The organism is Nocardioides sp. WG-D5, from assembly GCF_054031175.1.
The window spans coordinates 5,080,723-5,138,209 of sequence record NZ_CM132928.1 but is presented as its reverse complement, the minus strand read 5'-3'; the positions used below and the strand labels follow the sequence as shown (position 1 = coordinate 5,138,209).

The 57,487-nt window shown below is 70.5% G+C and carries 48 protein-coding genes, 1 tRNA gene and 1 pseudogene (2 of these 50 running past the window's edge); 20 read left to right on the top strand and 30 right to left on the bottom strand.

Annotated elements, in window-relative coordinates:
* On the top strand, positions 1-1,519 hold the 3' portion of the coding sequence (locus ACWZJV_RS24825; RefSeq protein WP_457179221.1) for a hypothetical protein. It extends 404 nt beyond the left edge of the window; the window shows 1,519 of its 1,923 coding nt (coding positions 405-1,923); its start codon lies beyond the left edge, outside the window; its stop codon occupies positions 1,517-1,519.
* Positions 1,519-2,514 (top strand): annotated as a pseudogene (locus tag ACWZJV_RS24820) (acyltransferase family protein); the annotation flags it as partial. The gene ACWZJV_RS24825 and the pseudogene ACWZJV_RS24820, both read left to right, overlap by 1 nt.
* A 56-nt stretch (positions 2,515-2,570) precedes the next feature.
* On the opposite strand, the gene ACWZJV_RS24815 reads toward ACWZJV_RS24820, so the two are convergent.
* Both ACWZJV_RS24815 and ACWZJV_RS24810 read right to left on the bottom strand, forming a co-directional pair.
* A complete protein-coding gene (locus ACWZJV_RS24815; protein WP_457179220.1) occupies positions 2,571-6,809 on the bottom strand; it encodes an alpha-(1->3)-arabinofuranosyltransferase domain-containing protein in 4,239 nt (1,412 codons plus the stop codon).
* Positions 6,776-7,561 carry a class I SAM-dependent methyltransferase gene (locus ACWZJV_RS24810; protein ID WP_457179219.1) on the bottom strand — a complete coding sequence of 262 codons (786 nt, stop codon included), beginning with the start codon at positions 7,559-7,561 and terminating at the stop codon, positions 6,776-6,778. The genes ACWZJV_RS24815 and ACWZJV_RS24810 overlap by 34 nt, the downstream gene beginning before the upstream one ends.
* 135 nt (positions 7,562-7,696) lie before the next feature.
* On the opposite strand from ACWZJV_RS24810, the gene ACWZJV_RS24805 reads away from it, so the two are divergent.
* Positions 7,697-8,854 (top strand): glycosyltransferase family 4 protein, encoded by a 1,158-nt coding sequence (locus ACWZJV_RS24805; RefSeq protein WP_457179218.1) that lies wholly within the window; start codon positions 7,697-7,699, stop codon positions 8,852-8,854.
* A gap of 69 nt (positions 8,855-8,923) precedes the next feature.
* Here the strand turns inward: ACWZJV_RS24805 and ACWZJV_RS24800 are convergent, their stop codons facing one another.
* Positions 8,924-9,079 carry a hypothetical protein gene (locus ACWZJV_RS24800; RefSeq protein ID WP_196874652.1) on the bottom strand — a complete coding sequence of 52 codons (156 nt, stop codon included), beginning with the start codon at positions 9,077-9,079 and terminating at the stop codon, positions 8,924-8,926.
* A 20-nt stretch (positions 9,080-9,099) separates the two neighbouring features.
* Complete coding sequence (locus tag ACWZJV_RS24795) at positions 9,100-10,776, bottom strand: hypothetical protein (RefSeq protein WP_457179217.1); 1,677 nt, start codon at positions 10,774-10,776, stop codon at positions 9,100-9,102.
* Between the two features lie 130 nt (positions 10,777-10,906).
* Here ACWZJV_RS24795 and ACWZJV_RS24790 point away from each other — a divergent pair, with 130 nt between their 5' ends.
* From ACWZJV_RS24790 to ACWZJV_RS24765, 6 genes are read left to right on the top strand one after another with little or no spacing between them, the layout of a single operon-like run.
* Complete coding sequence (locus tag ACWZJV_RS24790; protein WP_457181985.1) at positions 10,907-12,151, top strand: lipopolysaccharide biosynthesis protein; 1,245 nt, start codon at positions 10,907-10,909, stop codon at positions 12,149-12,151.
* Positions 12,152-12,200: 49 nt separating this feature from the next.
* A complete protein-coding gene (locus ACWZJV_RS24785) occupies positions 12,201-13,529 on the top strand; it encodes an SWIM zinc finger family protein (protein ID WP_457179216.1) in 1,329 nt (442 codons plus the stop codon).
* Complete coding sequence (locus tag ACWZJV_RS24780) at positions 13,526-14,995, top strand: DUF5691 domain-containing protein (RefSeq protein ID WP_457179215.1); 1,470 nt, start codon at positions 13,526-13,528, stop codon at positions 14,993-14,995. The genes ACWZJV_RS24785 and ACWZJV_RS24780 overlap by 4 nt, the downstream gene beginning before the upstream one ends.
* Complete coding sequence (locus tag ACWZJV_RS24775) at positions 14,992-16,080, top strand: ATP-binding protein (protein WP_196874656.1); 1,089 nt, start codon at positions 14,992-14,994, stop codon at positions 16,078-16,080. Before ACWZJV_RS24780 ends, ACWZJV_RS24775 begins: the two co-directional genes overlap by 4 nt.
* Positions 16,077-18,329: a DUF5682 family protein gene (locus ACWZJV_RS24770; protein WP_457179214.1), complete on the top strand. Its 2,253-nt coding sequence runs from the start codon at positions 16,077-16,079 to the stop codon at positions 18,327-18,329. Before ACWZJV_RS24775 ends, ACWZJV_RS24770 begins: the two co-directional genes overlap by 4 nt.
* Positions 18,326-19,510, top strand: coding sequence for a VWA domain-containing protein (locus tag ACWZJV_RS24765; protein WP_457179213.1), 1,185 nt, complete (start codon positions 18,326-18,328; stop codon positions 19,508-19,510). The genes ACWZJV_RS24770 and ACWZJV_RS24765 overlap by 4 nt, the downstream gene beginning before the upstream one ends.
* A gap of 196 nt (positions 19,511-19,706) precedes the next feature.
* On the opposite strand, the gene polA is transcribed toward ACWZJV_RS24765, so the two are convergent.
* A complete protein-coding gene (gene polA, locus ACWZJV_RS24760) occupies positions 19,707-22,394 on the bottom strand; it encodes a DNA polymerase I (RefSeq protein ID WP_457179212.1) in 2,688 nt (895 codons plus the stop codon).
* A 162-nt stretch (positions 22,395-22,556) separates the two neighbouring features.
* Here polA and ACWZJV_RS24755 point away from each other — a divergent pair, with 162 nt between their 5' ends.
* Positions 22,557-23,009: a hotdog fold thioesterase gene (locus tag ACWZJV_RS24755; protein ID WP_196874660.1), complete on the top strand. Its 453-nt coding sequence runs from the start codon at positions 22,557-22,559 to the stop codon at positions 23,007-23,009.
* A 52-nt stretch (positions 23,010-23,061) separates the two neighbouring features.
* Here the strand turns inward: ACWZJV_RS24755 and ACWZJV_RS24750 are convergent, their stop codons facing one another.
* Positions 23,062-24,306, bottom strand: a complete 1,245-nt coding sequence (locus ACWZJV_RS24750; RefSeq protein WP_457179211.1) for an ABC transporter substrate-binding protein — start codon at positions 24,304-24,306, stop codon at positions 23,062-23,064.
* A gap of 309 nt (positions 24,307-24,615) precedes the next feature.
* Between ACWZJV_RS24750 and ACWZJV_RS24745 the strand changes: the two genes are divergently transcribed.
* On the top strand, positions 24,616-25,209 hold the full coding sequence (locus tag ACWZJV_RS24745; protein WP_196874662.1) for a GNAT family N-acetyltransferase: 594 nt from the start codon (positions 24,616-24,618) through the stop codon (positions 25,207-25,209).
* Between the two features lie 76 nt (positions 25,210-25,285).
* Here ACWZJV_RS24745 and ACWZJV_RS24740 read toward each other — a convergent pair whose 3' ends face one another.
* The 5 genes from ACWZJV_RS24740 to ACWZJV_RS24720 all read right to left on the bottom strand — a co-directional run bounded on the left by ACWZJV_RS24740 (position 25,286) and on the right by ACWZJV_RS24720 (position 30,143).
* Complete coding sequence (locus tag ACWZJV_RS24740) at positions 25,286-26,065, bottom strand: ABC transporter ATP-binding protein (RefSeq protein WP_008362944.1); 780 nt, start codon at positions 26,063-26,065, stop codon at positions 25,286-25,288.
* Entirely contained in the window at positions 26,062-27,003 is a 942-nt protein-coding gene (locus ACWZJV_RS24735; protein ID WP_196874663.1) for an ABC transporter ATP-binding protein, read from the bottom strand. Before ACWZJV_RS24735 ends, ACWZJV_RS24740 begins: the two co-directional genes overlap by 4 nt.
* 1 nt (position 27,004) lies before the next feature.
* Positions 27,005-27,997, bottom strand: a complete 993-nt coding sequence (locus tag ACWZJV_RS24730; RefSeq protein WP_457179210.1) for a branched-chain amino acid ABC transporter permease — start codon at positions 27,995-27,997, stop codon at positions 27,005-27,007.
* 8 nt (positions 27,998-28,005) lie between these two features.
* Positions 28,006-29,346: an ABC transporter permease subunit gene (locus ACWZJV_RS24725; RefSeq protein ID WP_196874664.1), complete on the bottom strand. Its 1,341-nt coding sequence runs from the start codon at positions 29,344-29,346 to the stop codon at positions 28,006-28,008.
* Between the two features lie 167 nt (positions 29,347-29,513).
* A complete protein-coding gene (locus ACWZJV_RS24720) occupies positions 29,514-30,143 on the bottom strand; it encodes an ANTAR domain-containing response regulator (protein WP_008362948.1) in 630 nt (209 codons plus the stop codon).
* A gap of 92 nt (positions 30,144-30,235) precedes the next feature.
* On the opposite strand from ACWZJV_RS24720, the gene ACWZJV_RS24715 reads away from it, so the two are divergent.
* Both ACWZJV_RS24715 and ACWZJV_RS24710 read left to right on the top strand, forming a co-directional pair.
* Positions 30,236-30,311, top strand: a tRNA-Leu gene (locus tag ACWZJV_RS24715).
* A 53-nt stretch (positions 30,312-30,364) separates the two neighbouring features.
* Positions 30,365-31,108 (top strand): helix-turn-helix domain-containing protein, encoded by a 744-nt coding sequence (locus ACWZJV_RS24710; protein WP_457179209.1) that lies wholly within the window; start codon positions 30,365-30,367, stop codon positions 31,106-31,108.
* Here the strand turns inward: ACWZJV_RS24710 and pyk are convergent.
* The 8 genes from pyk to trpC all read right to left on the bottom strand — a co-directional run bounded on the left by pyk (position 31,105) and on the right by trpC (position 43,628).
* On the bottom strand, positions 31,105-32,574 hold the full coding sequence (pyk, locus tag ACWZJV_RS24705) for a pyruvate kinase (RefSeq protein WP_008362950.1): 1,470 nt from the start codon (positions 32,572-32,574) through the stop codon (positions 31,105-31,107). The two genes, ACWZJV_RS24710 and pyk, sit on opposite strands and share 4 nt — an antisense overlap.
* 316 nt (positions 32,575-32,890) lie before the next feature.
* Positions 32,891-34,357, bottom strand: a complete 1,467-nt coding sequence (locus tag ACWZJV_RS24700; RefSeq protein ID WP_008362951.1) for a glutamate synthase subunit beta — start codon at positions 34,355-34,357, stop codon at positions 32,891-32,893.
* Positions 34,350-38,828: a glutamate synthase large subunit gene (gltB, locus tag ACWZJV_RS24695; RefSeq protein WP_457179208.1), complete on the bottom strand. Its 4,479-nt coding sequence runs from the start codon at positions 38,826-38,828 to the stop codon at positions 34,350-34,352. The genes ACWZJV_RS24700 and gltB overlap by 8 nt, the downstream gene beginning before the upstream one ends.
* A 355-nt stretch (positions 38,829-39,183) precedes the next feature.
* Complete coding sequence (gene lgt, locus ACWZJV_RS24690; protein WP_457179207.1) at positions 39,184-40,128, bottom strand: prolipoprotein diacylglyceryl transferase; 945 nt, start codon at positions 40,126-40,128, stop codon at positions 39,184-39,186.
* A 41-nt stretch (positions 40,129-40,169) separates the two neighbouring features.
* Positions 40,170-40,778: an SCO family protein gene (locus ACWZJV_RS24685; protein ID WP_457179206.1), complete on the bottom strand. Its 609-nt coding sequence runs from the start codon at positions 40,776-40,778 to the stop codon at positions 40,170-40,172.
* Positions 40,775-41,572 (bottom strand): tryptophan synthase subunit alpha, encoded by a 798-nt coding sequence (trpA, locus tag ACWZJV_RS24680; protein WP_457179205.1) that lies wholly within the window; start codon positions 41,570-41,572, stop codon positions 40,775-40,777. The genes ACWZJV_RS24685 and trpA overlap by 4 nt, the downstream gene beginning before the upstream one ends.
* Positions 41,569-42,813 (bottom strand): tryptophan synthase subunit beta, encoded by a 1,245-nt coding sequence (trpB, locus tag ACWZJV_RS24675; RefSeq protein WP_457179204.1) that lies wholly within the window; start codon positions 42,811-42,813, stop codon positions 41,569-41,571. Before trpB ends, trpA begins: the two co-directional genes overlap by 4 nt.
* A 32-nt stretch (positions 42,814-42,845) precedes the next feature.
* The gene (gene trpC / locus ACWZJV_RS24670; protein ID WP_196874671.1) at positions 42,846-43,628 is read right to left on the bottom strand and encodes an indole-3-glycerol phosphate synthase TrpC; all 783 of its coding nucleotides are present in this window, start codon (positions 43,626-43,628) and stop codon (positions 42,846-42,848) included.
* A 147-nt stretch (positions 43,629-43,775) separates the two neighbouring features.
* Here trpC and ACWZJV_RS24665 point away from each other — a divergent pair, with 147 nt between their 5' ends.
* On the top strand, positions 43,776-44,114 hold the full coding sequence (locus ACWZJV_RS24665; protein ID WP_457179203.1) for a DUF4190 domain-containing protein: 339 nt from the start codon (positions 43,776-43,778) through the stop codon (positions 44,112-44,114).
* A 63-nt stretch (positions 44,115-44,177) separates the two neighbouring features.
* On the opposite strand, the gene ACWZJV_RS24660 is transcribed toward ACWZJV_RS24665, so the two are convergent.
* Genes ACWZJV_RS24660 through hisI form a run of 3 tightly spaced genes read right to left on the bottom strand, consistent with a single transcriptional unit; the run spans position 44,178 to position 45,323 of the window.
* Positions 44,178-44,378 carry an HGxxPAAW family protein gene (locus ACWZJV_RS24660; RefSeq protein WP_008362966.1) on the bottom strand — a complete coding sequence of 67 codons (201 nt, stop codon included), beginning with the start codon at positions 44,376-44,378 and terminating at the stop codon, positions 44,178-44,180.
* A gap of 43 nt (positions 44,379-44,421) precedes the next feature.
* On the bottom strand, positions 44,422-44,970 hold the full coding sequence (locus tag ACWZJV_RS24655) for a Trp biosynthesis-associated membrane protein (protein WP_457179202.1): 549 nt from the start codon (positions 44,968-44,970) through the stop codon (positions 44,422-44,424).
* Positions 44,967-45,323, bottom strand: a complete 357-nt coding sequence (gene hisI, locus ACWZJV_RS24650; protein WP_008362968.1) for a phosphoribosyl-AMP cyclohydrolase — start codon at positions 45,321-45,323, stop codon at positions 44,967-44,969. The genes ACWZJV_RS24655 and hisI overlap by 4 nt, the downstream gene beginning before the upstream one ends.
* A gap of 174 nt (positions 45,324-45,497) precedes the next feature.
* On the opposite strand from hisI, the gene ACWZJV_RS24645 reads away from it, so the two are divergent.
* Positions 45,498-45,755, top strand: coding sequence for a CD225/dispanin family protein (locus ACWZJV_RS24645; protein WP_008362969.1), 258 nt, complete (start codon positions 45,498-45,500; stop codon positions 45,753-45,755).
* Positions 45,752-46,171: a DUF2752 domain-containing protein gene (locus tag ACWZJV_RS24640; protein ID WP_008362970.1), complete on the top strand. Its 420-nt coding sequence runs from the start codon at positions 45,752-45,754 to the stop codon at positions 46,169-46,171. Before ACWZJV_RS24645 ends, ACWZJV_RS24640 begins: the two co-directional genes overlap by 4 nt.
* An 8-nt stretch (positions 46,172-46,179) precedes the next feature.
* On the opposite strand, the gene ACWZJV_RS24635 is transcribed toward ACWZJV_RS24640, so the two are convergent.
* Positions 46,180-46,947: a helix-turn-helix domain-containing protein gene (locus tag ACWZJV_RS24635; protein WP_457179201.1), complete on the bottom strand. Its 768-nt coding sequence runs from the start codon at positions 46,945-46,947 to the stop codon at positions 46,180-46,182.
* An 86-nt stretch (positions 46,948-47,033) separates the two neighbouring features.
* Here ACWZJV_RS24635 and ACWZJV_RS24630 point away from each other — a divergent pair, with 86 nt between their 5' ends.
* Positions 47,034-47,426, top strand: a complete 393-nt coding sequence (locus tag ACWZJV_RS24630; protein WP_457179200.1) for a nuclear transport factor 2 family protein — start codon at positions 47,034-47,036, stop codon at positions 47,424-47,426.
* Positions 47,427-47,436: 10 nt separating this feature from the next.
* On the opposite strand, the gene ACWZJV_RS24625 is transcribed toward ACWZJV_RS24630, so the two are convergent.
* Both ACWZJV_RS24625 and ACWZJV_RS24620 read right to left on the bottom strand, forming a co-directional pair.
* Complete coding sequence (locus tag ACWZJV_RS24625; protein WP_457179199.1) at positions 47,437-49,254, bottom strand: ABC transporter ATP-binding protein; 1,818 nt, start codon at positions 49,252-49,254, stop codon at positions 47,437-47,439.
* A complete protein-coding gene (locus tag ACWZJV_RS24620) occupies positions 49,251-51,035 on the bottom strand; it encodes an ABC transporter ATP-binding protein (RefSeq protein WP_457179198.1) in 1,785 nt (594 codons plus the stop codon). The genes ACWZJV_RS24625 and ACWZJV_RS24620 overlap by 4 nt, the downstream gene beginning before the upstream one ends.
* 86 nt (positions 51,036-51,121) lie before the next feature.
* On the opposite strand from ACWZJV_RS24620, the gene ACWZJV_RS24615 reads away from it, so the two are divergent.
* Positions 51,122-51,745, top strand: a complete 624-nt coding sequence (locus ACWZJV_RS24615) for a TIGR03085 family metal-binding protein (protein WP_457179197.1) — start codon at positions 51,122-51,124, stop codon at positions 51,743-51,745.
* A 24-nt stretch (positions 51,746-51,769) separates the two neighbouring features.
* Here the strand turns inward: ACWZJV_RS24615 and ACWZJV_RS24610 are convergent, their stop codons facing one another.
* Complete coding sequence (locus ACWZJV_RS24610; RefSeq protein ID WP_307785641.1) at positions 51,770-52,288, bottom strand: Uma2 family endonuclease; 519 nt, start codon at positions 52,286-52,288, stop codon at positions 51,770-51,772.
* A gap of 318 nt (positions 52,289-52,606) precedes the next feature.
* Here ACWZJV_RS24610 and ACWZJV_RS24605 point away from each other — a divergent pair, with 318 nt between their 5' ends.
* Entirely contained in the window at positions 52,607-54,034 is a 1,428-nt protein-coding gene (locus tag ACWZJV_RS24605; protein ID WP_457179196.1) for a serine/threonine protein kinase, read from the top strand.
* Positions 54,035-54,188: 154 nt separating this feature from the next.
* Here the strand turns inward: ACWZJV_RS24605 and hisF are convergent, their stop codons facing one another.
* The 3 genes from hisF to ACWZJV_RS24590 all read right to left on the bottom strand — a co-directional run bounded on the left by hisF (position 54,189) and on the right by ACWZJV_RS24590 (position 56,563).
* Positions 54,189-54,950 carry an imidazole glycerol phosphate synthase subunit HisF gene (hisF, locus tag ACWZJV_RS24600; RefSeq protein ID WP_378907833.1) on the bottom strand — a complete coding sequence of 254 codons (762 nt, stop codon included), beginning with the start codon at positions 54,948-54,950 and terminating at the stop codon, positions 54,189-54,191.
* A gap of 76 nt (positions 54,951-55,026) precedes the next feature.
* Complete coding sequence (priA, locus tag ACWZJV_RS24595; RefSeq protein WP_457179195.1) at positions 55,027-55,776, bottom strand: bifunctional 1-(5-phosphoribosyl)-5-((5-phosphoribosylamino)methylideneamino)imidazole-4-carboxamide isomerase/phosphoribosylanthranilate isomerase PriA; 750 nt, start codon at positions 55,774-55,776, stop codon at positions 55,027-55,029.
* 67 nt (positions 55,777-55,843) lie between these two features.
* Positions 55,844-56,563 carry a VOC family protein gene (locus ACWZJV_RS24590; RefSeq protein WP_457179194.1) on the bottom strand — a complete coding sequence of 240 codons (720 nt, stop codon included), beginning with the start codon at positions 56,561-56,563 and terminating at the stop codon, positions 55,844-55,846.
* Between the two features lie 109 nt (positions 56,564-56,672).
* On the opposite strand from ACWZJV_RS24590, the gene ACWZJV_RS24585 reads away from it, so the two are divergent.
* Entirely contained in the window at positions 56,673-57,122 is a 450-nt protein-coding gene (locus tag ACWZJV_RS24585) for a hypothetical protein (protein ID WP_457179193.1), read from the top strand.
* 6 nt (positions 57,123-57,128) lie between these two features.
* Here ACWZJV_RS24585 and ACWZJV_RS24580 read toward each other — a convergent pair whose 3' ends face one another.
* On the bottom strand, positions 57,129-57,487 hold the 3' portion of the coding sequence (locus ACWZJV_RS24580) for an SRPBCC family protein (protein ID WP_457179192.1). It continues 112 nt past the right edge of the window; the window shows 359 of its 471 coding nt (coding positions 113-471); the start codon falls outside the window, past its right edge; its stop codon occupies positions 57,129-57,131.

Sequence of the window (57,487 nt, the reverse complement as noted above, 5' to 3'; positions counted from 1 at the left end):
CGGAATCCTGCCGCCGCTGGCCCTGTTCCTGTTCTCCTCGATCAGCCTGCCGGCGTTCCTGTCCTGGGGTCCTGGCATCACCCAGCTGCCGTTCCTCGCCGCGATCTTCTGGGGGTCGTGGGCACACCTCAACTACCTGCGTACCCGGCGGTTCCGCTGGGCCCTGCTGACCATCCTCATCACGCTGGCCGCGATCGCGTTCGGCGAGAAGGCGATGCTGCTGTTCTGGCCGTACGCGGTGCTGGCGCTGGGCTGGTTCGCCACCGGTGACATCCTGACCCGGCTGCGCACGATCCTGACCCGCTACCTGCCCGGCGTGCTGCTCTACGGGGTCGTCTCGATCGGCTCCGTCATCGCCTATCTCGCCCTCGGCGCCGGGTCGTCGAAGGCCTCGGGCAGCTCGGACGCCGACGGGTTCGCGCTGGTCGCGCAGCGGTTCCTGTTCGAGTCGTGGGCGCCGGGCGTGGTCGGCGGGCCGCTGCGCTGGACGTGGCTGGAGGGCAACTCGGCGGGTTGGGCCGAGCCCGGGGCGGTGGTCTCGGTGCTCGCCGTCGGTGTGCTGGCACTGCTGACCTACGAGCTCGCCCGCACCCGCTCGATGGCGCTGCGGGCCTGGTGGCTCGTGGGCGGCATCCTCGTCATCGACATCGCGCTGATCACCGCCATCCGGGCCGGCGGGGTCGGGGCCGACATCGCGCTCGCCTACCGCTACCTCACCGACACGATCGCGGTCACCGCGATGGCGCTCGCGCTGGCCACGCTGCCGCTGCGCGGGGCCGTGGAGACACTCACCCCGACGCGTACGTCGCCGTTCCTGGACGTGCCCCGGCGGGTGGCAGTGGCCACCGCGGTCGTCGCGGCACTGGGGCTCTTCTCGTCCTACTCCTACGCCCAGGGCTGGCACGACGACGACAACACCCGGCGCTACATCGACACCGTCCGCGCCGACCTGGCCGAGGTCGACGAGCCGCTGCCGATGGCCGACGGGCCGGTGCCCGAATGGATGGTCTGGGGCGCGTCGTACCCCTACAACCAGGTGAGCCGGGTGCTCCGACCGCTCTCGGACAAGATGGCGTTCCCCCGGGCCAGCACCGACAATCTCTACCTGGTCGACAAGGACGGCCACATCCGGCCGGCGCTGGTCGAGCCCGAGCGACGCTCGGTCGGCGCCGTCGACCCGACGCCCAGCCTGGACCAGTGCCCGCTCCGGGTGCGGCAGACGCCGCTCCAGGTGGGCCTCGACGGTGGCGTCGACGGCGCCGGGTGGTGGGTCCGGGTCGCCTACGTGGCTGCCGACAAGGACGCGGGCCGGATGCGGGTGACCGCCGGCGACCACTCCTACGACGTCGAGGTCGAGCCCGGCTTCCGCAGCCTCTACCTGCGTACCGGCGAGGGACGCTTCGACAGCATCGGCTTCCAGAGCCTGACGCCGGGATCGAAGCCGTGCCTGGGTGGCATCGAGGTCGGCGAGGTGGTTCCGTTCGGCGACCCGATCTCGGGCTCCGAGGAGGATGACTGATGGACCGCCGGTTCCTCACCCTCGACGCGCTCCGCGCGGTCGGCGCGCTGATGGTCGTGCTCACCCACGTCGGGTTCCACACCGGCCGCTATCCGCGGGGCTGGACCGGGGCGATGCTCGCCCACTTCGACCTCGGCGTGGCGCTCTTCTTCGTGGTCTCCGGGTTCCTGCTGGCCAGGCCGTGGTTCGCGGCCAGCGCCGCCGGAACTCCCCCGCCGAGCACGGGCCGCTACCTGTGGAAGCGAGCGCTCCGGATCCTGCCGCTCTACTGGCTGGTGGTGATCGTCTGCCTGCTCGCCGCACCGGCCAACTCCGACGTCGGCGTCGGCGGCTGGATCGCCAACCTGACCCTCACCCAGATCTACACCCAGGACTCCCACGCCTACGGCCTGGCGCACATGTGGAGCCTGTGCACCGAGGTCGCCTTCTACCTGGCGCTGCCGCTGGTGGTGCGGCTGCTGACGCCGCGCGACCGCCTGGACGTACGCCGCGTGCTGGTCGTCTCGCTCCTGCTCGCGGTCGGCGGCGTGGTGTTCGCGGCCGGCGCCCGGAGCTGGTTCGACCAGCCGTTCGCGGCCGAGTGGCTGCCGGCCTACCTGCCGTGGTTCCTGGCCGGCACCGCGCTCGCGGCGTGCTCGGTCGACCCGGGCATGCGGGCGCGGTTGGACCGCGCGGCCCGCGACCTCGCCGGCTGGTGGCTGCTCGCCCTGGGGCTCTTCGTGGCCGCCTGCACGCCGATCACCGGCCCGACCGGGCTCGTGGACGCCCCCACGCCGGCCGAGTCGGCGCTCAAGTGTGTGCTCTACGGCGCGGTGGCGGTCTGCGTGATCTTCCCGCTGGTCTTCGGACCCGAGCTCGAAGGCACCGTACGCCGCTGGCTGGCCGGTCCGGTGCCCAGCGCACTGGGCGAGATCTCCTACGGCATCTTCTCGATCCACATGTTCGTGCTGCTCATGGGCATGGAGCTGCTCGGCTTCGGCACCTTCAACGACCGCTTCTGGACGGTCCTGGGGATGACGCTCGTCATCACCATCCCGGTCGCCGCCCTCTCCTACCTCTTCTTCGAGCGCAGGGTGATGCGGCTGCGCAGCTGGCGCCCCTCGGCGTTGAGGCCCTCGCGCAAGCCGGAGCCGGAACCCGAGCGTGGCCCCGCGGAGGCGGAGGCCGCCACGAGCACGACCGCGGCCAGCGAGAGCGCCTGAGCCGTCCAGGCGGGCGGGTCCCACGGCAGGTCCCAGGCGGTCGGGAGGATCTCGACGGCGAGGGCGCCGGCGAGCAGTGCGGCCCCGGAGCCGACGGCCAGGAGACGTACGACCGCCGGACGGCGGCCGGTCACCCGGGGCAGCAGCCAGGCCACCACGGCGGCCAGCGCACCCCACCAGCCGGCGAGAAGACCGGCCACGAGGATCAGCAGCCCGCCGTCGTACCACCGCCACGGCGCAGCCACCGGGAACAGCTCGAGGCTGGGCGGGGTGCCGCGGCGGCGCCATGAGGTCACCAGCGCAAGAGCCAGGACCAGCGCCGCGCCGCCCGCACCGGCGAGCAGCCCGGCACGGTAGGTGCCCTCGGGGGCGAAGCCGAAACGTACCTCTCCCGATGCTCCGGCGGGCACGATCCAGCCCTGCTGCCAGCCGTCGACCCGCTGGGCGCGCAGGGCCTTGCCGTCCAGGGTCGCGGTCGCTCCGGTGTTGATGTTCTGCGGGAGTACGAGGACCCGGTCGTAGGTCTCCGCCGAGACGGTCGCGGAGACCGCGGCGTCGCGCTCGTCCCGCTCCACCTCGACCGCGGTCGGCGGCTCGGCAGCCGCGATCACCTCGGCGCTGAGCTCGAGGCTGTCGAACCGAAGCGCGCCACCTGCCGAAGCGGAGCCCGAGGCGATCGGGGCCGGGTCGGCGAGGAGCGTGTTCTCGCCTGCGACCAGCGCGAGCGGTGTCGTGCCGCAGACCTTCAGGGACGCCTCACCGCCGCGCAGCAGGTCGGAGAGCGACCCGTCGACCGACGTACGCAGCAGCCGGTCGCCGACGCGGATGTGGGGCCCGTCGGCGCAGCCCGCCCGTAACCGCCCGTCGCCGAGCGCACGACCGTTGACCTGCAGCTCGGAGATGCCGGCCGGCAGCTCGGTGGCGTCGGCCAGGCTCGAGGGCTGGTCGTAGGCCGGGTCGGTCTCGGTGATCCGGATCCGAAGCCGGTCGGTGCGCCAGCCCTTGGGCACGGCGACGTCGCCGTCCTCGCCGACCTCGCGGGTGACGTTGCGCTTGGGGCGGCGCAGGTCGGTGATCTCGACCTCGGTGGGGATGCTGACCGGGGCGGCCTCGTTGACGACGAGCCGCAGCGACCGGATCCGCTGCCGTTCGGGCAGGCGGAGAGTCACCGCGGCCGGGCCGGTCGACGGAGCGCGCCAGGAGGTGCCGTCGTCGCCGTCGATCATCGCGAGCGCCGACTGGGCGATGTCGCCACTGCTCGGGGCGGTGATGTCGACACGGGTGAGGGCCGCGGCGGCCTCGGCGTAGGCGTGATCGCGGCGCAGCGACACCGTGCCGCTGACGTGGAAGGACTGGTCGCGGGTCAGGGTGACCAGCCGGTCGAGGTTGTCGCCGTCGTCTCCGGTGTCGGCCAGGAACGGCTCGCAGTAGAGCACACCTTCCTGGTCGATGCAGCCGCTGCGGTCGGTGTCGCGGCCGAGCCGGATCTTGCGGATCGTGGTGTCGTCGGGGGGCGTGGGCAGCGCGACCAGGCGCTGTGCGTCGACGCCCTCGATGTCGAGCTCGCTGATCCCCCAGGGCCCGTAGGCGGTGGCGCCGCGGGCGGTGATGGTGAGGTTGCGCGCGCTGAACCCGGTCAGGTCGTACGTCGCCTCCGCCCCCGGCTGCGGGGCGTAGACCTTGCGCATCTGGGCGCCGGCGACGAGCTCGAGCCGCTCGACCCCGACGACGTTGTCGGGCAGCCTGATGGTGACCCTGCCGAGGTCGGTCTCGTCCTCGAAGCGCACCCGGAGCCAGGCGCCCTCGGGGCTGTGTCCCCAGCCGGTCTCGGTGCGCCATGCGGTGTCGGGGTCACCGTCGAGGGCGGCCGAGGGTGCCCGGCCCCGGTCGACCGGGAGATCGCTCGGGGTCGCTGCGGAGCTGGAGGCCTCGACGGCCTCGACACCGCGCCAGACCATGGTGCTCTGCCACCGCTCCTGGTCCTCCAGGTAGCGGTGGAAGTTCTCGGGCTGGTCGGAGTCGACGCCCTCCTCGGCGGTGCGGGTCGAGGAGGAGTTGGCGCGGACCCCGGAGAAGATGGTCGTACGCCGCCGCTGCCCGTCGGTGAGGATGACGTCGGGCTTCTCCCCTGCCATGTCGTCGGCCGACCGGGTGTCGTCGGCGGTCAGCACCGCCTGGGCGCCGCTGGCGGGCTCGCCGGGGTCGCCCATCACGGTCGTCCGAGCGGGGATCAGGGTGGCTCCGGCCGACGCGTCGTCGACCCGGTAGATCTCGATCGGGGGGTACTCCCCCGCCAGTCCTCCGTCGACGAGCACCCGGGTGCCGTTCTCGCGGTGGTAGGTGGTGTTGCCGAAGTCGGAGCCGAACCTCGCCTCCCGGGTCAGGCCGGGCGACTGGTCCAGGGTGGCGTGCACCAGCGAGGGCGGCGGGGCTCCGGTGGTGCCCCAGTGCAGATCGTTGCGCACCAGCAGGCGGGTGACGCCGGCCTTGGCCAGCATCGGCGCGAGATCCGCGCTCGCGGTGCCGCGCTCGAGCTCCTCGGTGACCCGGTCGAGCCAGACGACGTTGCCGGGCTCGGCCAGGGGCACCACGCCGCGTACGGCCCAGCGGGAGTCGGCGTAGGGCTGCAGCACCTCGTCGTGGGTGCTGCCCCACAGGTAGTCGCCGAACCGGGCCGCCGGGAGCACCAGGGTGACGCCGCCGTCGTCGGTCTCGGTGAGGTGGTCGGCCGCGTCGGTCCAGAAGCCCGGCACGTTCTCGATCGACCCCGGCGGCGGCACCTGGCCACGCACCCAGGGGACGGCCAGGCCGGCCAGCGAGGCGGCCACGGCGATGACGAACACGGTCCGCAGCCACTGCGCGGCCCTGGTGCTCGTCCCCGAGGCGCGCGCCAGGCCGGCACGGAAGAGGATGGTCTCGACGGCGAGCACGACCCCGGCCGCGAGCCCGAGGCGGAGCACGGCGTCGTACTTGTGGCTGTTGCGGACCGCGGCCAGGGCACCGTCGACGAGGTCCTGACGGGCCTCGGCTCCCCAGCCGGCCAGCGCGCCGGTGTAGCCGATCCCGACCAGGACGACGCCGGCCAGCACGCAGCCGATGAGGAACCGGCTCTCCGGGTGGCGGCGGCCACGGCCCACGCCGGCGAGCCCCGCCAGCCCGATCGCGACGACGGCGGCGGCGTCGAGGACGAGGTAGGGCGTGGCGTGCAGGCTCTGCCCGGCCGGGTAGTAGATCGGGTCGGCGTAGGCGACCCAGTCGGAGGTGCCGAGCAGCGTCGGCAGCAGTCCGGTGGTCGAGGCGGTCACCGCCGCGGTCTCGATGTAGTCGAGGAACGGCGGGATGTAGCGGCCCTGGAGTACCAGGGGGATCGTCCACCACAGGGTGGCGAGGACGGTGAACACGCCCCACAGGACGAGGGCGGCGAACCGCCGCAGGCCGGTGCGGGTCAGCAGGAAGATCACCCCGGGGACCAGCACCGCCGAGACCGCGGTCGCGTTGACCCCGCCCGCGCACGCGACCGCGAGAGCGGCCAGCGCGCACCAGCGCAGCAGGTCCTTGGTGGTGGTGGTCCCGCTGGCCCGGATGACCGCGAGCAGCACCCAGGGCGCCACCGCGGTCGGCCAGAGCTCGACCGAGTTGGCACCGAGGATGGTCATCACGCGTGGCGTCAGGACGTACGCCGCGGCACCCGCGACCTGCGCCCACGGCCGCCCCAGCTGCAACTCCCTTGCCACGGCCAGGACACCGAGGAACGCCAGGTTGAGCAGCAGCGCCCACCACAGCCGCTGGATCACCCACTCCGGCAGGTGGGCCAGCTGACCGAGACCGTAGAACGGACCCATCGGCCACACGTAGCCGATCGCCTGGTTCTGCACCTGGCCGAAGGCGCCCTGGGCGTCCCACATGTGCAGCGCCCGGGCCAGGAAGGCCCACGGGTCGGCGCTGAGGTCGAACTTGGTGTCCGCGACGATCCGGCCCGGGGCCTGGGTGAACGTGATCGCGGTCAGGATCGCGACGTACGCCGAGATCCTCAGGGGGGAGGTGGCCGAAGGGGTCACGTCTTGCGCAGCACGAGCAGGAGGTTCCACGAGAGCACCTCCCTCACCACCGGGACCCGCATCAGCCACGCCGCCCACGCCGGGTGGTAGCGCGGAACCGCAGCCAGGATCTCGGCGTTGCCCGCCTTGCGCTGGGCGCGCGCCCAGCACAGCCCGGCGGCGGCGGTCGCCGCGTACATCGACTCGCCGAACTTGTTCTTGGGCTCGTGGCCGTGCTTGCGCTGGTAGCGGCGGCGCGCGTAGCGGCCGCCGAGCAGGTGCCACGGGCTGGTCTCGTGGCCGCCCCAGGGGCCCCACCACAGCGTGTAGGAGCAGAAGACGACGCCGCCGGGCTTGGTGACCCGGAGCATCTCGTCGAGCATCGCGGTCGGGGTCGGGACGTGCTCGAGCACGTTGGAGGAGTAGCAGGCGTCGACCGAGCCGGTGCGGACCGGCAGCCGCATCCCGTCGCCGAGCATGCTGCCCTCCGCCACGATCCCGGCACCCTGCATCTCGCCGGCGTCGGCGTCCAGCGCCAGGTAGGTCGCGCCGGCCTTCATGAAGGCGTCGCGGAAGTAGCCCGGGCCGCCGCCGACGTCGAGCAGGACGGTGCCTTCAATGGTCTCACCGTCGGTGTAGTGCGCGAGCTGGCCGACCGAGTCGGCCGCCAGTGCGGTGTAGAAGCGTGCCGGGTCGGTCTGCTCCACGCGGAAGTCGCTGAAGAGACGCACGGAGCGCCGCAGGGTCGCCTTCCAGCCGGTGCCGGCCGGGGCGTCGCGCTGGGGGTCCAGAAGGTTCGGCACGGCGGGAACCCTAACCGATTACCCCAGAGGGTGTGCATTTGGTCACGAAATGTCCTACTCTCCAGTAACTGCGTGACCCCTGGGGAGGGAGCACTCAGCAGCGGGGAACTGCGAGATCCAGGGGAGCACTGTATTTTGCGCGCCAACGAGGGAGCGCAGCTGAACGGCGGCCATGTCGCTGTGTTCAGCTGGCGCGATTCTGACAACCCGGAAGCCGGTGGGGCCGAGCTCTACCTCCACCAGATCACCGCCGGCCTGGTCGGTGCCGGAGCGCGGGTGACCGTGTTCACCGCGGCCTATCCGGGCGCTCGTGCCCGTGAGGAGCGCGACGGTGTCCGCTACGTACGCCGCGGCGGCAAGCTCAGCATCTATCTGTGGGGTGTGCTGCTGCTGGCGCTGGGCCGGCTGGGCCCGATCGGACGCGTCGACGCGGTCATCGACGTGCAGAACGGGCTGCCGTTCTTCACGCCGCTCGGCACCCGGGCGCCCGTCGCGGTGCTCGTCCACCACGTGCACCGCGAGCAGTGGCCGGTGGTCTACCCGGGGCTGTCCGGGCGGGTCGGCTGGTGGATCGAGTCGTGGCTGGCGCCGCGGCTCTACCGCCGCAAGCAGTACGTCGCGGTCTCCCGCGCCACCCGCGCGGAGCTGGCCACGCTCGGCGTCGACCCCGCCCGGGTCGCGGTCGTGCACAACGGCGCCGCGCCCGCGCTGAGCGACCAGCCGGCCAAGACCGAGCACCCCTCCGTCTGCGTCGTCGGACGGCTGGTGCCGCACAAGCGGGTCGAGCTCGCGGTCGACGCGGTCGTCGCGCTGCGGGAGACCTACCCGGACCTGCGACTCAGCATCGTGGGCGGCGGCTGGTGGGCCGACGAGCTGGCTGCGTACGTCTCCCGGGTGGGGGCCGGGGACTTCGTCGAGATGCTGGGACATGTCGACGAGGGGACCAAGGAGGCGGTCTACGAGCGCTCCTGGCTGATGGCGCTGCCGTCGCTGAAGGAGGGCTGGGGTCTGGTCGTCACCGAGGCCGCCCAGCACGGCACCCCGACGGTCGCATTCCGCGACGCCGGCGGGACGACGGAGTCGATCGACGACGGCGAGTCGGGGGTGCTGGTCGACGACCAGGCCGGGTTCGTGGCCGCGCTCGACCACCTGCTCGGTGACGAGATCCGTCGCAAGGAGCTGGCCGAGGGTGCCCGCTGGCACGCGCGCAAGCACACCTGGGAGCAGAGCCAGCTCAACTTCAACGCCGTGCTCGCCTCGGCCCTGCAGGGGCGCGTGGTCGGCGCGGACTGACGTCTCTCCGTCATCGAGACGGCGAAGGGGCCCGGCGGAAACCGCCGGGCCCCTTCTGCTTCGTCGTGCTCAGTCGTTGGTGCCGTACTGAACCGTCGACTCAGAGACGCTCGGAGGATTCTCGACGGTGTTGTCCGTGTTGCTGGTGACGACTCCGACGATGGTCGCTGCGGCGACTCCGCCGCCCACAAGAATGCTGGCGACGATGGCAATGATGTTGCCCATGGATATGTGACCTCCCTCTCCTAGCCGCGAACCTTAGCAGCCGGCCGGCGACCCATACTGATCAGTAGCAAAACTGTTGATGTTGCGGCGGCGAGCCAGGCCAGGCCGTACGCCGCCCACGCTCCTGCCATCGCCGGGCCGACCTTCGTCTCGGGCATCCGGTGTTCGCGTTCGGGCAGCCGCTGGACGAGCAGGCCACCGCCCTCGTAGACCGTCTCGCCGGCGATCTGTGGCGCATCGCCCGCGGACCGGTCGGTGACGACGTACCCGATCCCCAGCTGGCGCAGGGTGGTGACCTGTCCCGCGGCGTCGGTCCCGGTGAGCGCGTCGGCGACCTCATCCGCCCGCCGGTCCTCCCCTCGGATCACCCGGCTGCCGATGACCAGGTCGCCGTTCACGATGCTCGCCCGGGTCAGCATCCGCGGCAGCGGGTCGAGCACCGGCCGGCCGTCGTTCCACGACGGCGCGCGGTAGGCGGACCAGGGCAGGACGAGTACGTCGCCCGGAGCCGTCTCCTCGGCGAGCGCCGCGCGCGCCTGGTTCCATTCGCGTGGGTAGTCGGCGGTCCCGATGCCACCCGCCAGGCCCCAGGCAGCGTCGGGAAGGACTGCCACCGGGACGAGCACGACGACCACGGCCGCCGCCCATCTCGGGGCTGATCCGCGCAGCCTCTCCCCCAGCGCCTCCACCCCGGCGGCCACCGTGAGGATCAGCAGCGGCAGGCACAGCGTGAGCAGACGGCTGCTGTCGCGGAGGAGCGCGAGACCGGGGACGTCTCGAGCGAGGGCGTCGAGCGCCTGCGGCGCCGCCCAGCCGGCGACGGCGATCGCCAGACCCGCGGCCCACAGTGCCAGGATCGCGACCCGCCGGCTCTCGGATCTCCACCACCGACGACCTCCCACCGCGACCAGCGCGACCAGGAGCACCAGCGCCACCCAGGCGAGCCAGCCGTCCCGGCTCGCCGGGACGACCGAGGTGTTCCAGATCCCGCCGAGCGACAACGCGGCCAGCGGAGCGGGCAGGGCGTCGCCACGCAGCGCGAAGACGTCGAACCCGGTGGCCGACGCCGCCTGGGACGTGTGGGTCAGGCCGGCGACGATCCAGGGCGCGTTCACCGCCGCCACCGCGGCCAGCAGCAGCGCCGGGCGCCGGCCGCGGCGCAGGCCGGTGGCGAGGAGGACCGCACCCGAGACGATGCCGGCGCTCGCGCTCAGGCTTCCGGCGAGGAGGACGGGCAGCATCCACACCGGGCCCGGACTCCCCGCGGCCCACCGGCGGCCGGCGACCACGAGCCAGGGCACCGCGGCATAGGCCAGCAGCATCGGCCAGTGACCCATCCACAGGCGCTCGGCGACGTACGGACTCCATACGGTCAGGCTCACCACCGCCAGCCGCGCCACGAGCGAGCGGTCGCGCACCAGCTCCGCGGCGCCCGCTCCGGCCAGCACCAGCGCCCCCAGCAGGACGATCTTCTGCAGCACGAGACCCGGAACGACCTCGTCCAGCACCGCGACCACCGCGTCCGAGGGCACCGCCCGCGGCAGCGCCGACCCGAGGCCGAGTACGTCGCGGGTCAGCGCGAGGTCGGGCACCCACACCATGTCGTAGCTGAGCACGAACCCCGGCCCCAGCGTCGGCCCCAGCATCAGCACCGCGAGCACGCCCGCCCACAAGGTCGGCACCACCCGCTCGCTCACGCCGCCACCCTAAGCCGAGACGTCACTTCTGCAGGCCGAGACGTCAGTTGTGGCGAACGAGTTCCGGTCCTGGGCGGATGCCGGTGCCGGCATGTGACCTGCCGCACCCTAGGCTTTCCAAGTGCCCACGATGACCGCCAGCCCGACCAGCGCCCGCCGGCGCCGGCTGTCTGCGCTCATCCGCAGCAGCGGCTTCCTCGCGGTCTGCATCATGGTCACCAACGTCGCGACCTACGGCTTCCAGATCATCGCCGCCCGGATCCTCGGCCCCGGACAGTACGGTGGCGTCGCCTCGATGATGTCGCTGCTCCTCGTCGCCGGCGTCGTCCAGCTCGGCATGCAGGCGACGGCTTCGCGGCGGGTGACCGAGACCCCCGGCCAGGAGCGCGCCATCGAGCGGACGGTGCTGCGAGCGACCTACCGGGCGGCCGTCGTCGTCGGTGCGGTCATGCTCATCGCCTCACCGCTGGTGTGGCAGATGCTGCGTCTGGACTCGATCTACCCGGCGCTGCTGGTCGCGGTGTGCGCCGTGCCGCTGACGATCATGGGCGGCCAGGCCGGGGTGCTGCAGGGCGAGCGCCGCTGGCTCGGCCTGGCGATGATCTACCTGGCGCTCGGCATCCCCCGGGTCGTGGTCGCCACCGCCGCGATGTGGATCCGTCCGACCGAGGGCGCCGCGATGGCCGGTGTCGCGCTGGCCCAGTTCGCGCCGGCGATCGTCGGCTGGTGGGTGCTGCGGCGGCGTACGTCCTCCGTGGAGGCGAAGCCCGGTCCGATCAAGCCCGTCGTGGTGGAGATGCTGCACGGGTCGTTCGCGCTGCTCGGCTTCTTCGCGCTCTCCAACGTCGACATCCTGATCGCGCGCAACGTGCTCTCCGACCACGTCTCCGGCCTGTACGCAGGTGGCCTGATCCTCACCAAGGCCGTGCTGTTCCTGCCCCAGTTCGTGGTGATCATCGCCTTCCCGTCGATGTCGGCCGAGGCGAGCCGCCGCTCCGCGTTGCTCAAGTCCCTGGCGCTGGTCGCCGGTCTCGGCGCGTGCGCGACCGCCGGCTCCTGGCTGCTGTCCTGGCTGGCGATGATCTTCATCGGCGGCCCCGACTACGCCGAGATCGAGGGGCTCCTCTGGGTCTTCGCGATCCTCGGCACGGTGCTGTCCGTCCTCCAGCTGCTCGTCTACTCCGTGCTGGCCCGGCGCAGCCGGCTCTCGGCGTACCTCCTGTGGATCGCGGTCGCCGCCGTCCTCGGCCTCGGCGCCGTCCAGTCCACCGCGGAGGGCCTGGTCTGGGCGGTCCTCAGCATCGACGCCACCCTCGCCGCCGTGCTGCTGGCGGCCACCTTCTGGCGGCTCAGCCAGACGCCTCACCGCGACTGATCTGCGATTTCACCAAACTGTCGGCGGGGCAGGCTTAGATGTGCGCATCATGCCTCGCTGGTCAATCGATGCCGTGGAGAAGGCGGCTCCCGACGCCGGGTCGCTCAACGCCGCCCGCAAGCTCGCCACGCCCGGACCCTGGTCGGAGACGGGTGCCACCGACGTGCTCGTGTGGGGCAAGTGCCAGGGCTCGGGCAAGAACCCCTACCAGGTGAGCGTCGACCTCACCGGCCCTGCCTACAAGTGCTCGTGCCCGTCGCGGAAGTTCCCCTGCAAGCACGCCCTCGCGCTGCTGTTGCTGTGGGCCGGGGCGCAGGTGGGCGAGGTCGACCAGCCGGAGGCGTACGCCTCGGAGTGGGCCTCGCAGCGCGCGGCCCGTGCCGCGGGCGCGGCTGAGCGTGCCGCGGCGCCGGCCAAGCCGGTGGACAAGGCCGCCCAGGCGCGGCGGGCCGCGGAGCGCCGGGCGCTGATGGACGGCGGCGTCGAGGACCTGGTGCTGTGGCTGGAGGACCTGGTGCGAGGCGGGCTCGCCACCGCGAAGGCGCAGCCGTGGACCTGGTGGGACGCCGCCGCCTCCCGGCTGGTCGACGCGCAACTGCCCGGGCTCGGCGAACGGATCCGGGAGATGGCCGCAGCGATCAACCGGCGTGAGGACTGGGCCGAGCATCTGCTGATCGAGGTGGGCCGCTGGTGGACCGCCGCGCAGGCCTGGCGGTCCTGGGACTCGCTGGACACCGACACCCAGGGCGACCTGCGCGCGGTGATCGGCTGGGCGACACCGACCGCCCAGGTCCTGGAGGCCGGGATGCACGCGGACGTGTGGACCGTGCTGGGAGCTCATCGCGACGAGCGCGGCAACCTGATCGAGCAGCGCACCTGGCTGCGCTCGGACTCGGGTGAGACCGTGCTTCTCCTCGACTTCGCCGCGGGTGGCAACCCGCTGCCGATCGCCCGGCTGGCCGGGGCGCGGCTGGAGGCGTCGGTGGGCTTCTATCCGGGCCACGCGCCACGCCGGGTGGTGCTCGCCTCCGAGCCGGTGGCCCTTCCGGCCACGTCCGACCTGGGGACGGCGACCGATCTGGCCGGCGCGCGAGCCGCGCTGGCGGCGCTCCGGGCCGGCAACCCGTGGGCCGACCGGGCTCCGGTCGTGGTCCGCGTCGCCGCGTCGGTGCCGGAGGGCGACGAGCCGCCGTTCGTGGTGGACGACGCCGGTCACCAGGTGCCGTTGCTCGGCGATCCGGGGACCTGGTGGCGCCTCCTCGCGCTGACCGGGGGCAATCCGGTGACCGCGTTCGGGGAGATCCAGGACGACGGGCTGAGGATGCTGACGGTCATGAGCGCTGAGGACGGATCGGACGAAGAGCTGGTGGCGCTGTGAGCACGACCGAGGAGTGGTGGGACGCGGTGACGGCGGCTGCGGTGCTGGGCACGGCCCGGCGCGGGGTGCCGCCGGCGCCCGAGACGCTGCCGATACCGGAGCGGCGGGGAGGCTCGGCGCAGACCGCGCTGCTCGACGCCGCGGCCGTCGGCGGAGCGATGGTGCGCTCGGGCCGACCGCTTCGCACCGCGTCCGCACCGGCGGCGGCCCCGGCCGACCGGCTTCCGGTGGCGCCGGCTGGTGCCGTACAACTGCTGGAGCTGGTGCTCAACCAGACCCCCGGCGGTGCCGACCTGCGCGGCGACCTCCTCGCCCACTGGCTGGCCTGTGCCAACGCGGCCGGCTACCGGGTGCCCGCGCGGCTGCTCCCCCGGCTCCTCGACCAGGCGCTGCCCCGACCCGAGCTGCACCGGGACGCGCTGACGGCGGCCGATGCGCGCGGCGTCTGGCTGGTCGCCAACCGGCGCCGGTGGCGCCCGATGATCGCCTCGGCACGAGCTGCTGCCGGTGCGGGTGAAGAGCCCCTCGACGACGCAGCCTGGGCGCGGCAGCCGACCGCCGCTCGTACCGAGATGCTGACCCGGCTGCGGGCCGTCGACCCGGCCGCTGCCCGGGAACGGCTCGAGTCGGTCTGGGCCGGCGAGAAGGCGGCCGACCGGGCCACGTTGATCAAGACGCTCCGCACCGGGCTGAGCCTCGAGGACGAGCCGTTCCTGGAGCGGGCGCTCGATGACCGGGGAGCGGACGTACGACTCTCGGCTCGGCATCTTCTCGACGCCCTGCCCGGCTCGGCGCGCGGGCAGCGGCTCGGCGCGCTGCTGCGCCCGCTCGTCGGAGTCACCGGGATCGTACGGAAGACGGTGGAGGTCGAGCTGCCCACCGAGGCCGATGCCACGGCCGTGCGCGACGGGCTCGACAAGGCCCCGAGGGGCCGCTCCCAGGGCGGCCACTGGCTGCGGCAACTCGCGGCGGGTGCCCCGCTCGAGATCTGGACCGACGCCACCGGCCGCGACCCCGACGCGACCTGGGCGATGATCACCGACGCCGACGCCCGCGCCGGCATCATCAGCGCCGTCATCGCCCGCCGCAACCCGGACTGGGCCCGAGCGCTGCTCGGCGACGTCCACCGAGGCGAGCTCCTCGAGATCGTGCCGAGCGCCGACCGGGAGGCGCTCGTCCTGCGCCAGCTCATCACCGGCGCCGGGTCGAGCAGCGGCGGGACGACCATCTCGGCCCGGCTCGGCGCCGTTCCGGGTCCCTGGAGCCTCGACTTCAGCCGTACGGTCCTCGATCTCCTCGCCGCCCGGGAACGCGAGCTCGCCAGGTCGTTCGCCGTCCTGGCCGCGCGGATGCCGCCCGAGATCGTTCCCGACCTGCACCGGCTGCCCGACTCGCTCGCCAGGCAGCGCAACCAGCTCATCCAGCACCTCTCCCTCGTCCACGCCATCACGGAGGCCTTCAAGTGACCGACATTCTTCGCGCCCACGCCGAGGACGCCTACGCCGCCGAGCTCACCGCTCTGGCCGCCCACGATGCCGAGACCGGCCGCCCCCGCCCGCCCCGGTGGCGGCTCTCCCCGTGGGCGGTGACCACCTATCTTCTCGGCGGCGAGCTGCCCGACGGCACGACGATCAGCGCGAAGTACGTCGGCGCCCGCCGCCTCATGGAGATCGCGGTCGCCTCGCTGGCCACCGATCGTGCGCTGCTGCTGCTCGGCGTTCCCGGCACGGCCAAGACCTGGGTGGGCGAGCATCTGGCCGCGGCGATCTCGGGCGACTCGACGCTGGTCGTGCAGGGCACCGCCGGCACTCCCGAGGAGTCGCTGCGCTACGGCTGGAACTATGCCCGCCTGCTCGCCGAGGGCCCCTCGCGGGACGCACTGGTGCCGAGCCCGGTGATGCGGGCGATGGAGACCGGCGCCCTCGTCCGCATCGAAGAGCTGACCCGCATCCCCGCCGACGTCCAGGACGGGCTCATCTCGATCCTCTCGGAGAAGACGCTGCCCGTCCCCGAGCTCGACGACGAGGTCCAGGCGCGGCAGGGGTTCAACCTCATCGCCACCGCCAACAACCGCGACAAGGGCGTCAACGACCTCTCCTCGGCGCTCAAGCGGCGCTTCAACACGGTCGTGCTGCCGCTGCCGGACACCCTCGACGACGAGGTCTCGATCGTCCGCAGCCGGGTCGAGCAGCTCGGTGCCTCGCTCTCGCTGCCCGCCGACCTGAGCCAGCTGGCCGAGATCGAGCGCGTGGTCACCATCTTCCGCGAGCTCCGCTCGGGCGTCACCGCCGACGGACGTACGTCGGTGAAGTCGCCCTCCGCCACCCTCTCGACCGCCGAGGCGATCTCGGTGATGACCAACGGGGTGGCGCTCGCCGCCCACTTCGGCGACGGCGTGGTGCGGGCCGACGACGTGGCGGCCGGGCTGGTCGGCGCGGTGGTGAAGGACCCGGTGCAGGACCGGATCGTGTGGCAGGAGTACCTCGACACCGTCGTCCGCGACCGTCCGAGCTGGGCCGATCTCTACCGCGCCTGCCGGGAGCTGGTGTGACCGACCCGAGCTGCGCCTTCGAGATCCTCGGGGTCCGCCACCACGGGCCGGGCTCCGCCCGGTCGGTCGCGGCCGCGCTCGAGGAGCTCTCCCCCGACCTGGTCGTGATCGAGGGACCACCGGAGCTCGACTCGCTGCTCGGGCTCGCCGCGGACCCGGACCTGGTGCCGCCGGTCGCGGCGCTCGTCTATGCCGTCGAGGAGCCACGGCGCTCGGCGTTCTATCCGTTCGCGTTCTTCTCCCCCGAGTGGGTCGCCATGCGATGGGCGTTGGAGCACCGCGTCGATGTTCGCTTCGCCGACCTTCCGGCTACCCACTTCCTCGCCCCCGCGGGGCAACCCGACGTGCCCGACGAGCGGCCCGGGCCGCGCCCGGTGGGCTCCGACCCCATCTCCCGGCTCGCCCGCGCGGCCGGCTACGACGACCCTGAGCGCTTCTGGGAGGACGCGGTCGAGCACCGGGCCGAGTCCTCGCTGAGCCGGTTCACCGCGATCCGCGAGGCGATGGCCGAGATCCGTGCCGAGGACCCGGCCTCGCCGGGTGATGTTCGCCGCGAGGCCTACATGCGCAAGGTCCTGCGCGCCGCCGGACGAGAAGGACGCGAGCGGGTGGCGATGGTCTGCGGCGCCTATCACGCCCCGGTCCTGCACCCGTCGGCCTGGCCGAAGGTCGCCGACGACAACGCGCTGCTCAAGGGCCTGCCGAGGATCAAGGTCACCGCGACCTGGGCACCCTGGACCGCCGGCCGGCTCGCCGCCGAGTCCGGCTACGGCGCCGGCGTCACCTCCCCGGGCTGGTATCAGCACCTCTACGCCCACTGGCACGCCGGCACCCCGGCCGACGTCGTGCCCGGCTGGCTCACCCGGGTCGCCCGGGTCCTCCGTTCCGAGGGACTCGCCGCGGCTCCGGCGACGGTCGTGGAGGCCGTACGCCTCGCGGAGGCGCTCGCCGCCGTCCGCGGCCGGCCCTCGGCCGGTCTCGAGGAGCTCGAGGACGCCACCGTTGCCGTGCTGTGCGAGGGCTCGCGGCTGCCGCTGGCGCTGATCGAGCGCACGCTCGTGGTCGGCGAGGAGCTCGGCCAGGTGCCGGAGTCGGCGCCGTTGGTGCCGCTCGCCCAGGATCTCGCCCGCCAGCAGAAGCGGCTCCGCCTCAAGCCGTCCGCAGCCGAGACCACCGTGGTGCTCGACCTGCGCCGCGAGGCCCAGCGCGAGCGGTCGCTGCTGCTCCACCGCCTGCGGCTGCTCGGCATCGACTGGGCCACCGAGGCCGACCGGGGCGGCACCAAGGGCACCTTCAAGGAGGCCTGGACGCTGGAGTGGCAGCCGGAGTTCGCGGTACGTCTGGTCGAGGCCGGCCTCTACGGCACCACCGTGGTGGCTGCCGCCGAGGGGCTCGTGGCCGAGCGGGCGGCGCAGGCCGAGGACCTCGGCACGCTGGCCGAGCTCATCGACCAGGCCCTCGTCGCCGACCTCCCGGCCGGGCTCGAGGCCGCGATCACGGCTCTCGCCGAGCGCACCGCGCACCAGCACGACACCCTCTCCCTGCTCCGGGCGATCGAGCCGCTGGCGCGGACCCAGCGCTATGGCGACGTACGCGGCTCCGACACCGGCGTGGTCGCCGGAGTGCTCCACACCGTGGTGCTCCGCGCCGCAGCCGGGCTGCGGGCCGCCTGCACCTCGCTGGACGACGACGCGGCCGCGGCCATGAAGGGCGCGCTCGACGCCGCCCACCGCGGGGTGTCGCTGGTCGGCGAGGAGGGATCCGGGGTCCCGGTGTGGGTGGCGACCTGGGAGCAGGCTCTCGTCGCGCTCAGCGCCGACGACCAGGTGCACGGCCTGGTCGCGGGACGGGTCAACCGCATCCTGCTCGACGCCGAGCAGGTGGGCATCGAGATCGTCTCCGCGCGGCTCAGCCGCCAGCTCTCGCGCGGCACCGCGCCGGAGCACGCCGCCGCCTGGGTCGAGGGGCTGCTCGAGGGGGAAGCCCTGCTCCTGCTGCACGAGATCGAGCTGCTCCGGCTGCTCGACGAGTGGGTCGCGAGCGTCGATGAGGCGACCTTCGAGGACCTGCTGCCGCTGCTGCGCCGCACCTTCTCCCGCTTCCAGTCACCCGAACGCCGCCAGATCGGTGGCCGCGTACGCAACCTCGACGCGGCCACCGACCTCACCCACACCGCCACCCTCGATCTCGACCTCGCGCTGCCCGCGGCCGCGCGGGTCGCCGACCTGCTGCAGCTGGAGCCCGCATGAGCCCCGAACGCGACCGCCTGACCCGCTGGCGCCTGGTGCTCGGCGGTGACGCCGACGAGCCGCTCGGGGCCGGGGGCGACGGAACGCCCATGTCGCTGACCGCCGAGGACCGTGCCCGCGACGAGGCGCTCGAGCAGCTCTACGGCGAGCAGCCGAAGGGCCGCAGCGCCGGGCTCGGCGGGTCCGCTCCCCGGGTCGCACGCTGGCTCGGCGACATCCGCACCTACTTCCCCACCTCGGTCGTGAAGGTGATGCAGGGCGACGCGATGGACCGCCTCGGCCTCCACCAGCTCCTCACCGAGCCCGAGATGCTCGACGCGGTCCAGCCCGACATCCACCTCGTCTCCACCCTGATCGGCCTCGGCCGGGTGATCCCCGAGCACAGCCGCGAGTCGGCCCGTGCGGTCGTACGCACCGTCACCGACGAGCTCGTGGCCCGGCTCCGATCGCAGACGGTGCAGGCGGTCACCGGTGCTCTCAACCGGGCCGCGCGCACGCGTCGCCCGCGGCCCGCGGACATCGACTGGGGACGTACGATCGCCGCCAACCTCAAGCACTACCTCCCCGAGCACCGCACGGTCGTACCCGAGCGTCTCGTCGGCCACGCTCGCAAGGCCCAGCAGACGCAGCGACGCATCATCCTGTGCATCGACCAGTCCGGCTCGATGGCCGAGTCGGTCGTCTACTCCAGCGTCTTCGGAGCCGTGCTCGCCTCGCTCCGCTCCGTCGAGACCAAGCTGGTCGCCTTCGACACCGAGATCATCGACCTGACCGAGGACCTCGACGACCCCGTCGAGGTCCTCTTCGGCGTACAGCTCGGTGGCGGCACCGACATCAACCGCGCCCTCGCCTACTGCCAGAGCCTCATCGAGCAGCCCGAGGAAACCGTCCTGGTCTTGATCAGCGACCTCTACGAGGGCGGCATCCGCGAGGAGATGCTGCGCCGTTCCCGCGAGATCACCGACTCCGGGGCCACCATGGTCGCCCTCCTCGCTCTCAGCGACTCCGGTGCTCCCAGCTACGACGCCGACCACGCCGCCGCCCTCGCCGACCTCGGCATCCCCGCCTTCGCCTGCACCCCCGACCTCTTCCCCGACCTCATGGCCGCCGCCATCGACAAGCGCGACCTCGGCACCTGGGCCAGCGAGAACGACATCACCACCGCCGCCCCCACCGACTGACCCTCCGCCGAGCCGTCACCCCCGCAGGCCGAGGCGGCAGGTACGTCGGCCGAGACGGCAGTAATGGCGGCCGAATCTGTCGTTGTGGGCGACGAAGAGCGAGCTTCGGCGCCCACAACGACAGATTCGGCCTACAGAACCACCGATTCGTACGCCACAACTGCCGTCTCGGCCGACGTGGGTGACGCCTCGGCTGTCAGTGGGCGGCTTCGTGCCAGGACAGACCGGTGCCGACGGAGACGTCGAGGGGGACGTTGAGGTCGGCGGCGGAGCCCATCTGGGCGCGTACGAGGGACTCCAGCGCTTCGCGTTCGCCGGGCGCCACCTCGAAGACGAGCTCGTCGTGGACCTGGAGGAGCATCCGGGAGGAGAGGCCGGCCTCGTCGATGGCGGCCTGGACCCGCAGCATGGCGACCTTGATCAGGTCGGCCGCGGAGCCCTGGATCGGGGCGTTGAGCGCCATCCGCTCGGCGGTCTCCCGCCGCTGACGGTTGTCGGAGAGCAGGTCGGGGAGGTAGCGGCGGCGGCCCATGATGGTCTCGGTGTAACCCGTGCGCCGGGCCTCCTCGACCAGGCTGCGCAGGTAGTCGCGGATGCCGCCGAAGGTCTCGAAGTACTCCTCCATCAGCCCGCGCGCCTCGCTCGGCTCGATGCCGAGCTGCTGGGAGAGACCGAAGGCGGACAGGCCGTAGGCGAGCCCGTAGTTCATCGCCTTGATCTTGGCCCGCTGCTCCACCGAGACCGCGTCGGGGTCGACGCCGAAGACCCGCGCCGCGGTGATCGAGTGGAAGTCGCGCCCGGAGCGGAACGCCTCGATGAGCAGCTCGTCCTCGGACAGGTGGGCCATGATCCGCATCTCGATCTGCGAATAGTCAGCCGTCATCAAGGACTCGAACCCGCCACCTACGACGAAGCCCTTGCGGATCCCGCGGCCCTCCTCGGTGCGTACCGGGATGTTCTGCAGGTTGGGCTCGGTCGAGGAGAGCCGTCCCGTCGCCGCGATGGTCTGGTTGAAGGTGGTGTGGATCCGGCCGTCGTCCTGCACGGTCTTCAGCAGGCCCTCGATCGTGACCCGCAGCCGGGTCACGTCGCGGTGGCGCAGCAGCGCGAGCAGGAACGGGTGCTCGGTCTTCACGTAGAGCTGCTGGAGCGCGTCGGCGTCGGTGGTCCAGCCGGTCTTGGTGCGCTTCGTCTTCGGCATGTCGAGCTCGTCGAAGAGCACCACCTGCAGCTGCTTGGGCGAGCCGAGGTTGATCTCCTTGCCGATCACGCCGTAGGCCTCGTCGGCCGCCTGCTTCATCTGGCCGGCGAAGTGACGCTCCAGCGCGTCGAGGTGCTCGGTGTCGACCGCGATGCCGGTCTTCTCCATCCGCGCCAGCAGGTGCAGCAGCGGAAGCTCCACCTCGGAGAGCAGCCGATGTCCGCCGGCGGCCTCGACCGCCGAGTCGAGCTCAGCGGCCAGGTCGAGCACGGCCCGGGCGTAGAGCATCGAGGTCGTCGCCACCCCGTCGCCGCCGACCTTGTCGTCGCCGAAGAGCGACTCCTGGCCGCCGTCGTCCTCCTGCTTGAGCTCACGCTTGAGATAGCGCAGGGTCAGGTCGGCGAGGTCGTAGGAGCGCTGGTCGGGAGCCACGATGTAGGCCGAGAGCGCCGTGTCGGTCACCAGCCCGCGCAGCGACCAGCCGTGGGCGTCGATCGCCAGCTCCGGCCCCTTGGCGTCGTGCATGATCTTGGGCTTCGTGGCGTCCGCGAGCCAGCCGGCCAGCGCCGCCTCGTCCTCGGGGGTGAACCCCTCCACCCCCGCGTACGCAGCCCGCTCCTGCGTCGCGAACCCGAACCCGTCCACGCGGCCGGTCCCAGAACCCCAGGCTCCGCGCACGTGCAGACCGACCGGCGTGGTCCCGAGCTCGGCCAGGAAGGCTCCGACGGCGCCGGGGGCCAGCGTCTCGCCCTCCAGCGCGAACCCGCTCTCGTCGACCGGGACGTCGTCCTCCGGCGCGAGCACGTCGGTGATCCGGGTGCGGATCTCGCCACGGAACTCGAGCTCGTCGAGGAGCTCGAGCGCGGCCGCACGGTCCCACTCGACCCGGCCGAGATCCGTCGGGCCGACCTCGAGCGGCAGGTCGCGCACCAGCGCGTTGAGCCGCCGGTTGCGCATCACGTCACCGAGATGGGCGCGCAGGTTGTCGCCGGCCTTGCCCTTGATCTGGTCGGCGTGGGTGATCACGTTGTCGAGGCCGTCGTAGGTGTTGATCCACTTCGCGGCGGTCTTCGGACCCACTCCCGGGATACCGGGCAGGTTGTCGGAGTCCTCCCCCACCAGCGCGGCCAGCTCGGGATAGCGGTGCGGGGGGACGCCGTATTTCGTCTCGACGGCCTCCGGCGTCATCCGCGCCAGGTCGGAGACGCCGCGCATCGGGTAGAGCACGGTGGAGGACTCGGTGACCAGCTGCAGCGAGTCGCGGTCGCCGGTCAGGATCAGCACCTCCATCCCGGCCTCGAGCCCCTGGGTCACCAGGGTCGCGATGATGTCGTCGGCCTCGTAGCCCGCGACGGACAGGTGGCGGATGTGCAGCACGTCGAGCAGCCGCTGGATCAGCGGCAGCTGCGACTTGAACTCGTCGGGGGTCTTGTTGCGCTTGGCCTTGTATTCGGAGTATTCCTCCAGCCGGAACGTCTGCCGCGACAGGTCGAAGGCGACCGCGACGTGGGTCGGGGTCTCGTCGCGCAGCACGTTGACCAGCATCGAGGTGAAGCCGTAGACGGCATTGGTGTTCTGCCCCGTGACGGTCGAGAAGTTCTCCACCGGCAGGGCGAAGAAGGCCCGGTAGGCCAGCGAGTGCCCATCGAGAAGGAGCAGTCGGTCACGCGTCACATCAGCCACGGTCCGACTCTATCCACGACCACCGACATTCGAGCCTGCGGCACGGCGACGAAGGAGCCGGGGCGCAACGCGAGAAGGTCGAGCGAGGGCAGCGGCTGAGCTTGCGAAGCCGCGAAGCGGGTCGAGACCAAGTGGTGGACAGCCGCGTGCGAACATGCATCCATGACCGATGCACTCCACACCACCGACCCCGCCGAGATCGCGAAGTTCGTCGGGTCGCTCCCCCAGGGCGCGGGCGCACTCAACGAGAAGATGGGCGTCGAGATCCTCGAGATCTCGGCTGAGAAGGTCGTCGGCACGATGCCGGTCGACGGCAACACCCAGCCCTACGGTCTGCTCCACGGCGGCGCCTCGGTCGTCCTCGCCGAGACCCTCGGCTCGATCGGCTCCGGCATCCACGGCCACTCGCTGAGCAAGATCGCCGTCGGCGTGGACATCAACGCCACCCACCACCGCTCGGCGACCTCCGGCGTCGTCACCGGCACCGCGACCGCGATCCACCTGGGGCGGAACTCCGCGGCGTACGAGATCGTGATCACCGACGAGCGCGGCAAGCGGGTCTGCACCTCGCGGATCACCTGCGCGCTGATCGCCGCCCCGCAGATCTCCAACTGACACGCGGAAGGGCCCCGGAACCGAGCGGTTCCGGGGCCCTTCGTCGGCTGGATCAGACCTCGCCAGCGATGTACTTGACGGGCGCGTAGGTCGCCTTGTCGTTGTACTGGTAGATACCGATGGACGCGGCCGTCGGGCTACCGGTCTCGCCGAGCTCGATCGGGCCGGACTTGCCGTCGTAGTCGATGTCCTTGCCGTCCTCGATGAGCTTGACGCAGTCGGCGTACGTCTCGCACTTCTCACCACCGGTGGTGATGTCGACGATCTCCTCGGCGATGGCCTCGCCCGCGTCGCTGTCGGCCTTCACCGCAGCCAGCGCGGAGACGATGGTGGCGTCGTAGGACTCGGCGGCGTAGGAGTAGTCGGCCAGCTTCGGGTCGACCTTGAGGAGCTGCTCCTTGAAGTCACCGGTGGTCTCGGCGCCGGGCAGGGTGCCCTTGACGCCCTTGAGCTCACCCTTGGTGAAGTCCTTGGAGTAGTCCGACAGGTTGCCGTCGACGAAGTAGGTCGGCAGCTTCGAGGGACCGGCACCCGCGGCGATGAGCTGCGGGATGAGCTTCTTGGTCTCCTCGAACGCGATCACGACGACCGCGTCCGCGCCGGCGCCGGCGATCTCGTTGATCTGGGCGTCGAACGAGGTGGCGTCCTCGGAGTAGAACGCCGTGGTGGCGACCTTGGAGCCGGCACCCTCGAGGTTGGCCTTGACCTCCTCGGCGAGCGTCTCACCGTAGGCGTCCTGGCGGGCCAGGATCGCGACGTTGGTGCGCTTGTCCTCGAGCAGCAGGTTGGCCATGACGGCGCCCTGCAGGATGTCGGACGGAGCCGTGCGGAAGTAGAGGTCCGGCTTGGCGAAGTCACCCTCGTCGAACTCGGTCGAGGTGTTGGCCGGCGAGAACATCACGGTGCCGGACGACATGATCTTGTCGATCACGGTCATCGACACGCCCGAGGAGGCCGTGCCGACGATCACGTCGGACTTGGCGTCGATGAGCTTGTCGGCCTCGGCCGGAGCGATCGCGGAGGTCGTGTCACCGGAGTCGGCCACGACGGACACGACGTCCTTGCCGAGCACACCACCGGCGGCGTTGATGTCCTGGATCGCCAGGTCGGAGCCGGCGAACTCGGGCGGGCCGAGGAACGCGAGGCTTCCGGTCTGCGGGAGGAGCTGCCCGATGGTGAGAGTGCCGTCGCCCTTGGCGGCAGCCTTCTTCTCCGGCTCCTCGGAAGCGGTCTCGCCGCCGCAGGCGGCGAGGGTGAAGCTGAGCGCCAAGGCGCCGGCGCCCGCGGTCAGCTTCATCCAGGTAGAGGATGATGAGTTCACTGCTTTGTCCCTCTTTCGTATGGGCTGGCCCGGCTCACGCCGGACCTTGCGGAGACACATTAGAGACGGTCGGTAGGCGAATCACCCGAGGGACCTGTCTTTTCACCAATCCGTTACATCTCCCCCATGGCATCATTGCCTGGGTTGCCGCCATGATCGGCTCCGTATCATCGGGGCCGAGGTGACCCATGATCACTCGGGGAACCCGATTCCCGCCAGGAACAGGCACGATCGTGGAGGAATTGTGATGATCTGTACGCACGGCGCCCATGGAGGACCGACTCGATGAGCAGGGTGCCCGTGACGGTGCGGGAGGCTCGAGCCGACGACGCGCTCTTCCTCCTCGGCATCTGGCAGGACTCGCTGCGGATGACCGATGCCCAGGAGCAGCTGGGCGACCTCGAGACCATCATCCGTGGCGCCGACGCCTCCCCCGACCAGCGCCTCCTGGTCGCCGAGTGCGGCACCGAGCCCGTCGGCGCGGTCTACCTGTGTGCCACGACCTTCGGTCCGCTCAACCTGGAGCCGACCGTGCAGATCTTCGCGCCCCACGTCGTCCCCAGCTTCCGCCGACGCGGGGTGGGCCGGATGCTGATGGAGTCGGCCGTCGCCTTCGCCGAGGAGCGCGGGGTCAGGACGATCGCCGCCGCGGCCTCCGCCGGCGGCCGTGACGGCAACCGGTTCCTCGCCCGGCTCGGCCTCGGCGCCCAGGCGGTCATGCGGGTGGCGCCGACCGCGGTCGTACGCTCCCGCCTCAACGTCCTGGGCCGCGCCCTCCCCCACCACGCCCGTCTGCAGCGCAGCCCGAAGCAGTCCAGCGCCGTCGGCGAGCTGCTCGCCGCCCGGCGCTCCCAGCGGCGCTCGCACACCGTCGCCTGAGCCACCCGACAGCAGAAGACGACCGGGGCCCCGGAGCAGCACGCTCCGGGGCCCTGGTCGTTCGGGACGTACGCCCTCAGTCCTCCTTGGCACCCAGGGTGCCGAGGTAGAGCTCGATCACCTTCGGGTCGTCGGCGAGCTCACGGCCGGCGCCGGTGTAGGCGTTGCGGCCCTGGTCGAGCACGTAGCCGCGGTCGCAGATCTGCAGGCAGCGGCGGGCGTTCTGCTCGACCATCACGACCGAGACGCCGGCCTTGTTGATCTTGCGGGTCTGGACGAAGACCTCGTCCTGCATGACCGGCGAGAGCCCCGCGGAGGGCTCGTCCAGCAGCAGGACCGACGGCTCCATCATCAGCGCCCGGCCCATCGCGACCATCTGGCGCTCACCGCCGGAGAGCCCGCCGGCACGCTGCTTGCGCCGCTCCCCGAGCGCCGGGAAGATCGCGGTGACGAAGTCGAACCTCTCCGCGAACTTCTTCGGGGCCTGGTAGCAGCCCATCTCGAGGTTCTCCTCGATGGTCAGGCTCGGGAAGACGTTGTTCGTCTGCGGGACGAACCCGATCCCCCGGCTGACCAGCTCGTCGGCACGCTTCCCGGTAATGTCCTCGCCGTTCAGCTTGACCGTGCCCTCGTGGATCTTGACCAGACCGAAGAGCGCCTTGAGCAGCGTCGACTTGCCGGCACCGTTGGGGCCGATGATGCCGACCAGCTCGCCGGGCTGACAGTAGAGGTCGGTGTCGTTGAGGATGTTGACCCCGGGCAGGTAGCCGGCGATGAGCCCGTCGGCACGGAGCACCGCGCCCTCGGCCTCGCTCAGGTGCTTCTCGCGGAACTGCTCCGCATCGGTGGAAGTCACTTCGCGTCCTCCTCTTGGGCGATCTCGGCCTCGACCTCGGCCTCGAGCCGCTCTTCGTCGAGCTCGCTCAGGTCGGTGTCGTGGTGGGCCCCGAGATAGGCGTCGATGACACGCTGGTCGGCCATGACCGACTCCGGGGTGCCCTCCGCGACGATCTTGCCCTGGGCCATCACGATGACCCAGTCGGAGATGTCACGGACCATGTCCATGTCGTGCTCGACGAAGAGGACCGTGCGGCCCTCGTCGCGCAGCGACTTCACGTGACCCAGCAGCGACTGCTTCAGGGCCGGGTTCACCCCCGCCATCGGCTCGTCGAGCATGACCAGCTCCGGGTCGACCATGAGCGCGCGGGCCATCTCCAGCAGCTTGCGCTGGCCGCCGGAGAGCGACCCGGCGAAGTCCTCACGCTTCTTGTCGAGCAGGAAGCGGGCGAGCAGCTCGTCGGCCTTCGCGGTGACCTCGTCCTCCTGCTTGCCCCACAGGAACTTGAACGGCGCGGTCCAGAACCGCTCGCCCTTCTGTCCGGTGGCGCCCAGGCGCATGTTCTCGATCACGGTGAGCTTCGCCAGCACCTTGGTGAGCTGGAAGGTGCGCACCATCCCGAGACGGGCCACCTTGTAGGGGGCGACGCCCTTGAGCGACTTGCCCTCCAGGCTCCACGAGCCGCTGTTCGGCTGGTCGAAGCCCGTCAGCAGGTTGAAGAAGGTCGTCTTGCCGGCTCCGTTGGGGCCGATCAGCGCGGTGATCGCACCCCGCTGGATCTCGACGTGGTCGACGTCGACGGCGGTGAGTCCCCCGAACGTACGCGTGATGTTGTCGGCGACCACGATCGGGTCGGGCTTCTTGCTGCCCGGCTCGGTGCTCACCCCGACGAGGCCCGCGGGCCCGGTCTTGATCTCGGCGTTCTCTGCGTTATCTGCGTTCGTCTGGTCAGTCATGTCAGCGTCCATCGATCGCGATCTCCCTACGGTCGCCGAAGATCCCCTGGGGTCGGAAGATCATCAGCAGCATGATGGCCAGACCCAGCACGATGTAGCGGATCACGCTGGCCTGGGTGTCGGTCATGATCGCCGACGGGATCCAGCCACCTTCACCGGCCGACTGGCTGAAGAACGAGCCCAGCCCGGCGATCAGGAACCAGAACAAGACCGAACCGATGACGGGACCCATCACCCGGGCGGCACCACCGAGCAGCAGCGCGGCGAAGGCGTAGAAGGTCATCAGCGTCGAGTAGTCGCTCGGCACGACCGAGGCCTGCTTGAGCGCCAGGAACATGCCGCCCAGACCACCGATGACGCCACCGAGCGCGAGCGCCTGCATCTTGTAGGCGAAGACGTTCTTGCCCAGCGAGCGGACCGCGTCCTCGTCCTCACGGATCGAGCGGAGCACGCGTCCCCACGGGCTGCGCATGAGCGCCCACACCAGCACGCAGCACAGCGCGACCAGGATCCAGCCGACGGTCAGGGACCACAGGTCGTTGCGACCGAAGGAGATGATGCCGAGGTCGATGCCGCTGCTGTAGGGGTTGGCCTCCTGGAACGGCCTGGCGAAGCCGTTGAGCCCGTTGGAGCCACCGAAGGTCTCCTTGGTCTCCACGGCGCCGAAGACGAACCGCAGCACCTCGGCCGCGGCGATCGTGACGATCGCCAGATAGTCGGCGCGCAGACGCAGGGTCGGCACACCCAGGATCACGGCGAGCACCAGCGGCGCCACCAGCGCCATGACGATGCCGAGCCAGAACGGGGCATCGAAGGTGACCACCGAGACGGCCAGGCCGTACGCACCGACCGCGACGAACCCGGCCTGGCCGAAGTTGAGCAGACCGGTGTAGCCGAAGTGGATGTTGAGGCCGATGGCGGCCAGGGCGAAGACGATCGCCTGCGGGCCGAGCGCCTGTTGCAGCGCTGCCCGGAGAATGTCGAGGATATCCATTGTCTCTCCTACCCGAGCCGCTCTTTGCGACCCAGGATGCCCTGGGGCCGCACCAGCAGGATCACGATCATGATCAGCAGCGGGCCGATCTCCTTGATCGACGTGGGTACGCCGAACAGCGGTCCGAGCTCGTAGACGAGCCCGATCACCATCGAGCCGACCAGAGCGCCCCAGATCGTGCCGAGACCACCCAGGGTCACTGCGGCGAGGATGACCAGCAGGATCCGCATGCCCATGAAGCTGTTGACCTGCAGCTGCATCGCGTAGAGCACACCGGCCAGGGCGGTCAGCGCCCCACCGATCACCCAGGCGTTGGTGATGACGCCGTCGACCCGCAGACCGGAGGACGCGGCCAGCGCCGGGTTGTCCGAGACCGCGCGCATCGCCTTGCCCATCCGGCTCTTGGCCAGCCACAGGCAGACCGCGGTGATGGTGACGATCGCGATGATGACGATGACCGCCTCGCGGTCGGCGAGCGAGAGACCGAGGTAGTACCAGTGCTGCTCACGCTGCTGGCCGTTGTACTGCGACAGCGAGCGGGTCGAGGAGCCGTAGAAGTACTGGAACAGGTAGCGCAGGAAGATCGCCAGGCCGATCGAGATGATCATCATCGCGATCAGGCCGGTGCCGCGCCGGCGCAGCGGCCCCCACAGGACCTTGTCCTGCACATAGCCACCGACGCCGCCGAGGACGACCGCGATGACGCCGGCCACGATCACCGAGACCGAGGCCAGGCCACCGGTCTTGAAGATCTGGTCGAAGCTCCAGGCCATCACGGCGCCGAAGGTGAGCAGCTCACCGTGGGCGAAGTTGGACAGGCCGGTCGTGCCGAAGATCAGCGAGAAGCCGAGGCCGGCCAGGCACAGGATCAGAGCGAAGACGATGCCCGCGCGGAGGTTCTGGGCGAGGTCCTTGGCGAAGTTCGACTGCTCGCCGGCGGTGACACCGATCGGGAAGATGGCTCGGTTGTTGGGGCCCTGGAAGCGGACGGTGACGGTGGCCTCGTTCTTGGTGTTCTCGTCGAGGACGGTCCCTTCAGGGAGCGTCTTCTCGTCGAGGGTCACCGTGTACTTGCCGAGCTCGTCGACGACGATGATCGCGACACCCTTGTCGTCGGTGACGCCCTCGCCGGCCTTCTCGCCGTCCTTGCTGACCTCGAGGGTCACTCCCGAGATCGGTTTCGGATTGCCTTGGGCATCCTTGTTGGCCTCGTCCTGAAGCGTCACCTGGATCGCGGTGGCATCCGGCGGTGGGGTGTCGGTTGCCTGTGCGGCACCCGCGCTCCCTACCAACAGCACCATCAGCGCACCGATGAGCGCGACGAGGACTCTGTAGAGCCGCTTGCGCACGTGGGTACTCCTGCCTGTGTGTCCTGAAGACGGATCCTGACACCAGCTGAACTCGCTGGTCCGCCGGATCCGCGCGGGCAGTCTAGGCCGACGTCGCCCACGAACAAGCCACAGGTTGTCCCTCTTCTGAGACCGCAACCGATCTGTGACGTGCCGTTTACACGGATTCAGGTACGCGGTCCGCTGACCCCGTGCTCGATGACTCCCTCGGCGACCTGACGCATCGAGAGCCGCAGGTCCATCGCGGTCTTCTGGATCCAGCGGAACGCCTCGGGCTCGCTCAGGGTGAGACCCTGCTGGAGGATCCCCTTCGCCCGGTCGACGGCCTTGCGGGTCTCCAGCCGGTCGGTCAGACCCGCGACCTCCTTCTCGAGCTGGGCGAGCTCCTGGAAACGGCTCACCGCCAGCTCGATCGCGGGCACCAGGTCGGTGATGTTGAACGGCTTGACGAGGTAGGCCATCGCACCCGCGTCACGGGCCCGTTCCACCAGGTCACGCTGCGAGAACGCGGTCAGCATGACGACCGGCGCGATCCGGTCGCGGGCGATCGCCTCTGCCGCCGCGATCCCGTCGAGCACCGGCATCTTCACGTCGAGGATCACCAGGTCGGGTCTGTGCTCGGTGGCCAGCTCGATGGCAGCCTTGCCGTCGCCGGCCTCACCGACGACCTCGTAACCCTCCTCGGTGAGCATCTCCTTGAGGTCCATCCTGATCAGGACCTCGTCCTCCGCGATGACGACCGTACGCCGCGCCTGGCTCTCCGGGGTGCTGCTGGGGTTGCTCTCCGTCACGAGCACAGACTAGGCCATCACGGGCACGTCCCGGTGCAGTGATTCCGCCCACGGTCCGGTAAGTTTGGCGAATGCCAGGCCCGCTCGCGGGCCGGAGAGCCCCGGTACTCCAACGGCAGAGAGGGCGGTCTCAAACACCGTATAGTGTCGGTTCGAATCCGACTCGGGGCACCAGATTTGTTCGCACGTTCCATCGTGATGTCGGTGGTCGCAGGCAGACTGCGACCGTGTACACAGCTCGTGTTCGCGCCAATGCGCTCGCACTCCTCCGGCAGGGCGACTCGCTGTCGGCTGTGGCACGCGCGACAGGTGTCGCAAGATCCACCATCCGTGAGTGGAGGGACTGCGAGCCGCGCAACCGACCCGGCGCCTGCCCGCGGTGCGACGACCGTCCGATCGACCAGGAGGCGTACGCCGCGCTTCTCGGTTTCTACCTCGGCGACGGCCACATCGCGAGAGCCGCGCGCTACTACTTCCTCCGGATCACGTGCGACCTGGCCCATCCGCGGATCATCGACGACGTAGTCGACCTGCTCGGCCGAATCAGGCCGGGCGGCAACGTATTCATCGTCAGGAAGCCCGGCTGTGTGGACGTTCAGCTGAATTGGCAGCACTTGCCCTGCCTCTTCCCGCAGCACGGCCCCGGCCGCAAGCACGAACGCAAGATCGTCCTGGAGCCATGGCAGCAGGAGATCGTGTCAGCCCACCCCGGCCCGTTCCTCCGTGGACTGTTCCATTCTGACGGGTGCCGGGTGTCGAACTGGGCGACCCGGATCGTCGCCGGAGAGAAGAAGCGCTACGAGTACGGACGCTGGCAGTTCACCAATCACTCCGACGACATCCGCGGCCTGTGCACCTGGGCACTCGATCTGGCCGGCATCCCGTGGCGCAAGTCCTCCTGGAAGACGATCAGCGTCTCGCGCCGCGAGGCGGTCGCGGCGCTCGACGCACTGATCGGCCCGAAGAGCTAGCCCTTGCGCTCGTACGCCGGCGCGACCTCGTTGATCGCGTCGCCGATGCGGTGGATGCGCAGGGCGTTGGTGGAGCCGGGGATGCCGGGAGGCGAGCCGGCGATGATGACGACGAGCTCGCCCTCCTCGACGCGGCCGAGCTTGAGCAGGTTCTCGTCGACCTGGCGGACCATCTCGTCGGTGTGCTCGACCTCGTCGGTGCGGAAGGTCTCGGTGCCCCAGCTGAGCGCGAGCTGGCTGCGTACGGCATCGGAGGGGGTGAAGGCGAGCAGCGGGATCGAGCCGCGGAGCCGGGAGAGCCGGCGGGCGGAGTCGCCGGAGGTGGTGAAAGCGACCAGGTACTTGGCGCCGACCCGGTCGGCCACCTCGGCGGCGGCCTTGGCGATGACGCCGGAGCGGGTGTGCGGGTCCCAGTCGATGCGGCTCAGCTCGGCGGCGGCGGAGCCGTCGCGGGAGAAGGCGTGGCGCTCGGTGGCGGCGATGATGCGCGCCATCGTCTCGACGGTGTGGATCGGATAATCGCCGACGCTCGTCTCGGCGGAGAGCATCACCGCGTCGGCGCCGTCGAGGACGGCGTTGGCGACGTCGTTGGCCTCGGCGCGGGTGGGCGCCGGGTTGGAGATCATCGAGTCGAGCATCTGGGTGGCGACGATGACCGGCTTGGCGTTGAGGCGGGCCAGCTCGATGATCCGCTTCTGCAGGAACGGCACCTCCTCGAGCGGGCACTCCACGCCGAGGTCACCACGGGCGACCATGAACATGTCGAAGGCGGCGATGACCTCGTCGAGGTTGTCGATCGCCTGCGGCTTCTCGATCTTGGCGATGACCGGGACGACACGCCCCTCCTCGTCCATGATCTTGCGGACGTCCTCGTAGTCCTTCGCGTTGCGCACGAAGCTGAGCGCGACCATGTCGACGCCGAGCTTGAGAGCGAAGCGCAGGTCCTCCTCGTCCTTCTCGGACAGGGCCGGGACGGAGACCGCGACGCCGGGCAGGTTGATGCCCTTGTTGTTGGAGACCGGTCCACCGACCAGGACCTCGGTGTGGACGTCGGTGTCGTCGACGGCGGTGACCCGCAGGCGCAGCTTGCCGTCGTCGATCAGGATCGGGTCGCCGACCTTCACGTCGCCCGGAAGGCCCTTGTAGGTCGTCCCGCAGATCTTGTCGGTGCCGGTCACGTCCCGCGTGGTGATCGTCCAGGCCTGACCCCGGTGCAGGGTGGTCGACCCCTCCTCGAAGCGCTCCAGGCGGATCTTGGGCCCCTGCAGGTCGGCGAAGATGCCGACGCTGTGCCCGCTCGCCGCAGCCGCCTCCCGCACCAGCGCGTAGTTGCTGGAGTGGTCGTCGTGGGACCCATGGCTCATGTTCATCCGGGCCACGTCCATGCCTGCGTAGACGAGCTCGCGGATGCGACGCTCCGTCCCGACGGCGGGTCCCAGGGTGCAGACGATCTTCGCTCTTCTCACGGGAGCCCAGACTACCCCTCTGGATCGTTCAAACCAGCACCCGGACCACGTCCTGATCAGGCCGTTCATCCAAGGTTCTCGCCCTTGTCCGCGTCGGATGTCGTCCCTTCACGCTGGGCCCGGCGCGAGGTCGCCGGCGGCTAGCCGGTCAGCGCGGACCCGGGCAATGCACGTGTGCCACAAACTCGTCGCCACAAGTGTGTACGAACTCTGTCGGATCATCCGATCCGATGGCTGAGACCCGACTGGCCCGACACCCCGAGGTGGGGGTGCCGGGCCAGTGGTCGGCACGCCGTTGTGCCTAGGCCTGTCGGCCTCAGACGGTCAGCTGCCGGTCCGTCGGACGGATCGGTGCCGGCAGGTTGGTCGAGCCGGTCAGGTAGGTGTCGACCGCGGCCGCGGCGGCGCGGCCCTCGGCGATCGCCCACACGATCAGCGACTGCCCGCGACCCGCGTCACCGGCGACGTACACGCCGGGGACAGAGGTGGCGAAGGAGTCGTCGCGGGCGACGTTGCCGCGGGCGTCGTACTCCACACCCAGCTGGGTGAGGAGGCCGTCCTTCTCCGGACCGGTGAAGCCCATCGCCAGCAGGACCAGGTCGGCGGGGATCTCCTTCTCGGTCCCCTCCTTCTCGGTCAGCTTGCCGTCGATGAACTCGACCTCGACGAGCTTCAGGGCGCGTACGCGGCCGTCCTCGGTGCCGAGGAACTCCTTGGTGGACACCGAGTAGACCCGCTCGCCACCCTCCTCGTGCGCGGAGGCCACCCGATAGGTCATCGGGTAGGTCGGCCACGGCTGGCCGTCGGGGCGCTCCTCCGGCGGACGCGGCATGATCTCCAGCTGGGTGATCGACTCGGCGCCCTGGCGGATCGCGGTGCCGAGGCAGTCGGCGCCGGTGTCACCGCCACCGATGATGACGACGTGCTTGCCCTCGGCCAGGATCTGGTCGGGGACCGCCTCGCCGAGCGAGGCCCGGTTGGACTGCGGCAGGTACTCCATCGCCTGGTGGATCCCGTCGAGCTCGCGCCCGGGGACCGGCAGGTCGCGGCCGACGGTCGAGCCGTTGGCCAGCACGATGGCGTCGTAGCGGTCCCGGAGCTGCGCGCCGGTGATGTCGGTGCCGACGTTCACGCCCGGCCGGAAGACCGTGCCCTCACGGCGCATCTGCGCCAGGCGCTGGTCGACCTGCGACTTCTCCATCTTGAACTCCGGGATGCCGTAGCGCAGCAGCCCGCCGATCTTGTCGGCCCGCTCGTAGACGGCCACGGTGTGGCCCGACCGGGTGAGCTGCTGGGCAGCGGCCAGGCCCGCGGGCCCGGAGCCGATGACGGCGACCGCCTTGCCGGAGAGCCACTCGGGCGGCTGCGGCTTGACGAAGCCCGAGTCCCAGGCCTTGTCGATGATCGAGACCTCGATGTTCTTGATCGTCACCGCGGGCTGGTTGATCCCCAGGACGCAGGCGGCCTCGCACGGAGCCGGGCAGAGCCGGCCGGTGAACTCGGGGAAGTTGTTGGTCGCGTGCAGGCGCTCCGAGGCGCCCTCCCAGTCGTTGCGCCAGACCAGGTCGTTCCACTCGGGGATGATGTTGCCGAGCGGGCAGCCCTGGTGGCAGAACGGGATGCCGCAGTCCATGCAGCGCGAGGCCTGGGTGTTGATGATCGGCAGCAGGGTCTTGCCGATCTTGCCCGGGTAGACCTCGTGCCAGTCCTTGACCCGCTCCTCGACAGGACGCCGGGTCGCGACCTCACGACCGTTCTTCAGAAAACCCTTCGGGTCAGCCATGGAGGACCTCCATAATCCGAGCTGCGGCCTCGTCCTCGTCGAGACCCTCCTCGAGGGCCTCCTCCTGGGCTTCGAGCACGCGCTTGTAGTCGCTGGGCATGACCTGCGTGAAGCGGGTCAGAGAGTTCGGCCAGTCGGCCAGGAGCGCCTCGGCGACTGCCGAGCCGGTCTCCTCGAGGTGGTCGCGCACCAGCTGCTCGAGCTCGGCGGCGTACTTCTCCTCGACACCGGTGGCGTCGACCAGCTCGCCGTTGAGCCGCTGCCCCTCGAAGTCGAGGACCCAGGCGATGCCGCCGGACATGCCGGCCGCGAAGTTGCGCCCGGTGGGGCCGAGCACGACGACACGACCACCGGTCATGTACTCGCAGCCGTGGTCGCCGACACCCTCGGTGACGATGCTGGCACCGGAGTTGCGGACCGCGGCCCGCTCCCCCACGCCGCCGCGGATGTGGATCCGTCCGCTGGTGGCGCCGTAGGCCAGCGTGTTGCCGGCGATGATGTGCTCCTCGGCCTTGAACCCGGCCGTACGCTCCGGGCGGATGACCACGCGGCCGCCGGAGAGGCCCTTGCCGACGTAGTCGTTGGCGTCGCCCTCCAGGCGCAGCGTCAGCCCCTTGGGGATGAACGCGCCGAAGGACTGGCCCGCGGAGCCGGTGAAGGTGATGTCGATCGTGCCCTCGGGCAGGCCCTCACCGCGGTAGCGCTTGGTGATCTCGTGACCGAGGATCGTGCCGACGGTGCGGTTGACGTTGCGGATCGGCAGCTGGGCGCGCACGGGCTCGCCGCGCTCGAGTGCCGGGGCCGCGAGCGGCAGAAGTTCGTTGACGTCCAGGGACTTCTCCAGGCCGTGGTCCTGGCCCTTGGTGTTGTAGAGGTCCTGGTCGGCGAACTGCTGCGGCGACTCCACCCGGGTGAAGATCGGCGAGAGGTCGAGCCCGGAGGCCTTCCAGTGGTCGATCGCGTCGCGGGCGTCGAGCGCCTCGGCGTGGCCGACGGCCTCGTCGATGCTGCGGAAGCCCAGGTCGGCGAGGAGCTCGCGGACCTCCTCGGCGATGTAGCGCATGAAGTTGACGACGTACTCCGCCTTGCCGGTGAACCGCTCGCGCAGGACCGGGTTCTGGGTGGCGACGCCGACCGGGCAGGTGTCGAGGTGGCAGACCCGCATCATCACGCAGCCGGAGACGACCAGCGGCGCGGTGGCGAAGCCGAACTCCTCGGCGCCGAGCAGCGCGGCGATGACCACGTCACGACCGGTCTTGAGCTGGCCGTCGGTCTGCACCACGATCCGGTCGCGCAGGCCGTTGAGGAGCAGCGTCTGCTGCGCCTCGGCGAGGCCGAGCTCCCACGGGCCACCCGCGTGCTTGAGCGAGGTGAGCGGGGAGGCACCGGTGCCGCCGTCGTGACCGGAGATCAGGACCACGTCGGCGTGGGCCTTGGAGACACCCGCGGCGACGGTGCCGACGCCGACCTCCGCCACGAGCTTCACGTGGACGCGAGCGCTCGGGTTGGCGTTCTTCAGGTCGTGGATCAGCTGGGCGAGATCCTCGATCGAGTAGATGTCGTGGTGCGGCGGCGGGGAGATGAGCCCCACGCCGGGCGTCGAGTGACGGGTCTTGGCCACCCACGGGTAGACCTTGTGACCCGGCAGCTGACCACCCTCACCGGGCTTGGCGCCCTGGGCCATCTTGATCTGGATGTCGTCGGCGTTGGTCAGGTACTCCGAGGTGACACCGAAGCGACCGGAGGCCACCTGCTTGATCGAGGAGCGCCGCTCGGGGTCGTAGAGGCGCTCGGGGTCCTCGCCGCCCTCGCCGGTGTTGGACTTGCCACCGAGGATGTTCATCGCGATGGCGAGCGTCTCGTGGGCCTCCTTGGAGATCGAGCCGTACGACATCGCGCCGGTCGAGAAGCGCTTGACGATCGCCTCTACGGGCTCGACCTCGTCGATCGAGATCTTCTCGCGGCCCAGCTCCTCGGCGCTCTTGAGCTTGAAGAGCCCGCGCAGCGTCATCAGCCGCTCGGACTGCTCGTTGACGCGGTCGGTGTACTGCTTGAAGACGTCGTAGCGGCCGCTGCGGGTGGCGTGCTGGAGGCGGAAGACCGTCTCCGGGTCGAACAGGTGCGGCTCACCCTCGCGGCGCCACTGGTACTCGCCGCCGATGGGCAGCGCGCGGTGGGCGTTGGCGACGCCGTCGCGCGGGTAGGCGGTGGCGTGCCGCTTGGCGACCTCCTCGGCGATCACGTCGAGGCCGATGCCGCCGAGCTTGGAGGTGGTGCCGGTGAAGTAGCGGTCCACGACCTCCTTCGACAGGCCGACGGCCTCGAAGATCTGCGCGCCGGTGTAGGAGGCGACCGTGGAGACGCCGATCTTCGACATCACCTTGAGGACACCCTTGCCGAGCGCCTTGATCGTGTTGGCCATCGCCTTCTCGGCGTCGGCCTTCACGTAGTAGCCCTCGTAGGCGAGGTCCTCGACGGACTCGACCGCCAGGTAGGGGTTGACCGCAGAGGCGCCGTAGCCGATCAGAAGGGCGACGTGGTGGACCTCGCGTACGTCGCCGGCCTCGACCAGCAGGCCGACCTGCGAGCGGGTGCGCTCGCGGACCAGGTGGTGGTGGACGGCGCCGGTGAGCAGCAGCGACGGGATCGGCGCCATCTCCTGGGTGGAGTGGCGGTCGGAGAGGACGATGATCCGGGCGCCGTCCTCGATCGCCTGGGACACCTCGGCGGAGATCTCGTCCAGACGGGTGCGGAGCGCCTCCGCGCCGCCGTCGACCTCGTAGAGGCCGCGGACGACGTGGACCGCGAAGCCCGGCATGTCGCCGTCACGGTTGATGTGACGGATCTTGGCCAGGTCGTCGTTGGAGATGACCGGGAACGGCAGCACGATCTGGCGACACGAGGCCGGTCCGGGGCTGAGCAGGTTGGACTCGGCGCCGATGGTGCCGTTGAGGCTGGTGACGAGCTCCTCGCGGATCGCGTCCAGCGGCGGGTTGGTGACCTGCGCGAAGAGCTGGGCGAAGTAGTCGAACAGCATCCGCGGCTTGTCGCTCAGCGCCGCGATCGGGCTGTCGGTGCCCATCGAGCCGATCGGCTCGGCGCCGGTGTTGGCCATCGGCGCGAGCAGGATGCGGAGCTCCTCCTCGGTGTAGCCGAAGACCTGCTGGCGGCGGGTCACGCTCGCGTGCGTGTGGACGATGTGCTCCCGCTCGGGGATGTCCTCGAGGCGTACGAGACCGGCGTGGAGCCACTCGTCGTAGGGGTGCTCCGCGGCGAGCTCGGACTTGATCTCGTCGTCCTCGATGATGCGGTGCTCGGCGGTGTCGACGAGGAACATCTTGCCCGGCTGGACGCGGCCCTTGCGGACCACGGTGGCGGGGTCGATGTCGTCGAGCACTCCGGCCTCGGAGCCGAGCACGACCAGGCCGTCCTCGGTGACCCAGTAGCGGGAGGGACGCAGGCCGTTGCGGTCGAGGACCGCGCCGATCTGGGTGCCGTCGGTGAACACGACGCTCGCCGGGCCGTCCCAGGGCTCCATCAGGCTCGAGTGGAACTCGTAGAAGGCCTTGCGGGCCGGGTCCATCTCCTCGTGCTTCTCCCACGCCTCCGGGATCATCATCAGCATGGCGTGCGGCAGGCTGCGGCCGGCCAGGTGGAGGAGCTCGAGGACCTCGTCGAAGGAGGCCGAGTCGGAGGCGCCCTCGGTGCAGATCGGGAAGAGGCGCTCGAGGTCGCCCGGGATGAGCTCGGACTCGAGCAGCGCCTCGCGCGCCTTCATCCAGTTGCGGTTGCCCATCACGGTGTTGATCTCGCCGTTGTGGGCGATGAACCGGAACGGGTGGCTCAGCGGCCAGCTCGGGAAGGTGTTGGTCGAGAACCGGCTGTGGACGACGGCGATCGCGGAGGCGACCCGCTCGTCGACCAGGTCGGGGAAGACCTCGGCCAGCTGCGGCGTGGTGAGCATGCCCTTGTAGACGATGGTGCGGCTCGACAGCGACGGGAAGTAGACGTCGGTCTCCTTCTCCGCACGCTTGCGCAGGCAGAAGGCCAGCCGCTCCAGGGCCAGGCCGGTCACGCGCTGCTTGGCACCGGCGACGAAGAGCTGACGGAAGGTCGGCATGACCGCCTTGGCGGTGGCGCCGAGGGAGTCCGGGTTGACCGGTACGTCACGCCAGCCGAGGACCTCGAGGCCCTCCTCGGTCGCGATGTCCTCGACCAGCTTCGTGGTGCGCTCGACCTGGTCGACGTCGCCCGGGATGAAGGCGGTGCCGACGGCGTAGGCACGCTCGGCCGGAAGGTCGAAGTCGACGACCTCACGCAGGAAGGCGTCAGGGACCTGCAGCAGGATCCCGGCGCCGTCGCCAGAGTTGGTCTCGGCGCCGGCGGCGCCGCGGTGGTCGAGATTCACCAGGGCACGGATGCCCTGCTTCACGATGTCGTGGCTGGCCACACCGGTCAGCGTCGCAACCATGGCGACGCCGCAGGCGTCCTTCTCGAACCGAGGGTCATAGAGGCCCTGGGGGGATGGATACGAGTGCTCGTACGGCACCGGGATCTCCCGTCTGTCCGGGCTCGGGCACGCACCATCCGACGCAGCCCAATAGCCCCGGATTTTCGACTCTGCTTCGAGTCGGGTCCGGAGCGGGGGATGTCTGCGACAGGTGCGCGCGCCCTTGCGGGGATGAAACTGGCAATCTGCAGGGGACAGCGTTGGCCCGCGCGAGTGCGGCTAGGTTACCACTGTGTCACGCGTAGGTTGCGAACGAGGGTCCATCGGCGGACACCCTCCCGCGGGGCGCGACTTTGCGCCCAACATCTGCGTCTGATCAGGCCTTTGTCGAGGATTCCTCGTCGTCGGTCCCGTTGTCGGCGTCATCGCCGACGGAGTCGGTCTCGATCTCGGTGTCGATCGCGGTGTCGTTGGCCGGGGCCTTGGCAGGATCGCTGTAGACCTCGTCCTCGACCTTACCTCGGCCGGTGAAGGTGGCGTACGCCCACCAGGCCGCGGCCAGCACGAACAGGATGATCGACATCCACTCGCTCCAGCGCAGGCCGAGCACGTTCGCCAGCTGCACGTTGTCGATGCGCAGGGTCTCGATCAGGCCACGGCCGAGGCAGTAGGCCATCACGTAGAGAGCGACCACGCGGCCGCCGCCCAGGCGCAGCATCTTCTGCAGGTAGACGATCACGAAGAAGAGGGCGATGTCCCAGAGGAACTCGTAGAGGAACGTCGGGTGGAACGTGGTGCCGACCGGGAACTGGCTGGGACCGTCGGGGTAGCGCGACGGGTCGATCTCCAGGCCCCAGGGCAGGTCGGTCGGCCTGCCGTAGAGCTCCTGGTTGAACCAGTTGCCCCAGCGACCGATGCCCATCGCCAGCAGACAGGTCGGGGCGATGGTGTCGAGCAGGGGGACGATCTTGATGCCCTTGGTGCGGGCGCCGATGATCGCGCCCACGGCACCGAGCGCGATCGCGCCCCACACGCCGAGGCCGCCGCGCCAGATGTAGAGCGCCTCGATCGGGTGAGCGCCGTCGCCGAAGTAGAGCTGCCAGTCGGTGATGACGTGGTAGATCCGGCCGCCGACGAGGCCGAACGGCACCGCCCACAGCGCGATGTCCTGGATGTCGCCGGCCCGGCCGCCGCGGGCCTGCCAGCGCCGCTCCGAGACCCAGACGGCGACGATGATGCCGAGGATGATCGCGAAGGCGTAGCCGCGCAGCGGGATCGGTCCGAGCCAGAGCACACCTTCGGTCGGGCTGGGGATGGACATCGGGAGCATCATGCGGCGCTCTTCCTACTAACTCTGGCGGGCTAGTTCTGACTGAGGAGGTGGTGGATGTCGTCGGCGAACTGCTTGGGCGAGGTGTTCATCGACCAGACCACGCTGGCGCGTCCGTCGGAGACCGCCGAGACGTGGGTGTCGTGGACCCCGAGATCGTAGCCCCCACTGGGTAGCCGGTCGGCCTCCCCTATGTAGAGCCGCATCGACTCGGCCAGCGTGACGATGTCCTTCAGGTCTCCGGTGAGGCCGATGAAGTCGTCGTCGTAGCGCTCGAGGTACTTCTCCAGCACCTTCGTCGTGTCGCGCGCCGGGTCGGTCGTCACGAACACGACGTCGACCTTCTTGCGGTCGGCGTCGTCGAGGCGGGTGAGTCCCGCGGTCAGGCTCGACATCACCAAGGGGCACTCGTCGGGGCACTGGGTGTAGCCGTAGAACACCAGCGTCAGCGGCTTGTCGGCGTCGGTCGCCAGCGAGTACGGCTCGCCGTCGGTGTCGGTCAGGGCGGTGTCGGAGAGCAGGTAGGGCGTGTGCTCCTGCCCGGTCATCGCCGAGGCCGGCGCCTGGCCGGTGCCGGCCGCGCCGCAGCCGCTGAGGACTCCGACGAGAGCGAGCAGGACGGGTAGAACGAGAAACCTCAACGCGCGCGGACTCCCGCGGCCAGGTCCTCGGTCAGGCTCGCCAGCGCCTTGAGCGCCGCCTGCTCGTCGGAGCGGTTGTCCAGCAACGTACGCACGAAGGCGGAGCCGACGATGACGCCGTCGGCGTAGGCCGCCATCTCCGCCGCCTGGGCGCCGTTGCTGACCCCGAGGCCGACGCCGACGGGCAGGTCGGTGGTCTTCTTCGTGCGGGCGACCAGCGGGGCGGCCAGGTCGGAGGTCTTGGCACGGGCGCCGGTGACGCCCATGACCGCGGTGGCGTAGACGAAGCCGCGGCACTGGGCCGTGGTCATCGCGATCCGCTCGTCGGTGCTGCTCGGCGCGACCAGGAAGACCTTGTCGAGGTCGCGAGCGTCGGCGGCCTCGATCCACTCCGGCGCGAAGTCGGGCGTGATGTCGGGCGTGATCAGGCCCGCACCGCCGGCGTCCTGCAGCTGCTGGGCGAAGCGGTCGACGCCGCGGCGCTCGATCGGGTTCCAGCTGGTCATCACCAGGGTCGGCACCCCGGTCGCGGCCACGGCCTCGACGACGCGGAACACGTCGTCGACACGTACGCCGCCGTCGAGCGCCTGCTGCACGGCGTCCTGGATCGTGGGGCCGTCCATGACCGGGTCGGAGTAGGGCAGGCCGATCTCGATGATGTCGCAGCCGGCCTCGACCATCGTGGTCAGCGCCTCGATCGAGCCCTCGACCGACGGGAAGCCCGCCGGCAGGTAGCCGACCAGGGCGGCGCGGCCCTCGACCTTCGCCTTCTCGAACGCTGTCGATGTGCTCACTGTGCGTCTCCCAAGCCGAAGTAGTCGATGGCCGTACCCATGTCCTTGTCGCCGCGACCGGACAGGTTGATCAGGATCGTGGCGCCCTCGCCGTGGCGCTCCTTGATCTCCGGGGCGATCTTGATGGCGCCCGCGATCGCGTGAGCCGACTCGATCGCCGGGATGATGCCCTCGGAGCGCGAGAGCAGCGCGAAGGCGTCCATCGCCTCCTTGTCGGTGATGCTCGTGTAGCTCGCCCGGCCGGACTTGGCCAGCCAGGCGTGCTGCGGCCCGACGCCCGGGTAGTCGAGACCGGCGGAGATCGAGTGGGACTCGATCGTCTGACCGTCCTCGTCCTGGAGCACGTAGGTGCGGGCGCCGTGGAGCACGCCCGGGTCGTTGGCCTGGATGGTCGCGGCGTGGCGGCCGGTCTCGAAGCCGTCTCCCCCGGCCTCGAAGCCGTGGATCTCGACGTCGGAGTCGTCCAGGAACGCGGTGAAGAGGCCGATGGCATTGGAGCCGCCGCCGACCGCGGCGACGACGGCGTTCGGGAGGCCGCCGAACTGCTCGATCGACTGCGCCCGGGCCTCGTCGCCGATGCCGCGGACGATGTCGCGGACCAGCGTCGGGAACGGGTGCGGCCCGGCGGCGGTGCCGAACAGGTAGGCGGTGTGGTCGACGCTGGCGACCCAGTCGCGCAGCGCCTCGTTGATGGCGTCCTTGAGGGTGCCGCTGCCCGAGGGCACCGGGACGACCTCGGCGCCGAGCAGCCGCATCCGGGCCACGTTGAGCGCCTGGCGGTCGGTGTCGACCTTGCCCATGTAGACGGTGCAGTCGAGGCCGAAGTAGGCGGCCGCGGTCGCGGAGGCGACGCCGTGCTGGCCGGCACCGGTCTCGGCGATCACCCGGGTCTTGCCCATGCGCTTGGTGAGCAGGGCCTGGCCGAGGACGTTGCGGATCTTGTGGGCGCCGGTGTGGTTGAGGTCCTCGCGCTTGAGGAGGATCCGTACGCCGAGCTGCTCGGAGAGCCGGGTCGCGTGGTAGAGCGGGCTCGGTAGGTTGGCGTAGTCACGCAGGATCGCGTCGAACTCGGCCACGAACTCCGGGTCGGCCTTCGCCTTCTGCCAGGCGTCGTCGAGCTCGATGAGCGCCTTCATCAGCGCCTCGGGCATGAAGCGGCCGCCGAACCCCTCGGCCTCACCACCGAACCAGCCGAACTCGTCGGCGTCGTAGGAAGTCGTCTCGTGGATGTGAGTTGTCATGGCTGTATCTGCTCTCGGATCTACTCTTGGCCTCAGCCTTGGATTCCGGTGAACTCGGCGACCGTGCCTTGCGGGTCGCCATGCTTGACCAGCGCCTCGCCGACCAGGACCGCGCGGGCCCCTTCGGAGACGTGGCGCTTGACGTCGGTGGCGGTGAAGATGCCCGACTCGGCGACCTTCACCCGGTCCTCGGGGATGAGCGGGGCGACTCGTCCGAAGACGTCCTGGTCGATCTCCAGGGTCTTCAGGTTGCGCGCGTTGACGCCGATCAGCTCGGCGCCGAGGTCGACCGCCCGGGCGACCTCGTCCTCGTCGTGGGTCTCGACCAGCACGGTCAGCCCCAGCTCACCCGCCTGGTCGTAGAGGCGGCGCAGGGTGTCGTCGTCCAGCGCGGCCACGATCAGCAGCGCCAGGTCCGCCCCGGCGGCCCGGGCCTCGAGCAGCTGGTAGGGCTCGACGATGAAGTCCTTGCGCAGGATCGGCGTCTCGACGGCCGCGCGGACCGTGACCAGGTCGGCGAGCGACCCACCGAAACGGCGTTCCTCGGTGAGCACCGAGATCGCGGCGGCGCCGCCGGCGGCGTACTTCTGGGCGAGCTCGGCCGGGTCGGGGATGTCGGCCAGAGCGCCCTTGGAGGGGCTCTTCCGCTTCACCTCGGCGATCACGCTGCTGCCCGGCGCACGGAAGTGCGGCATCGGGTCGCGCGGCGCGTCGACGTCGGCCAGCCGGGCCCGCAGGTCCGCCTCGGACACCGTCTCCTGGCGCTTCGCCAGGTCCAGACGTACGCCGTCGATGATCTTGTCGAGCACCGACATGTTTAAACCTCTCGTTTCTGGGTAAGACCCACGTGCAAAGCCTCTCACCCGAACCGTGACACGCCCGATTTGGCGCCACAGTGCGGGCGGGAAACGTTAAGTTTCTTTCACCTCAACCCAACTCGCCTGACTTTGGAGGTCAGACACATGAGCTACGGAACTCCGCCGCCGCCACCGCCCCCGTACGGTTCGCCGGCACCCGGGCAGCCCGGTCAGCCTGCAGGCAACAACAAGAAGGCGATCTGGGCACTTGTCCTCGGCATTCTCGGTTGTGTCTGCTGTGGTTTCTTCACCGGTATCCCGGCGATCATCCTGGGCAAGATGGCCCAGAACGAGATCGACGCCTCCGGCGGCGCGCAGGGCGGGCGTGGCATGGCCACCGCCGGCTTCATCCTCGGCATCGTCGCCGTCGTCCTCGGTATCATCGGGATCATCCTGAACCTCTCCGGTGCGCTCGACTTCAGCGGCAGCACCAGCACCTACTGAGCTCGGCTCCAAATCAGCGAGGCCCCCGGCGGATTCCGCCGGGGGCCTCGCTGTCTCACAGGCTCAGTGTGACTCGACGTTGAAGCCGAGCTTGGCGAGCACGATGAAGAGCAGACCACCGCCGACGGTGACGGCCACGCCGATCCAGAAGACGAACCAGCTGATCGGGTCGAGCATCATGGCGACGCTGCCGATGAGGAAGCCGAGGAGGCCGACCGCGACTGCGATCCAGGCTGCCGGGGTGTTGCCGTGGCTGGCGGACATTCGATGCTCCTCTACGAGTTCTCTGTGCTTGGCTGCAGTGTATTCATTGATCCCCGGCTGTCGGGTCCCGACCCTCGTCCAACGACTTCCAGACGTCGATCGTGGACTGCTCCTCCAGCGGTTTCCGTTCCGGCGTGGCATCGGCGGGGGCGTCGTACCGACGGCCCATCTCGGGCCATGAAGGAGCCAGACGTACGGCGGCGACGGCCGCCGCGACGGTCAGGACCGCGCCGAGCAGCGCGAGATAGGGCCAGGGCGTGGTGGCGTGCTCGGTCTCGCCCCAGACGACCTCGGAGTCGATCGCCCGGCCGAGCGCGTCGATGCCGGCGTGGCCGAAGAAGGTGACGACCACCCCGATCCCGGCCAGGCCGGCGAGGGCGGCCACCAGGCGGCGTACGAGACCTCGGGTGACCAGCACGACGCCCCAGGCAGCGAGGGCGACGAGGGCCAGGCCGGTGGTGGCCGGGGAGTCGTTGAGGTCGGCCGGCATCTGGGCCGGCGCGGTCACCTTCACCCACTCGTTGGAGCCGGCCCAGGCGGCCAGGGCCGCGCCGGCGAGGCCGGCGGTGAGGGTGGGGCCGAAGGACCTCACGAGATCAGGCCGGCGTCGAAGCAGGTGTGGTCGCCGGTGTGGCAGGCGGGGCCCTCCTGGTCGACCTTGAGCAGGATCGTGTCGCCGTCGCAGTCGAGGCGAACCTCCTTGACGTACTGCCGGTGGCCGGAGGTCTCCCCCTTGACCCAGTACTCCTGCCGACTGCGGGACCAGTAGGTCGCCCGGCCCGTCGCGAGCGTGCGCGCCAGGGCCTCGTCGTCCATGTAGCCGAGCATCAGCACCTCGCCGGTGTCATGCTGCTGCACCACCGCGGGCACCAGCCCGTCGGGGTCGCGCTTGAGCCGATCGGCGATGGCGGGGTCGAGTCCCGCGCTCGTGGGTCCAGTAGTCACGCCTCCAGTATCCCGCTGGGCAACAGTACGGACACAACCGGCATGTCGTGGCGCTAATCGGAGGCCGTCGAGGCGACGGGCTGCCACACTCTCTCGGTCATCTGGGCCGGGTCTCGGTACGGCCCTGTCAGCCGACCCTCAGGGTCGACTATTCAAACTGGAGAACACCGCATCATGGCTAACCCCACCCCGCAGCCGGCACCGGCGAAGCAGACCGACACCAGCGCCCTCGTGATCGGCATCCTGGTCACGATCTTCTGCTGCCTGCCCTTCGGCATCGTCTCGATCGTCAAGGCCGTCCAGGGTGACGCCGAGGGCGCCAAGAAGTGGGGCATCATCGGCGCCGTCACGGGCGTCGTCGTGATCGTCCTCTACATCATCGCCTCGGTCGTCCTCGGGCTCGGCATGGCCGCCCAGTCGGGGAGCATGTGATCACCACACCCTCACGGGTGCGCGCGGGGCTCGTCCCGCTGGCCGTCGTGGCCGGCGGGGCGGGCCTCGCGGCCGTCTTCGCCACCTCCCCCGGGCTCGTCGTCTACGTTCCGCCGTGCCCGATCCACGCGCTCACCGGCATCGACTGCCCCGGCTGCGGGATGACCCGCGGCACGATGTCGCTGCTGTCGGGCGACGTCGCCGGCGCGGTCGGCCACAACGCGCTGATGTTCCTGCTCGGGCTGCCGATGCTCGCCCTGCTCTGGTTCTTCTGGCTGCGCGGCCGCGTCGTCGGCCGCCCCGCTCCCGGCTGGGCCCGCTCCCCCGCCGCCCTCTACACCTGGCTGGCGCTGACCGTCGTCTTCACGGTCGTCCGCAACCTGCCCTGGGGACCGTTCACGGTGCTGGCCGCGTAGCGCTGCCGCTACCGGCCGGCGAAGTAGGCGGCGCTGGCCTCGTCGGCCGGGTAGTACGACTCGATCGCCACCTCGTCGAGGGTGATGTCCATCGGAGTCCCGAACGTGGTGATGGTCGAGAAGAGGTTCAGCTCACGGCCGTCGAGTCGAAGCGTCATCGGGATCACGACATCCGCCTCGAGCGTCGGCGCCTGCACCTCGTCCTCGCCGGGCGGTGCCAGCACCTCCTCGTAGAGCCGGGTCAGGTCAGGATCCGCGACGACGGCGAGCTGGCGCCGGACCCGTGCCCGGAACACCGCACGTACGTCGGCCAGGTTGACGACCATCGGCGCCAGGCCGCGGGGGTGGAGGCCGAGGCGTACGAGGTTGATGGGTGGTTCGAGCAGTTCGGGGTCGACGCCGGCGAAGAACTGCTCGACCGCGCGGTTGGTCATCAGGATGTTCCAGCGGCGGTCGACGACCAGAGCCGGGTACGGCTCGTGGGCGTGGAGAACCCTGCCGATCGCATCTCGGGCGGCCGCGAGCGCATCATGCTCGAGGGGCCGCTGGGTGTAGCGCGGTGCGAAGCCGGCGGCGAGCAGGAGCTGATTCCGGTCCCGGAGCGGGATGTCAAGCTGGTCGGCGAGCCGGAGGATCATGTCGGCGCTCGGCCGGGACCTGCCGGTCTCGACCAGGCTGACGTGACGTGCCGAGACCTCGGCGGCGATCGCCAGGTCGAGCTGGCTGAGACGACGACGATGCCGCCACTCCCGCAACATCTCACCAACCGTGTGCATGAGCCTCAGGATCGCGCATCCGCCGGGCGTGCGCCATGAAGTGCGATGTCATCGACACCGTCCCAGGCCCCCAACACACTGGCGGCATGACCACACAGAGCACACCCACAGACGCCGTGACGACCGTGACCACCGCCTTCGCAGGGCTCGTCGCGACCGGTGACACCGGGCCGGTCGAGCAGCTGCTCGCCCCGCACTTCCGTCACCATCGACCGGACGCGACCTCGTCCACCAAGGAGCAATGGCTCCAGGCCGTCCGCGGCTCGCTCTCTCGGATCGCCGGCATGGAGGTGGAGGTGAAGCACGTCCTCGCCTCCGGCGACCATGTCGTGATGCACACCCGTCGCCGGCTACCGGGCGGCCCCGAGATCACCGTCGTCGACATCTGCCGGTTCGAGGACGGGATGATCGCCGAGGTCTGGGAGATCATCGAGCCCACCGCCGAAGCCGCCGCACACCTGTCATGGTGGGACGCCTGAGCCGTCGGGATCAGCTGCCCTGCTGGGCGACCCACGAGGCGTGCAGGCGTGCGTACGTCGAGCCTGCCTGCGCCACCAGGTCGCTGTGCGGCCCCCGCTGGGCCAGGCGTCCGGCGTCGACGACGATCACCTCGTCGGCGGCCTCGGCGGTGGAGAGACGGTGGGCGATGGTGACCGAGGTGCGGCCGCTCATCAGCCGCTCCAGGGCCCGGTTGATCCGCATCTCGAGCCGCGGGTCGACGGCCGAGGTGGCCTCGTCGAGGACCAGCAGGTCGGGGTCGGCGAGCTGGGCGCGGAGCAGCGCCACGAGCTGACGCTCCCCGGCCGAGAGCGACTCGCCGCGCTGGCCGACGTCGGTCCGGACGCCGTCGGGCAGACCGGCGAGCCAGTCGCCCAGGCCGAGCACCCGGGCGGCCTCGACGATCTCCTCGTCGGTCGCGTCCAGGCGGCCGTAGCGGACGTTCTCGGCGAGCGTGGAGTCGAAGAGGAAGCCCTCCTGCGGGACGAGCACGACGCTCGTGCGCAGCGAGGCGTTGCCGATGTCGCGCACGTCGACGCCGTCGAGGCTGACCTTCCCCGAGGTCACGTCCATGACCCGAGTGAGCAGCTTGGCGATCGTGGACTTCCCCGACCCGGTCTCGCCGACCACCGCGACCCGGCTGCCGGGGGCGATCTCGAAGGAGATGTCGTGGAGGACCGGCCGGCCGCCTGGGTAGGCGAAGGTGACGTCGTCGAACTCGATCGAGAGCGGGCCGCGGGGCAGGACCACGCCGGCAGGACCCGGGTCGACGAGGTCCGCGGGCGTGTCCAGGATCCCGATCGTGCGCCGCCAGGAGGCGATCGCGTTCTGCGCGTCGGTGAGGATCTGCGTACCCATCTGGACGGGGCCCACGAACAGCGTCACCAGGAAGGCGAAGGCGAGGATCTCGCCGACGCTCAGCGCCCCACCGGTTCCGCGGTAGGCCAGAGCCAGCAGGACACCACCGACGACCACGCCGGCGTTGGCCAGGCCGCCGGAGAGGCCACCGAGGCTGAAGAAGATCGAGGTGTAGGCCTGGGCCCTGGTCTGGGCGGCGCTGGTGGCGTCGATCTCGCGGTCGATGCGCTGCTGGGTGCGGTCCTCGACGGCGTACGCCTTGACCACCGCGGCCCCGACGACCGGCTCGGAGACCGCGGAGAGCATCTTGGCGACCTGACGGCGGGAGAGCGTGTAGGCCGCGGACAGCTTGCGCTGGAAGAACCGCAGGCTCAGGAACAGCGGGCCGAAGCAGAGCCACACCAGCAGCGCGAGCTGCCAGGAGTAGACCACCATCACGACGGTGGCGATCAGCATCTGCCCGATGCTGACGATGAAGAGCAGACCGCCGAAGACGATGAACTGGCTGACCTGGTCGACGTCGCTGGTGACCCGCGAGACGAGGGCACCGCGGTGCTCGGTCGACTGGGTGAGCATCGGGAGGTCGTGGACGTGCCGGAAGGCCTTCGTACGCAGCGTCGCCAGGCCCCGCTCGGCGGCGGTGAAGAGCCGGCTGGTCATCAGGTAGGACGCCACGCCGGTGACCGCGATGGCGACGACCGCGATGAGGCCGGCGCGCAGCACGTAGCCGAGGTCGGGTCCGCCCGGACCGCTCAGGCCGTTGTCGAGGGTCTGCTGGACGACGACGGGCACGACCACCTGGCCGACGCTCGCGATCACGGCCAGCGCGAACGTGCCGCGGATGCCCTCGACCAGCTCCGGTGAGTGCTTGATGCCCCGGCGGATGGTCTCGAAGGCGCCGAGGTCCTCGCCGCTGCCTACCCGGGTCTCGGGCTCGAGTGTGGCCGTCACTGCGCGGTCTCCGGGGTCTCGTAGGCGTTGACGAGGCGGGCGTAGGACTCGTCGCGGGCGAGCAGCTCGGTGTGGGTGCCGCGGTCGCGGATCCGGCCGTTCTCGAGGTGGACGACCTCGTCGGCGAGCGCGATCGTGGCCTTCCGGTAGGCGACCACGACCAGGCTGGTGTCACCGGCGCCGTCGCGCAGCGCGGCGAGGATGCGCTGCTCGACCTCGGGGTCGACCGCCGAGGTGGCGTCGTCGAGGATGAGCAGCCGGGGGCGTCGGACGAGGGCTCTCGCGAGCGCGAGCCGCTGACGCTGCCCTCCGGAGAGGCTCGCGCCACGCTCGCCGAGGGTGGTGTCGAGGCCGTTCGGCAGCGCGGCGACGAACCCGTCGGCCTGGGCCGCCTTCAGAGCTGACCAGACCTCGTCGTCGGTGAGGTCGGCGCCGAGGGTGACGTTGCCGCGCACGGAGTCGTCGAAGACGAAGGCGGTCTGCGGCACCAGCGCCGCCACCCGGGCCCACTCCCCCGGGCCGAGGTCGCGCAGATCGGTGCCGTCGAGGGTGATCCGGCCCGTCGCCGGGTCGACCAGCCGGGCCAGCAGCATCGTCAGCGTGCTCTTGCCGGAGGCCGTCTCGCCGACGATCGCGACCGTACGACCCGGCTCGACCTCGAAGTCGACGCCGTCGAGGAGGGTCGGGCCGCCGGCGTAGGCGTAGGAGACGCCCTCGACCCGCACGCGCGCGCCGGTCGGCTCGCGGCTCGTGCGCGCCGTCCCGTAGGCGAGACGGCCGGTCGCGTCCAGGACCCGCCGCACCCGCCGGTAGCCGACGACGCTGCGCGGGAACTCCCCCAGCAGCCACCCAAAGGAGCGGATCGGGAAGGCGACGATGGTGAGCAGGAACCCGATCTGGACGACGTCGCCGGGTGCGGCACCGCCGCTCGAGACGCGGCCGACGCCGACGGCCAGCACCGCCAGGACGCCGATGCTGGGAAGCGCGGCCAGGATCGGGTCGAACGCCGCCCGGAGCCGGCCGGCGCGGATGTTGACGTCGCGCAGCTCCTGCGCCTTGTCGCGGAAGCGGGTCGTCTCCTCGGCCTCGCGTCCCAGCGTCTTGACCACGAGGGCGCCGTCGAAGGACTCGTGGGCGATCCCGGAGAGCTCTGCGCGCAGTTGCTGGGCGCGGGTCATCAGCGGCGAGGAGAAGCGCTGGAAGACGAGGTTGGCGACCACGACCGCAGGGAAGACGAGGATCGCGACCGAGGCGAGGACGACGTCGGTCCAGAACATCTGCCCGACCGCGATCACCATCATCGCGAGCGTGCCGACGGCCATCGGCAGCGGCGCGATCGGCGACCAGGACGCCTCGACGTCGGAGTTGGCGTTGGAGAGCAGCTGACCGGTCGGGTGCCGGTGGTGCCAGGCGAGCGGGAGCGCCAGATACTGCCGGGTGACCGCGCGGCGCGAGTGTGCCTGCATCCGGAACTGCATCACTCCGGCGCCCAGCCGGCGCGCCACCACCCCGACCGCTCGCAGGATCGCGACGCCGACGAAGAGTCCGACCACGGCCCACAGCCAGCCGGCGCCGATCTCGCCGTCGCGCAGCGCCGGGACCAGGACATGGTCGGTGGACCAGCCCAGCACCCAGGCGTCGGCGACCGTCAGCGCGCCGAAGAGCGCGGACCCGAGGGTCGAGAGCGTGAAGACCGCCCATTCGCGGCGGATGGCGACTCCGAGAACCTTGAACCCGTCGGTCGTCGTCGCCCGCTGGGGTGTTGGATCATCGTCGCTCATCTCGGGTAAAGCCTAGGTCAGTGCGGTGCATGCGACGAATTTTTTTGAACCACCGACCCTGGGTAGGGGTCGATAGGGTGCAGGCCGTGGTCTCCTTCGCGCGCTCCGAGCGCCTCGCCCTGTGTGACACCGCCGTCTCGCTGGGGCCGTCAGCCCCGACGCTCTGCGAGGGTTGGCAGGTCAAGGACCTGCTGGTGCACCTGCTCGTGCGCGAGCGTCGCCCGTGGGCCGCCGCGGGCATCCTCGTGCCGGCGCTCGCGCCCGTGCTGCGGCAGGCCGAGGCTGCGTACGCCACCCAGTCGCTCGAGTCGCTCGCGGCCAGTCTCCGCGATCCCAAGGGCACGCCCTTCGCGCTCGGCCCCGTCGAGAAGGCCGTGAACACCGTGGAGTTCTTCGTCCACCACGAGGACCTCCGCCGCGCCCAGCCGGGTTGGGAGCCGCGTACGCTCCCCGCCGCTGCCGAGCGCGACCTCTGGCGCACCCTGAAGCTCGTCGGTAAGGGCCTGGTCCGCTCCGCCGGCACCCCGGTGGTGATCAGCAACGGAACCGACACCGCCACGCTGCGCGCCGGCGAGGAACCCGTCACCGTCACCGGTCCGGTCGGCGAGCTCATGCTCTTCTGCTTCGGGCGTCATGCGGTGCGCGGCTTGTCCTTCGACGGACCGGCCGAGCGGATCACCCAGCTGGAGAACGCCAGTCTCGGGTTCTGAGGCCGAGGGTCCGTGCGGCCAGCCTCAGAGGATCTTGTGAAGATCAATCCGCACCGAGCCGTACCCCTCGACGAGGACGGACCCGACGGGATCGGAGTCGTGCAGCTCGAGCGTGACGTCCCAGCCGGTCTCGGCGTTGCTGAGCACGGTGAGCGAGCGGAGCTCGCGGTCGACGATCCAGTACTGCTCGACGCCGGCGACGCGATACTCCTCCGGCTTGCGGAAGAGGTCCTCGGAACGGGTCGAGGGTGAGAGCACCTCGACGACGATGAGCGGGGGCTGCTCGGCCCACTGCCCCTTCTCCTCGGCGCGGAGGACCAGCACGTCCGGGATCCGGCGGCTCATGCCGGTGCGGATCCCACCTTCGGCGATCACGGTCAGGTCCGGGAAGGTGTTGGCGAGCAGCACGAGGATGCGGCTGCCGGTGGCCTGGTGCGGGATCTCGCCCGGCGGACTCACGATGACCTCGCCGTTGACCCATTCGGCGTGGAGGGTGTCGGGGAGGGTCTCGAACTCCGCGAGCGACATGCGTCGTCGCTGCACTCTGTCTCCCACCCCCGTGTCGGCTTGCACCGGCACACCACCCCATCGGACCTCGACACCAGGATTACACCTCCATTGTGACCTCCCCGCCCGGATCGGGAAAGGCTCTTGGTCACAAGGCTCCGGCGCAGTTCGCACATCGTCGCGCAACTGAGGTGAACAGCGGCAACGTTTTGCGACGCCAGCGAAAGAAGAGACGCAGGTACGGCCCCTGGGTGCCGCTCCACGGAACGGCCCGCTCAGGGTGTGACGCCCGTAACCTCCCGGCCTCCCACGACGTTGTGTCACAGATAACCGAATCCCCCAGGAGGTCCCGCGATGCGTCGTGCGGCAGCAGTCACCGTCGCCATGCTCTTCGTCTTCTCGCTCACCGCAGCCGCCCCAGCACTGAGCGCGAGCGCGACCCCGGAGCTGCGGGACGTGATGGTCGTGGGCAACAACTGGGACGGGACCGCCTCGATCGTCGACGCCCGCAGCCTCCAGGTGCTGCGCAAGGGCATCGACCTGGTGCCGGACAAGGACGAGGAGATCGCCGAGATCCACCGGGATCCCGAGCGGCTGGCCTACTACTACCTGGTCCGCTACGGCCCGGGTGAAGGCAACGACCAGCTCGTCGACGACATGTTCACCACCCGGGACGGCCGGCTGCTGGCGGTCTCGCGCCCCAGCCTGGCCGACGTGGTCTGGATCGACATCGAGAAGGCGCTCGCGGGCTCGCCGGACTCCGTCGTGGTCGAGCAGCAGATGGACGGCCACCGCACCGACCACATGGGCCTCTCCCCCGACGGCACCAAGCTGCTGGTCTCCGACTCGACCTCGCGCACGGTGCACGAGTACTGGATGGGTGGTGCGGGCGACCCGCGGACCGGTGAGCGGCTGCGTACGTTCGAGTCCGGCGAGACGCCGCACGAGAACAACTACTCCGAGGACGGCTCGCGCATCTTCCACGCCTCCATCGGCCGCGTCTACCTGCCCGGCGACCAGAAGGAGATCTCCCTCGACTCGCTGCCGCTGATCAACCTCGACCAGCTCGGCCTCGGCACCATCCCCGGCACCGACCTGCTCCCGCCGATCAAGATCGGCCCGGTCCACGACGCGATCAAGGGCGACCGCTGGTTCGAGATCGTCGACGAGTCCTCCTTCGCGATCTCCCAGCGCTGGGAGATGGGCAAGGAGCTGGAGGAGGCTGGCTACCCCTCGGTCTCCTCGGCCGTACGTCCCATGGCGGTCGCGCCCGGTGAGCGGTTCATCTACTTCCAGATGTCGTTCCTGCACGGCCTGGTCGAGTTCGACACCCAGGCGGCCGACATCGACGGGAAGGTCGGCTACTCCACCGGCTCGATCGAGGAGCCGCGCACCGGTGCCGTCACGCGCGTCATCTCGCTCCCCAAACGCACCCAGCTGCCGCGCGAGCTCTACGTCAACGACTCCGCCCACCACGGTCTCTCGAGCGACGCCAAGGGCCAAACGCTGTGTGCGGCGGGCACGATGGACGACTATGTCGCGATGGTCGACCGCGCGACGGGTGACTACACGACCCTCGACGAGGAGACGACCGGCCACTACTACGGCAAGCCCTACTGGACCACCGAGGGCCTCGGCAACACCTGCTGGGCGTCGTTGTCGGACGCCGACGCGGTCGCGGTCATCGACTTCCGCACCGGTGAGGAGCTCGCCTACCTCGACGTCGGCAACCACCCCCAGCGCGTACGCCACGGGCAGATCCTCAGCTCGCTGCTCGGCTAGGCACCGGGGAGCCCGGTCCCGGCCTCGGGACCGGGCTCCTCGCTTCGCGGCGGCTGTGCGATGGCGCCCCCGGCGACGAGGCTGTGCGATAGCGCGCCGGGATATCCAGGGCGGAGGAGTCAGTTTCCCGCCATGGCGGGAAAGTGCCCGACCGTCAGCGAACCGGAGCGCCGGCGCCGGAGAGCGCCTGCTTGACCTCGCCGATCCGCACCTTGCCGAAGTGGAAGATGGTGGCCGCCAGGACGGCATCCGCGCCGGCCTCGACCGCGGGCGGGAAGTGCTCGGCCTTCCCCGCGCCACCGGAGGCGATGACCGGGACGGTCACCTCGCTGCGTACGGCCTTGATCAGGTCGATGTCGAAGCCGTCCTCGGTGCCGTCGGCGTCCATGGCGTTGAGCAGGATCTCCCCGGCGCCGAGCTCGACCGCCTTCGCAGCCCACTCGATCGCGTCGATCCCGGCCGACTTGCGCCCACCGTGGGTGGTCACCTCGAACCCGGAGTCGGTCCCCGGCGCCCGTCTGGCGTCGACGGAGAGCACCAGGACCTGGTTGCCGAAGCGGTCGGCGATCTCGGCGATCAGCTCGGGGCGGACGATGGCCGCGGTGTTGACCGCGATCTTGTCCGCGCCGGCGCGGAGCATCCGGTCGACGTCGTCGACGCTGCGGATCCCGCCGCCGACGGTGAGCGGGATGAAGACCTGCTCAGCGGTGCGGGTGACGATCTCCAGCGTCGTCGCCCGCCCCTCGTGGGAGGCGGAGATGTCGAGGAAGGTGAGCTCGTCGGCGCCTTCCTTGTCGTACGTCGCCGCCAGCTCCACCGGGTCGCCGGCGTCGCGCAGCTCCTTGAAGTTGATCCCCTTGACGACGCGACCGGCGTCGACGTCGAGGCACGGGATGACGCGTACGGCAAGACTCATGCCGCCACCTCCGTAGCGCAAGCGCCAGAATACGGACGCGGCGGCCTGAGGCCCATGGTCGCTCGCTGGCGCTCGCTCATGAGAGGTCTCCGCGCGGTCGGCCGAGAGTGAGGTCGAGCGCCTCGGCGAGGTCCAGGGACCCGGTGTAGAGCGCCGTGCCGGCGATCGCGCCCTCCACGCCGATCTCCACCAGGCCCATCAGGGCCTCGATGTCGTCGATCGTGGTCACTCCCCCGCTCGCCACGACCGGCCGGTCGGTGGCCTCGCAGACCGCGCGGAGCAGGTCGAGGTTGGGGCCCTGGAGCATGCCGTCCTTGTTGACGTCGGTGACGACGTAGCGGGCGCAGCCCTCGGAGTCGAGCCGGGCGAGGGTCTCGTAGAGGTCGCCGCCGTCCTTGGTCCAGCCGCGTGCGGCGAGGGTGCGGCCGCGTACGTCCAGGCCCACCGCGACCCGGTCGCCGTAGGTCGCGATCGCCTTCCGGGTCCACTCCGGGTTCTCCAGCGCGGCGGTGCCGATGTTGACCCGGCGGCAGCCGGTCGCCATCGCAGCCTCGAGCGACTCGTCGTCGCGGATCCCGCCGCTCATCTCGACCTTGATGTCGAGCTTGCCGACGATCCCGGCGAGGATCTCGCGGTTGTTGCCGTGACCGAACGCGGCGTCGAGGTCGACCAGATGGATCCACTCGGCGCCGGCCTCCTGCCACCTCAGCGCCGCTTGATACGGATCGCCGAACCGCTTCTCCGACCCGTCCACGCCCTGGACCAGCTGCACCGCCTGCCCGCCCTTCACATCGACGGCCGGCAGGAGCTCGAGGTAGTCACCCATGGGGACGATCCTATGTTCTGTACGCCGCCACCCCTGCCCCGCCGTCCGGTTGCGAGACGGTCCGCCCTCAGCGGGGCGCCAGCACCTCGAACTCGTACGCATCGGGGTCGGTCATCCGCGCCCACCGCCGTTCACCGTCGCCCTCGGCGACCAGCGTGGCGCCGAGCTCTTCGAGGCGGCGGATCTCAGCTGCAGGGTCGGTGTCCTCGGGTGCGATCAGGTCGAAGCGGAACCGGTCACGCGGACCGCGCGGCACCGGCGGCGGCCCACCCCAGGCAACCTTGGCGCTGCCGGACGGGGTCGCGACCGCGGTCTCGCCGTCCTGGTCCCAGACCAGCGGCCAGCCGAGCGCCGCGCTCCAGAACACCCCGTTCTCGCGGGACCCGTCGGCAGCGACCTCGCCGAGGAACCCGGTCCCGGCCAGCCAGCTGTTGCCGGCCGGGATCACGCACAGCTCGTTGCCCTCCGGGTCGGCGAGCACGATGTGGTCCTCCTCCGGCAGCTGCCCGACGTCGAGATGGGTGGCGCCGAGGCCGAGCAGCCGGTCGACCGTCCGCTGCTGGTCGTCGGGCAGGCTGCTGGTCAGATGGAGATGGTGCGGGTTCGCGAGCGTCTTCGGCGCGGCCGTGGGCAGGAACCGGATCCGGAAGTCGTCCTCGGTCCGTGGTGACAACCTGATCTCGTCGCCGGTGTTCTCGATCTCGCGCCCCAGCACCGCGGCCCAGAATCCCGCGACGCGCTCCGGATCGTTGGCATCGATGCAGATCCCGAACCGCCGAGGTGTCATGACCGGCAACGTAGGACCTGACCGGTCGCTTGCACAACCGGATTCGGGAGCCACTCGGGAGCCATGTGAATGCCGGGAAAGTCCGCGGCGCGGGACTAGGTTGACGGATGTGACGGACGAGTTCGAGGTATTTCAGCCGCGGCCCGAGGAGATCAACGACTGGTCCGGGCGCCAGCTGCATCCCGGGATCAGGCAGTCGATCGGGCCGGGCAACATCGTGCGCATCCAGATCCAGGCGACCTCACCTGATGGAGCACCGGCCGCACCCTCCGATCCGGTCGACGCATGGCACAGTGACACTCCCTATCTGAAGATCGTCGAGGTGGACGGCGATCGGCTGACCGGCGAGGTCGACGACCCGTACCGGTCGGACTACAGCTGGATGAAGAACGGCCGCCTCATCGAGTTCGACCGCGCGGCCGTCACCGAGATCCCGCTCCAATGGGACGGCAACGAGAAGCTTGCCGAGCAGGCCGAGCTCACCGGACTCGGCCGTCAGATCACGGGCGCGATCGACCCGGACGACCGGGGCAGTTGGGCCGACGAGATCGAGTCCTGAGGCAGATCACTCGGCCTCGGAACGGTCCGCACTCACGATCGCGAGCTTGGCCAGCCCCTTCTCCATGTCGGGCGCGATCGCCTTCTCCATCGAGTAGAACTTGAGCATCAGACTCATCACGCCGCTCACCGTCCCGGTGTGCGTCCAGGTCAGCCGGGTGCCGTCGGCGACAGTGGCCAGGTCGAAGGTCACCGTGCTCCGGCTCTTGAACGGCTTCAGGAACTCCAGCGCGACCTCGATGTGGTCGGGCCTCGACTCGATGATCTCCATCGCGCCGGCGCCCGCCCGCTTGTTGCCCGACCAGGCATAGCGCGCGCCGACACCGGAGTCCGCACCCGAGTAGGTGCGCGTCATGTCCGGGTCGA

Bases quoted from the DNA above. Each gene is read 5' to 3' on its own strand.
- ACWZJV_RS24800 (WP_196874652.1), bottom strand. From the start codon at position 9,079: ATGGGCAACATCATTGCCATCGTCGCCAGCATTCTTGTGGGCGGCGGA.
- ACWZJV_RS24790 (WP_457181985.1), top strand. From the start codon at position 10,907: ATGACCGCCAGCCCGACCAGCGCCCGCCGGCGCCGGCTGTCTGCGCTC.
- ACWZJV_RS24785 (WP_457179216.1), top strand. From the start codon at position 12,201: ATGCCTCGCTGGTCAATCGATGCCGTGGAGAAGGCGGCTCCCGACGCC.
- ACWZJV_RS24765 (WP_457179213.1), top strand. From the start codon at position 18,326: ATGAGCCCCGAACGCGACCGCCTGACCCGCTGGCGCCTGGTGCTCGGC.
- ACWZJV_RS24755 (WP_196874660.1), top strand. From the start codon at position 22,557: ATGACCGATGCACTCCACACCACCGACCCCGCCGAGATCGCGAAGTTC.
- ACWZJV_RS24750 (WP_457179211.1), bottom strand. From the start codon at position 24,306: ATGAAGCTGACCGCGGGCGCCGGCGCCTTGGCGCTCAGCTTCACCCTC.
- ACWZJV_RS24745 (WP_196874662.1), top strand. From the start codon at position 24,616: ATGAGCAGGGTGCCCGTGACGGTGCGGGAGGCTCGAGCCGACGACGCG.
- ACWZJV_RS24735 (WP_196874663.1), bottom strand. From the start codon at position 27,003: ATGACTGACCAGACGAACGCAGATAACGCAGAGAACGCCGAGATCAAG.
- ACWZJV_RS24730 (WP_457179210.1), bottom strand. From the start codon at position 27,997: ATGGATATCCTCGACATTCTCCGGGCAGCGCTGCAACAGGCGCTCGGC.
- ACWZJV_RS24700 (WP_008362951.1), bottom strand. From the start codon at position 34,357: ATGGCTGACCCGAAGGGTTTTCTGAAGAACGGTCGTGAGGTCGCGACC.
- gltB (WP_457179208.1), bottom strand. From the start codon at position 38,828: ATGGTTGCGACGCTGACCGGTGTGGCCAGCCACGACATCGTGAAGCAG.
- lgt (WP_457179207.1), bottom strand. From the start codon at position 40,128: ATGTCCATCCCCAGCCCGACCGAAGGTGTGCTCTGGCTCGGACCGATC.
- trpB (WP_457179204.1), bottom strand. From the start codon at position 42,813: ATGACAACTCACATCCACGAGACGACTTCCTACGACGCCGACGAGTTC.
- trpC (WP_196874671.1), bottom strand. From the start codon at position 43,628: ATGTCGGTGCTCGACAAGATCATCGACGGCGTACGTCTGGACCTGGCG.
- ACWZJV_RS24665 (WP_457179203.1), top strand. From the start codon at position 43,776: ATGAGCTACGGAACTCCGCCGCCGCCACCGCCCCCGTACGGTTCGCCG.
- ACWZJV_RS24660 (WP_008362966.1), bottom strand. From the start codon at position 44,378: ATGTCCGCCAGCCACGGCAACACCCCGGCAGCCTGGATCGCAGTCGCG.
- ACWZJV_RS24645 (WP_008362969.1), top strand. From the start codon at position 45,498: ATGGCTAACCCCACCCCGCAGCCGGCACCGGCGAAGCAGACCGACACC.
- ACWZJV_RS24635 (WP_457179201.1), bottom strand. From the start codon at position 46,947: ATGCACACGGTTGGTGAGATGTTGCGGGAGTGGCGGCATCGTCGTCGT.
- ACWZJV_RS24630 (WP_457179200.1), top strand. From the start codon at position 47,034: ATGACCACACAGAGCACACCCACAGACGCCGTGACGACCGTGACCACC.
- ACWZJV_RS24620 (WP_457179198.1), bottom strand. From the start codon at position 51,035: ATGAGCGACGATGATCCAACACCCCAGCGGGCGACGACGACCGACGGG.
- ACWZJV_RS24605 (WP_457179196.1), top strand. From the start codon at position 52,607: ATGCGTCGTGCGGCAGCAGTCACCGTCGCCATGCTCTTCGTCTTCTCG.
- hisF (WP_378907833.1), bottom strand. From the start codon at position 54,950: ATGAGTCTTGCCGTACGCGTCATCCCGTGCCTCGACGTCGACGCCGGT.
- priA (WP_457179195.1), bottom strand. From the start codon at position 55,776: ATGGGTGACTACCTCGAGCTCCTGCCGGCCGTCGATGTGAAGGGCGGG.
- ACWZJV_RS24590 (WP_457179194.1), bottom strand. From the start codon at position 56,563: ATGACACCTCGGCGGTTCGGGATCTGCATCGATGCCAACGATCCGGAG.